This is a genomic window from Halococcus sp. AFM35 (genome assembly GCF_051195015.1).
In the GTDB taxonomy this organism is placed as follows: Archaea; Halobacteriota; Halobacteria; order Halobacteriales; family Halococcaceae; genus Halococcus.
Genome location: NZ_JBNTJU010000022.1, coordinates 1 through 46,578, shown reverse-complemented (window position 1 = coordinate 46,578; position 46,578 = coordinate 1). Strand labels below are relative to the sequence as shown.

Below are 46,578 nucleotides of genomic sequence, written 5' to 3'. Positions count from 1 at the left end.
GCAGCCTACACACCTTGTTCCAGTGCCCCTCACAGAGGTCTCGCTCCCTGTGGCTTTATCAACTCAGAACGCAACAGGGCTGAGAACCAACCGAGGCTTCTTCAGCGAATTCGTTGATGGAATCGGAAACTGTGCTGGCACGCCTATAAGCTGTGCACTAAGCAATACCAGGGCTGCTGGTGAGGGCCTTTACGAGTTCGGTGGAGGGTCCGGGGATATCGTTCCCTCTGGAGGGGATGTTGCGGCTGATGTCGCTAACTGGACGAAGGATAGAGCCAATGAAACTATCAGACCAGTTCTTGGTGTAGCAATGGAATTCATTGTTGGAACACCGACTCCGGAGAACACAGGCTGGCGAGGGATCATTGGGACGCCGACAAACAGTACAACCAACAGCAGCCTCTCTCAGGGTGTTTGGCAAACTGGGTATACCGAGGTGTATATTGATTACTCGTTTCTGTACTCGTTCGTATTTCTAATGGTGTGCACAATATCACTTATCGGGATTTATCCTTGGCAGGGACTACTTCACAGCTATGCAAAGTACAAAGTCGTAAGTGCAGTTGTCCTCGCAACACTCATACTAACGCTCTGGTGGCCAATCGGTACATTTCTGCTAAAGATTTCGGATGCTGTTGCGACAAGTATAGCTCCGAGTCCAACTGAGCTAACCAATTCGATCGGAAGTGTTCTCAAGGCAAGTAGCTCAACCATTCTATTGGCCCTTGGAAAAGCACTTTTCAGTATGGGGGAAGTGCTACTGTTGGCTCTTGTCTACGGTCTACGCTGGGGACTGCTTATCGTCGGGATGTTTGCGATGCCACTCATATTGGTTCTTGCACTTGTGGGTCCTCATCCACGACTTCGTCAGCTCGGTGCCACCCTTGCTTGGCAATTCATTGGCTTGCTCGTTATGACGTGGCCCGTCGCGTTCATGATGCGGTTAGGCTACGAACTGCAGTGGTCGTTCTCGGTTTCCGGGCTCGCTAACTTCGTTCTCTCGCTAGCGATGTTAGCCATCGGTCTCGTCATCCCACTGGTCATCAGCGTCTCGCTTCTCCGTGCGCCGCCGTCAATCACGGCTATCGCGGCTGGAGCGACAGGTGCCGCTGCAAGCATGTCTCTTCGTGATGACGATGACGACTACTATGAGAGCGATAGTGGCGACGATGAGTACAGTGATGGCGATGGATCCAACAATGACTCCGGTCCAGATAGCAGCTCCAGCCCCGGCATCGAACCACATTCTGGACCGACCCCTGCTGATCGGATTGCCGTCATAGTGAGTAACGGACGAACAGGTGGTTCTGGATCACCACATACGATTGCTGCTGGTACACCCGACGCAGGTTCCCAGCACGTCACTGCTCGGCAAGTCATCGATGTCCCGTCGAAGGACGATAGCAACGACCCTGTCTCGGCGACTAACCGACTTGAACAGCTCCAAAATACAGCTTCAGTGAACACGGCAGCGGCTCCGCTCCCTCAGCAAAGAAGTGAATCGGCACCCGTCGGTTCAGAGACGCAGTCAGTAGACAGCACACCTGCGCTCCCGGCGCCGGAACATGTGCCGAGCAGTAGCGAATCACCGGCTGGCGACCGTGAAAGAGTCGAGACTACCGAACGGAAGCACGAACAGACACGCGATGGTGGACGGACGGATGAGGTGAGCACGCTCGAGCAGCGTCGCCGACTCCATGACGGGACGTCCCAAGCAACTGAACGGTCGGCTCAAACTCCTAGCGAGGACGATGCAACAAGCCACACCAACAGCACCACGACAGGTCAGGCAGAGCCGACCATCACTCGAACTCACGATGGCCCAAGCACCCTTTCGGATGAGCGTTGGGCGGCGCTCAAACGTCGCTATGACGACCCGTCTGACGAGAGTGTCGAGTCCGACAGCGACACCGATGAGAAGCAGGGAGGAGACGGATGAGTTCTGAAAGCGGAAAACGGGTTCTCTCTGATTTCAGCCTCCAGCCCGAGATCGCCGGCTACAGCCACTTCGAACTCCTTAAACTGCTTGTTCCGACTGTCGCTGGCCTGTACTGCACGATCCTGTTCGTCCCTTCTACCTACGAAGTCGTCGGCATCGCTGTGACTGTCTGCATCGCTCTCGGTACCGTTGTCGCTGTAGGGGCGACTCCAGAACACATGACCGCTATCGAATGGGTCGGACAGCGACTCCGACACCGCACTCAACAACAGATCATGCTCCACGACAGCAACCCCGACGAAAGTGGCATCGAACAGCCGAGAAACCAGTCGTCTCTCGCCCGCTTCACACGACCGTTGCCGATCGGCGGCGATCACGCCGACCCCCAGCGCGCCCAAGACATCATACCTCTCGAACAACCCTACCTCAATACGCATGCGATAGAGAAGCGCGACGGGTCGATGATCGCTGCCATCAAAGTCACCCCCTCGAACATGTCCACGGCCGATGAGGGGCTCTGGGCCACCCAAGTTCGTCAGCTCGCCAGTGTTCTCACCTCTGCGGCGAACTACGAAATTCAGCTGTGCGACCTGATGCGTTCAGTCGACTATCAGAGCCGTGCGCGCGCCTACGAGACCCGTGCAAGCGAACTCCACGAACAGGCAATCAACCAAGCGCGCACCGCTGCTCCTGCCAGTACCATCGAGACTGATGCCGGGACCGATGCCGACATCGATATCGAGAGCGGGACGGGTGCGGGGACAACAAGTGACGACATCGGCAGCGATAGCTCGACGGACGATGAACTACGTCCACGCTGTCACGCACCGACCACTCTCGGTTCGCCGTGCCAGAACTGGGCTGACAGCTGTCCACACCACGAAACTGATGACTGGCCTCAACATGCGGGGGAGAACGGTGCAAGGAGTGGCCAAACCCTCGGATCCGATGGCGGAGTCGTCGAACGCGACGGCTCCGATCTCAGACCCAGTGAGGCCAACACTACTGGCATCCGCACACTTGCGGATATCGCCGAGGAACGGCGGGGTGTCGTCGATCTCTTCCAGGAGACTACTCTCGTCCGCGAACACTACGTCGTGGTTACCGTCAATCCATCGGAGGCAACCGCAAGCATCTCCACCGATCGTGGTGGGCTTACCTCCGTCCCGTGGCTCGGCGACTGGGTTCAACGGCGGCGCGTGAAGAAACACCGAAACACCGTCGAACACACCCGCACGATGATCGACATCCTCGAACAGCGGGTTGCCCATCTCGAGCGCAAACTCGGGAGGCTCGAGGGTATCAAAACCAATGCCCTTCCAGCTACCGAGTACAGCCGCGTCATCGCGGATTACTATCAGGCTGCAAACGTCTATGCCTACAGCGACTTCAGCGCGCTCGTCCGCTCCGCACCCGTTCCTGGCGGGAACGCCGACCCCGAGTGCGAACTTTCGTACGCGTATCTGGATCGAAACGCCGAGCGAACGAGCGCAGAAACGACCGGTAGCGATCAGACGGACTCACCCACTGCTGGGGACGGTGGTGGAGTCTCGATCCAGATGGACGGCCCCGGCTCGTTCCCACCTGCGAGCGTCGACCTCGTTACCCACCCCGACGAGCTACCGAACCACTACCGCTCACTGCTCGCCCCCGAGGAGTGCAACCGAGAGAACCCCGGCCATATCGCGCTTGACTACGGTGCCGTCCACTCCGCGACCCTCGTTATCGAGCAATGGCCCGAATCGCCCGCAGATGGGATGCTTCGCGAGGTGCTAAGCTACGGTAAGCCGGGCGTGAACGTCACCGTTGCGACGCACATCGAGGGGATCGACAAGGAGGTGGCGAAGTCGAAGATGGAAAACGCCGAGCAGTCGCTCAAGGCGAAAACGAACGACGCCGAACGTCGCGAGTCGTTCCGGACCGGCCGTCTTCGTCGAAAGTACGAAGCCGCAAAGGCCATCAGTGAATCACTGAACGCCACCAATCACGGACTCTTCGATGCCGCCACCTACGTCTCCGTTCGTGCACCCACCGAGGAGAGCCTCGAAGAGGCAGTCACCGCGGTCAAAACCCGGCTCAAGGAGGCACCGGCGAACGCGCGGGCTGTTCGCGTCGACCACAACCAGACTGCTGGCTTCCAGTCCACCGCGCCAGTCGCCAACGACCAGTTGAACAGTGACGTGAAGATGCTCGGCAATGGTGTCGCCGCGGTGTTTCCGTGGGCCAGCCACAACCTCTCCGAGCCGAGCGGCGTCACCATCGGGACCCACGAGGACCGTCACGAACCAACCGTCGTCGACCTCTTCAATCGCAGTACCGGCTACAACGTCGGGATCTTCGGAACCATCGGGAGCGGGAAGACCACCACCCTCAAGCAGCTTGTCCTGCGGATGAAACTCCGGTATCCGGAACTGAACGTCGCGCTCATCGATCCGCTACAGGAGTTCGCCGGCCTGTGTGAGATATTCGACGGCGAACGGATCATTATCGGCGGCGAAACGGCGATCAATCCGCTCCATATCGAGCCGACGCCACAGGAGAAGCTCGATGTCGTCGGTCGGACGACGCCGTTCAAAGACGCTGTTCAGCGGGCGCTCACGTTCGTCGAGACCTACTACGAACTCGAAGGGCTCATCCTCGGTCAGAAACGCGGTGTCTGGCAGCGCGCCATCAAGGAAGCGTACGCACGGTCAGGAATCACCTCACGGCCAGAAACACACGACAACGAGAGCCCAACGCTCACCGACGTGCTGGCCATCATGGAGGAGATGCTCGAAGACGCCGGTTCGCACGTTCGTATCGACAACGAGAAACTCACCGAGGATCGGGAAGATCGCGTCGTCTCCATCCTCAACAACGACGTCGAACCGTTCCGCGAGAACGGCAAGTACGAGCATCTGACACGGCCTACTGAACTCGATTTCGAGCAGAACGACCTGCTCTATCTCGACCTCCAGCGGCAGGAGGCCAGTTCCGGCGAGAAGGGACTGATGATGCAGCTTCTCGTCAACCAGATCTACGAACACGCCAAAGCCAGTGAGCATCCGACGCTGATGCCGATCGATGAGAGCCACTACATGCTCAGACAGGCTGCTGACCTCGAGTTCCTCAAGCAGGCGGTTCGTCACAGTCGCCACTACGACCTCTCGATCATGTTCAGTACGCAGACCGTCAGTGAGTTCTTCGCCAAGAGCGATGAGGGTGAGATCGAACTCACCGAGAACGCAGAGGTCATTATCAACAACATGTCCGTGCAGGTGTTCCATTATCTGAAGGAGATGAACGCTGAGTGGGCCGCCGAACTCGGGCTCTCGGATGCCGAGATGCAGTATATCCGCGAGGCTGAACCCGGCGACAAAGAGATCGGCTATGCCCAAGCACTGCTCCGCGTCGACAAGGAGGGATGCTTCCCGATCAAGGTTGAGATGTCGAACGACCTCAATCCCCGTGAGTTTGCGCTCATCCAGTACGACCCCAGCACGCACGGTGAAGACCTCGAAGCGTATCTGCGTACCCAGGATGCCCGCTGTGACTGGCGGTGGTGTTGATAGTGCACCTACTCGCTGTTGTTCTCTCGAGTCCGCAATCGGCGAATGAGCCGACGACCCACGGAACGATTCGGGGTACGGTTCTGATTGAGTGCTTGCGCATCATCCCCAGAGCGCCTGCCTTCAGTCATGGCAACCGGGGGAATTTGTTGTGACGATCCCGTTGCGAGTCGATGCAGGAGGAAATAGTGAGCCATGACATTCAGCGACAGCCAATTGGAGACCATCCCCGCGCAACTCGTCGATTGCGAGCAGTGGGTCTGCTGGCGCGAAACAGTCCGTGACGGAAAGCCCACCAAGCTGCCGGTTGACGCCTCAACGGGTCAGATAGCGTCGACGACTGATCCAGCCACATGGGCGGATATCGAGACTGTACTTGAGTACGTCGAACAGCCGACGACGAGTGCCGACGGCATTGGCTTCGTCTTCACTGATGATGACCCGTTTGTCGGAATCGATCTCGACGACTGCCGCACTCTCGAAACGGGTGCCGATGACGAGTGGGCAATCGAAATCATCGATCGGCTGGACTCCTACACCGAAGTGAGTCCCTCCGGAACCGGCTATCACGTCATCGTTCGAGGTGCGCTTCAGACGGACAGGAATCGGAAGGGCGATCTCGAGATATACGAGACGGCGCGGTTCTTCACCGTCACCGGTGACCATGTCGATAGAACGCCAAAGCAGGTTACCGACCGGAGCGACGTACTCCAGGTGATTCAGCAGGAGTACCTTGAGACGACTGTGGACGACGAGAGCGAGCATCGGGCACGAACGCGTTCATCCTCCGAAGCCGAGGTCGATCTCGCTGATACGGAACTCATCGAGAAGGCGACAGCGGCGAAAAACGGTGACCGATTCGAGCGTCTCTGGGAGGGAAGCACGGCCGGGTACGACAGCCACTCGGAGGCAGACATGGCGCTGTGCTTCTACCTCGCTTTCTGGACGGGTGGCGACCAGTCACGAGTTGACCGACTTTTCAGACGATCGGGGCTGATACGCGAGAAATGGGACCAGATTCACTATGCTGACGGAAGTACCTACGGCGAGAAGACCGTCGAGCGAGCGGTGGCCAAGACAACCGACGTGTACACTCCGCGTGGAACTGACGAGACGACGGCCGTAGACACTGGTCAACTAACTTCCGTTGACGAATACCGGCGGAGGACAGTTCAACAACCATATCTCGCGGAGCGAAATCGGCTGCTCGAGGAGCGCATTACCGAACTCGAAGCTGCCATCGAACAACGGGACAACTACATCGAGAGGCTCGAAGCCCGGACCGACCACCGTCGGGAAAGCTCTACTCGTGACGAACAAGCTGAAGACGAGGAGAGGAGTGACGAGAGCGGCGACGAAGTACAGGGACGCACAGACACCTCCTCACCTGTATGGAGCTACTTCAAGCGTATTCTCGGCCGCCAACGGTAGTCAGCTCCTCCGGTCTAGCTGGAGCTTGCCAGTGAACTCCCACTCTGGCCGATACTCTTGGCAGAACCAGCTTACGCGATTCCGCCCCGCCCTTCAGCCCTTCGGGCTTCAGGACGGGGTTACTTCGCTGTTTAAAGATGTGTTCTCCGCATCCGTGTTTTTCCTGCTCTATTGAAAATGCGGTACGGGAGTACGATCATAGCGTCTTGGCGAGTTTCTTGATGTTGTTGAGCGCGAACAGGAGAACGATCTCACGGAATTGACGATACCAGAACCGCGAACGCAGGGCGGAGTCCTGCGTTCGCTTGACCGTCGAATAGGACGTCTCAGACATCCAGCGCTGGGTATAGCCCTTCGCTCGGATGAGCGCGTTATTCCCAACAGCCATCGGTCTCGATCCTTGGTGTTGGACGAGATATTCGACGTCCAGTGCGGCGATTTCGTATTCGGTGTGCCAGTCCTGGAACCCGTTGTCAGCAGCGACTGACCGCAGGTCGTCCGCGTTCCGGCGGACGACCCGCGGTCCGGCCTTCGTGTCGTGTTCGCGCTCGATACAGCAATGGACGTCCAGCACCGCAAGCGACTCTGTATCGGTCAGCGTCGTCGCTTTGACTGTCTTGACGGTGCGGCCGCATCGCTGGAGGTAGTACTGCGAAGCTTGCTTGCGTTCGAAGAAAGTGCTGTCCAACGCGACGTGTCCAGATTGCGGGTGTTGCTGCGCTGAAACGCGCAGCAACGCCCGCCAGACGTACATCGCGTACCGATCAAGTGAGTGGTAGAACGTGGTGGGATCCGGCAGCGCGTCCGGATGGAGCCCAAGAAGATCGCACACCTCCGGCATGAGACTCAGGCGGTCGATGAGTTCGGTGAAGGTGTAGCCCTCTTCCTTGCGGATACAGTGTGCGACGATGTGAGTCGCGCGGGCAAGCCCGCCCGACTCGGGCTTGCCCGCGTGCTTTCCCAACGCTTGTTTGGCTACACGGAGTGCTTTCTCGATGAGGTCGAGGAGGACGACTGCCATTATCGACTTCTCGGCCTCATCTCCTCAAGCCGTTACGGAGTAATCCCGCCGCCGTCCACCATTTTCAATAGAGCAGTTTTTCCTCCCTCTGAGAGGGCGAGGGGTCTCGACCGATGTCAATCAATCAACCCTACGAGCGCACGTTCGATGAAACGATTCCAACCGCATCTACCACTAAACAGGCTGGTTGTCCTGATTGTGGCGGTCATATGGTCACTGCCGATTCCGAAGTTAGGTGCATTGACTGTGGCATCAGTATCGACGACTAGCTGGTGGACCACAGCTCCATGTAGAGAGGGTTGCGAACTATAGAGCTTCACCGATCACGTCCCTGAGACATATCGTTTCGGCAGCCATAACGAATTTTTGGGCCTCAAGACGGTGCGAGGCGAATAGCGATCTCATCACATCAGAAAATAGAAACAACGATGTCACACAGTTCCACTCCGACCGACGAATCCAGTACCGATTCCAGCGCGCAAGCGAACCAAACCCAATCAAATCTCACCGACCATCGAGAGTCGGTGACGGACGCCGATACCAGGACACGAGCGAACGAAAATCAGTCCAGTGAGTTCGCCGTCCCTGATGGGGTTGATCTCTCAACCCTACTGATGTCGACCGCCGAACTCGATGAGGCACGGACCCTTCCGTATCACACCGCGGAAGAGCTCATCGAGAACCCCTCTATGGATGATCCGCAGTTCACGGGTACACTTGCCTACGAGACATTGGCCGTGCTCGCGAAACACCTCGTCGGTATCGCCAGTGAGAGCCGCGTCGCTATCACTACTGATGGCTGGTATATCTCCGTGGTTAATCCCAGCAACGTTGCTATGGTCAGTGCGTGGCTGCCTGCCACCGATTGGGCAGCGTACGAGTGCGACCGGGAGGGTGTAATCGGTCTCTCGTGGGACGGGGGTGGGAGTTCGGTCAGCCGCGCGCTCAAACACTTCAGCCGCGGAGCAGCAGTCGAAATCGCTCTCGATGATCGAACCATCGCCTTCGACGACGGCATTCCCATCGAGTTCGCTACCTTTGACCCCGATAGCGCCCGACAGACACCCGAGATGCCCGACCTCGTTCTACCCAACTCTTGTGTTCTCCCTGGTGTCGACCTCGACGAACTCACGAAGCGCATGGACGACATCGCCGCTCACTTCTCGATCGTCGGCCTTCCCGCGATTAATGGAGTCGAGCTGGTGGCCGAGGGCGAATCCGCCGCCGTGCGAAAGGAATATCAGGAATTCGCGGATCTCACCGTGTTCGATGGCTCCCGCAAACACAACGTCTTCGACACCCATGTTGTAGACTCCGACCGTTCGGTGTTCAGTCTTGACTACATTCGTGAGTTCCTCTCGAAGCCCCGCAAAAGCGACCTGCGAACAGGCTACAAGCTTCGCTTCGGGAGCGAATTTCCGATGAAAATCGAACGCCAACTCGGCGAGGACGGGTTCCTTCGTTATCTGCAAGCTCCACGCATCGAATCCAGTTGACATCCTCCCCGTCCTGCTCACCCCTTCGGGGTTCGCGGAGGAGGGGGATTCCCACGCCCGCACCGCACCGTGCTGGGTTGGGAGTTTCAGATTCGCGGGTTGGACCGTCCTTATCGGGGATTGAACCCATCGCGGAGCGGACAACCGCTGGGAGTGCCAAGCCCCGGTTACTCCTATCGTTCGGGACGCCATACACGGACGTGCCGCCTTTCGGCGGCGCGTCCGAGCGGTCGTCATTCACCCCGACTCGACTCGGAGGTACTTTTTTCGCACCGCTCACCACCTCCGGCGAAGGTCGTTCGCTGAGTGCGGTGGGTTGTCGAAGATTGTCCGATTGTCCCGACATGGGCGCGGACGTGCCGCGTTCGATACCACAAGATACGTCCGCAGAGGACGTAAGACTTGTGATATCGGCGGATTTGGAACTAAGATCATGCCGCGTATCCCCACCCTACTCGCGCCTTCAATCCGCCGTTAGGGGCTAGCGTAACCTTCTGACGTTCAGCATCAGCCAGCATACTTTACCCGGCGAGCACTGCCAATCTGAGCGAGAACGAGCGTCAAGAACTTCGGCTAGGCCCTATCGGCGGATTGTCCGGCGCTCGTTGAGGAAGGGGCATCCGCGCTGTATTTTGGGTGATAGCCTTTCGCCCCGAAGAGCGAGATCATTGGGTGAGGCGTTATGGATCATAACGAGTTCGCGTTGGCGTTGGCTGCGGATCGACACTCTTTGCAGACACACAATCCACGCTCAGAGGGGCTGTCCGTTTCCATCCTGCAGATGGAGCATTCCGGCATACGGAACGTTCTGATACGGATTCGACGGCGTTTGTTTGCGCCTGCAGGCGGTGAGGCGCGTCAGGACTGTCGGGGTACCGACGCGTCCAGAGGTGAGAAATCCATGCATATGGTAATCCACGCGTTAGTAGATGCATCGAGCTAAAACGACGCGCTCAACCGCGCGACAATCGTCTTCGACCGCCTCGTCGGTCTGAGAGTCGATGATGCACCCGCTTTCGATTACTACGTCACCTTTGATGAGGAAGGAACGATCGCCGCAGGAAAAGCTCGCTGGGGCGAACTGCCCACAGCCGTACCCGTCGGTTCCGACGATGGCCAGCAACTTCTCGAACGCGGCTGGAGAGCCACCAAGCAGGAGTTCCATCACAATTACGAGCGTGTGTGCGAGGCCTTCGATGAACTGTCCGAAGAGGAATTCATGCACGACGAGATGGTGCGCCACGCATGCGCCAATCTCGGCGCTTATGACGGGCCGCCAGTATACATCTATGACGAGTCCGCCGCTGGCATTCGGACCCGTAGCCGTCTCGACGACCTGTTGAACGAGTCCGACGAACTCTGGATTGTTCCTGCCGATGTGCACTATTGATTCGCTCTTCTTACGTTCGTGTTTCCCGCAAACGCACTCCCGCGACCCGTTTTTCTCCCGCCTGAAGGGTGCAGGCGCTGTGAGGTGAGTCGGTAAGCGACGAGTTGCAACCAACGAGGTGAACTACGAGATGAAATCTCCCGACAGCCGGACGTTCTTCGCCGGCATCGACGGTCGTACAGACACACAGATTCCCGATTGGTATGCCGAGCGGACAGCCGATAGCCAGTCGATGTCGTTCGCCGACGCCGTTCGCACCCTTCCCCGAGCGGTCGACACCTCGGTGGCGTATCGGAACCACTATACGGATGAATGGGTCGAAACCGACCGCTTCAATGCAGTCGTCGAGCCGACCAGACTCCGCGCTCAGGCGTTCGGAGAGGCCGCCGCCGACCCATTGTTCCACGTTCCGAGCGACTCGTATACGATCCTCAATCCGGTCGATGTCTACGCTCCTCTAGAGGATGTCCTTCGAGAGAACGACCTCGATGGACGCTCCCTCGGCGAGGTGATGTTCGGTGAGATTCGCCAGTACCGTGGCGGCGGCGAGGTCCATATGGACGTGATGTTCGACGGCCTGGAAGTGCGCCTTCCCGGTCGAAGCGCCCCTATCACGATGGGCCTCACCTCCGGATATGACTTCTTCGGTGGTCACGCCGTCTACGTGGAAGGGTTCGCTCAGGACGGCTACTGCCAGAACTCCATACGGTCGCTCACCGACAAAGAGGCCATCAAGCACGTCGGCGAGCTCAAGGAGTTCCGTAGCTGGTGGGAAACCATCCTTGCACAGATCGAACTCATCGCTGACGACCTCTTCGCGTTCATCCGTGACGCCCAAGAGGCCACTATCGATTTCACGACCGTGCCGTTCGATGTCATCGAGTTCTACGAGCTTCTTGCGTTCCCCACCTATCTGGCTGACCGCGCTGGTGCCGATGCCGAGGCGAACGCGGACGATCCCTTCGAGATCGATATGTGGACGCTCCATTCGGGCGCGACCTACGCGCTGACCCATTTCTTCACGGGTAAGGAAGGCAGCGCGCTCGATGGGTATGTTCGCACTGCGAACGATGTCCTGTTCAATCCCGAGGCGACGGTCGAACGGGTTGAGCAGGCCTACGAACAGGAACTGCATGCCAGCGAGGAGAGTACGCAGGTCGCTCTCGACGACGAGCATGGTCTCGCCCGCATCGAGCGCGTGCGCCGGAGCATTCGGTCGGACGTCGAGCAGTTCGAATCCCGCGAGGCGGCCCTGCGCGAGCGCTTCCAGGCGGCGGTCGAGCAGTAGGATGGGCAGAGGGCGCAATGCCTCTGTCTCTCGCTCTCGGATAGAGACAAGGGTCGATATCCCGCGGGCGAGGCGAATCGGATGGACGATGTTTCGGCCCACCAACCCGCACGCCCACCGCCCCACCCACCGCTATCGGCCGAGGCCGATAGCCACGACCTCGCTCCCGATTCGGTCTCGCGTTTCGGCCACGCTGGTGCGTTCCCTGTCGCAGTGGGGCGTAGGGAGCGACTCGCAGTCAGGGATAGAGGTGCTGTCGGCCGAAAATACAGGACAAGCATTGCACCCGCCGAGTTGGACGAATCTCGTGACAAGTCGTCATAGCCAATATTCGCTACGGAACGGTTTTTCAGGCCCACGAAGGGCGAGGGCGCGACCATTGGGTCCTCGATGGAAGTGAAACTCATGCCTGAACACACAACCACAGGATGGTCCGCGGTCGAGTGTATCGACCACCCCACGATGGGGACACCAGTTGACGATTCCCGTACCGGTGAAACGCCCACAGAAATTGCCGCCAACCGACGAGAGTGCTGCTCCGACACAACCGTGAGGGGTAACAATCCCGACGCCGGGCTGCTCGTCGATGGTGGGCAGGTCGCCATCGGGGACGCAAGCGGTAGCGATCCGAACACGGGCGGGACCGACGAATCGGCGGCAGCCGATGACACGATAGCGCCGCGAACCCGGCGTGCCCACGACGAGGACATGGACGTCTCCCTGCGCAGAAAGGGTGGCATCTACGAGGTCCGGTCGGCGTCGGGCAGCGTTTACGAGGTCGATATCGCTGACGGCTCCTGTACGTGTCTCGACTGGCGGCGACGCGACCCCGAGGGTGGCTGCAAACACCTCCGGCGCGTCGACATGGCCATCAAGGCCGGCACCGTGCCCCGTCCCGATGGGCGTATCCCTGAGCGAGCAACCACGTCCGATGGCGACAGGGCTATTCTCCTCGCCGGTGCGAGCCGGATCGCCGACCGCATCCACGCTCTCGACGCTGCAATCGAGCGCCAACGGGCCGAACGAGACGGGTTGCGCGCCGCACTGGCTGCAATCGAGGCGTTCCATGAACCATCACAGTCCGATGACGAAGACGAACGGGAGATTGAGTGATACCTCGTGGTTGGCGGCCAGTCGCATTGCTACAAGCTATCATAGAACGGTTGGCATAGTTTTCAGGAGCCGGTTGAGAGGCCTGCTACCGCTGGCTCTGAATAGTGACAATACTGGCTGCTTCTCAAACACCGGCTTTCGGACTGTTGCTGAGTCGTGTGATGAGTTCTATGACACGCTAATAGTCATTGTGTGTGTGTCGTTTCAGGGTATCATAGAAATCTTCATATCCTCAGTAGCATCCCGAGAAACGGCATCTGAGAAGTAATCAATATCACCGCCATTCAGAAGCGGCGATAGCAGACCTCTCAGCCGATAGCCGAAACCATGCTAACCGTTCTATGACACCCTGTGACTATGGCTATCAGCAGTGTACCTTTCGTACTTGCTCGTTGGTCCACCAGAGAGGAGGGGTTTGATCGTGTCTACTCCTGCACCCACGCGAGCACGAGTTATGCTATTCGACACATTCTGATATTGTGTACCGACAGTAGGTGGATACGATAGCATTTCCATTAGTGCGATTAGCGACAAATCATATAACTGAAAGTATAAACTTGACAATCATAACCCTAATGTTTAACAGTGGCTCATGTAGTAATATCGTCTGTCATGGTACGACACAACAGGAGATCGTTCCTCCAGCTGACAGGCACAGCACTCGGTGCTGTGACGCTCGGTGCAGGCACCGCAACAGCGGCTACCTCGGACTCACGCTTTTTCATCAACCTTCGCGATGTCAGTCGCTCGGAGGTCCCTGATGATATCGAAATCATCCACGACCTCTCACAGGCCGATGTTCTCGTTGCACGGGGCGACCAAGAGCGCGTGAACGGCACAACGGTCCCCGACCGTGTTATCGATCGAGGAGACGACCGGACTGGTGCCGTCAAATCCCGGGACGGACCGTCTACCGACGGTACGGAATCGAGTCACAACCACGACGGCGTACCGAAAAACAGCGAGTTCCAGTGGGACAAGCGCGTCCAGAACATCAACAACGAACTGACGGACAAACCGGGCGGCGGCAAATCCGTCCATGACACGTCGACCGGCGCGAGCACTCGCGTCGCCGTCGTCGACTCTGGCGTCTACGATGCCCACCCCGACCTTGCGGATGTCATCAACGATGAACTCTCCGAGAACGTCTCGGAAGACCCCTACGACTGGCGCCCCAATGGCGCGGGCAGCCACGGGACACACGTCGCGGGCATCATCGCCGCGACCAACAGCAACGACGGCCCTGGGGGCGGCGTTCTTGGAACGGCTCCCGACACCGAAATCGTCTCCTACCGGATGTTCTCCGGTGAGGAAGGGAAGCAAGGCGACGGCTACGCTGGATGGGTGAAAGCTGCCGAAGCGGGCTGTGATGCCATCAACTACAGCGTCGGCTTCCCCGCACCATATGTTTATGTCGACAAGTATCCGTATCTGACGGAAGAACTCCGCATCGCCGAACAGGTCGCGGAGTACGTCCGTTCGCAGGGGACAGTCATCGTCAACTCCGCCGGAAACGATGAACTGAACATGAATCCGGAGAACACTCTCAGCATCCCTACGGAGGCTGAGGGCGTCTTCGGCGTCGCCGCGACCGGCCCAATCGGGTGTGGTTGGGGCGGCAAGCACAGCGACAACGAGGCAAAGTGGCTCACGGGCAACCGACTGGAAGACCCAACGGATTCCCCGGCGTTTTACACCAACTACGGGAACGCCGTCGATGTGAGCGCTGCGGGTGGCGACGCAGACCTCGACGCGCTCGACAGGATTCCCGAAGCGGAACGTGACCTCGTCTACTCGACTATCGTGAAGACAACCTACGAGGACGGACCGGATGACGACGAGGACGAGCCAGTCAACAGACCGAGCGAAATCGTCGACACGGAGCCGGGGTACGGTTGGAAAGCGGGCACCTCGATGGCCGCCCCGCAAGTCGCGGGTGCGGTCGCACTCGTGCGCTCGCTCCGTCCCGACGCCAGCGTCGAGGAAGTCGAATCACTCATTCAGGAGACCGCGAGCAGCGCACCCGGCGGCAAGACGTATCACGGCGCTGGTCACCTCAACCTAGAGCGCCTCGTCGAACGCGCTCGAGAGTAACCGAGACGGTCTCCCCATTAGTTATTGGAATGTTGACGAGAAAATCAAGGTGTTGGTCTTCGTGGCTTCATCCTCTGCCAACTATTTCGTGACCACACCGCCAGCAAGCAGACGTTTCAACTAACTGGCTTTACGAGGTACTGACCCCATTTCAAGCTACGGAAAGCCGGTTGTAAGGGCCAGCCAAACCCTGCATCTCAGAAGCCGAGTGTGGAGATGTGGTTGAATGCTGATCTGTCTGCCACACTCGGCAATCGACCATTAAAACTCAGTTGTAAAAAGCATTCTGGCTGTTCTTTGAGCTTGGATTAGATTACCGCACTTCTTGGTCTGAAGAGCCTATCTGTGAACGGTTCGCATTTATCGGTGACCGTTCGGTATTCTATCCATGAACTACTGCGGCGCAATCGTCGACCTCGACGGGACTGTCTATCGCGGCCAGTCGTTGGTGTCGGGCGCGCGACGCGGTGTCGAAGCGCTCCGCAACGCCAGCGTCGATATCTGCTTTTTCTCGAACAACCCGACGAAATCCCGGGAAGCGTTCGCCGACCGTCTTCGAGGGATGGGCCTGACGGTCGCCCCGGACGAAATCGAGTCGGCCGCCACCGTCACCGCCGAGTACCTCGCCGCCGAACACGCCACCGACCGGATCTTCCTCGTTGGCTCGTCGGGACTACGCGCACAGCTCGCAGAGGCAGGTCTCGCGCTGACCGACGACCCCGTGGCCTGCGACGTGCTCGTCGCCTCCTACGACCGGGGGTTCGACTACGACGATATGACCGACGGGCTGCGCGCGCTCGAAACCGGTGCGGCCTTCGTCGGCACCGATCCCGACGTGACGATTCCGACCGAGCGCGGGGCAGTACCCGGCTCGGGAGCCATCATCAACGCCATCGCGGGCGTCGCCGAGCGCGAACCGGATATCGTGGTGGGCAAACCCTCCGAGCGGGCGCTCGCGGCCGCGCTCTCGGGGTTCGACGCCGCTCCCGCCGAGTGTCTCGTCGTTGGCGACCGCCTCGACACCGACATCGCGATGGGCGCTCGCGGCGGACTGGAGACCGCGCTCGTGCTCACCGGCACCTCCAATAGAGAGCTGCTCGCCGCGAGCGATATCGACCCCGACCACGTCCTCGATTCGCTCGGCGACATCGAGCGGCTGCTCGACCGCTGACTACGATAGCTGTACCGACAATCCTCGCCAACACGTCGGCAGTTCCCGAACGTTTTTACTGACAGTCCGTGAACCATCGGAGGTCATGGCAGACGAAGACGAACTCAGAGAGCAGATGATCGACGCCTTCGAGGGAGCCGACTACCCGATTTCGAGCCCGATGGACCTCGTGCCGGCCCTGCCCAACGGCCCGTCGACGACCTTCGAGTCCGGGGACTTCTCGATGACGGCGATGGAACTCAACACCAAGCTCTCGGGCGGGGATTTCCCCTACGAGAGCCCCGAGAGCTTCGTCGACGACGTCATCGAACAGCTCAACGAACAGGACGAGATCTAGGCGTCGGTGTCGCCGCGCGAAGGTGAGAGTTAACCCGCCGGCGACCGAGGTCCGTTCATGGATGGGTTGGCGGCGCTCGTCGAGGCGTTGGTGCGGACGTTCGGGCCGTTCGTCATCCCTGCGACGATATTCCTCGTCGGACTCGTCGGCTACGGACTCCTCTTTCTCCTCAATCACTGGCTCGATACGTGGTCGTGAGCCGAATCGGCCGGACCTCCCAAAGAGCTAAGCACACGCCTGTCGCCCCTCACCCATGAGCGACGCGATGGGCGAGTTCCCGGTGCCCGACATCGAGGACCTCCCCGAGGACGTACGCGAACGCATCGAAGAAGAGACCGAGGACGCGGGCTTCACGCCGAACGTCTTTCCGGCCTTTGCCTACCGACCCTCCCACTTCCGGGCGTTTTTCGCCTACCACGACGCGCTGGTCGAGAACACGGCGCTCGAACGCGAGGAGATCGAGATGCTGATCGTCGCCGTCAGCGGCGCGAACGACTGCTACTACTGTATCGTCGCCCACGGCGCGCTGCTCAGAATCTACGCCGACGACCCGTACTTGGCCGACCAGCTTGCCGCCAACCACCGCGCGGCGGACCTCTCGGAGACCCACCGGACGATGCTCGACGTCGCGGTCAAACTCACCGAATCCCCCGGCGAGGTGGATTCCGACGACATCGAGCGCCTGCGCGAGGTCGGCTTTTCGGAGACGGCGGCGTGGGACATCGCCAGCGTCACGGCCTACTACAACCTCTCGAATCGGATGGCGAACTTCGCGGATATGCGCCCGAACGAGGAGTTCCACACGCTCGGCCGCTGACCGGTCGGGGTTGGGGACCGTACCGAGTGGTGTGACTACGCCGTCGGCGCGGGGTCGTAGTCCGGTCCGACACAGACCGACAGCGCCGCCGGCCGGACGGTGAGCGTGAGGCGGTCGCGGCTGTATATCTCGCCGTCGAGGCTGAAATCCACGGTTCCGGTTCGGCTCTCGATGGCGAGGCGTTCGGCGGTGAGGTGAGTCACGTGCTCGGTATCCCGGCCCAGTAGTTGTTGAGCGATGGCCTCGGCGACCGCCTCGCCCGGCGGCATCTGCTCGATGATGGTCACTTCGAAGAGTCCGTCTTCGACGTTGGCTTGGCCGAGTTCCTTGGCGAATCGGCGGGCGTTGCCGACGAGTACGCAGAGCGCCTCGCCCGACCACGTTCGCTCGCCCTCGTCGGTGATGGCGTCGATGTCGAGGGCGAGACCTTCGAAGTTCGTCGCCTGCTGGACGCCCGTGATGACGAACGCGAGCGGCCCGAAGCGCTCTTTCATGTCCGAGGTGGTCGCCGCGCTCGTATCGGCCGTCAGTCCGGCGATGCAGGATTTGATGAACGGCACATCGTCGGCGAACCCGATGTCGATGTCGCGCACGTCGCCGGTTTCGAGCAGGTCGAAGGCGTGTTTGATGCTTCGAATCCCGATGTCGCCCGCGAAGATGTTCGCTGTGCCGGCCGGGACGACGCCGAAGCGCACGGTCGTGAGCGCGTCGGCCTCGACGAGTCCCTGCACCACCTCCTGGACGGTGCCGTCGCCGCCACACGCCGCGAGCACGTCCACGCCGTCGACGGCGGCCACCCGCGCCAGTTCCCTCCCGTCACCTGCCGCCTCGGTCTCGACGACCGAATAGCCGTGTCGTTCGGCCAACTGTCGGACGGTCGGGGCGTGGTCGCCGCTCCCGCTCACCGGGTTCATGATGACGCGCCGCTTCGCCCCATCCGGCGGCCCCTCCTCCGTCGATACGCCTCCCGGCCGTTCGGTCATCGTTTCGTGGGCCATTGTCCCCCGAGACGAATAGACTGTCGGACGGCCACGACGGTTCGCATGCGGTACGGTGTTGTGCATATGGACCAGATTCGTTATCCGTCTCGCGGCACTACTGACAGGTATATGGATGACAGCGCAGGATACGACGTGGCGGTTATCGGCGGCGGGCCGGCGGGACTGACCGCAGCACTGTATACTACCAGACTCGGCCACGATACGGTCGTCCTCAATCGTGGCGGCGGTCGTGCCGCGATGATGCGCGATACACACAACGTCATCGGCATCACGGAAGAAACCAGCGGCAACGAGTTCCTGCAAACTGCCATCGAGCAGTTGGAGAGCTACGGCACGGACTACCGCCAGACGTTCGTGACGGGGGCCGAACGAGTGGCGGACGAACGCGAGTTCCGCCTCGAAACCAACGACGCGGAAGTATTCGCCGACCGCGTGGTGCTCGCCACCGGATTTTCGGACGTGCATCCCGACCCGCCGCTACCGCGCACGGGTCGGGGCCTGCACTACTGTCTGCACTGCGATGCGTACATGTTCGTCGATGAACCGGTCTACGTGATGGGTCACGGCGAATCGGCCGCCCACGTGGCGATGATCATGCTCAACTTCACCGACGACGTGGACCTCCTGCTGCGGGGTCACGAGCCGGAGTGGTCCGACGAAACCGACCGCCAGCTCCGTGCGCATCCGGTCGATATCGTCGAAAGCGACGTCGCAAGCAAGTTCGCCGACGACGAGGACTCCGAGTGGCTCGGCGGCTTCGAATTCGAGAACGGCGAGCGCCGCGAGTACATGGGTGGGTTCGGGATGTACGGCTCCGAGTACAACAACGACCTCGCCAGCGGGCTGGGCTGCGAGATCAACGACGACGGCACCGTGGCGGTCGACGACCACGGCAACACCTCCGTCGCGGGCGTCTATGCGGTGGGCGACCTCGTACCCGGCCACAACCAGATTCCCGTGGCGATGGGCCAAGGGGCCAAGGCGGGCATCGACATCCACTACGACCTCCGGAAATTCCCGATGTCGCTCGACGAACTCGAAGCGGAGGGTGACGTTTCGGCCGACGACGTGCCGGCGGTGTCCGACGAACTCCGCGAACGGTCGGCCTCGCGCGCCGCGGGCGACGACTGAATGCGCTCGACGGTCGCGATGTTCGTTCGAAGTTTCGTTTCGAGTGTCGCTTCCGATGGGCGTGTCCGCTCCGCGGACCGCGAGTGGTATGTATCGTCCGCCCAGTAGCCGGGGTATGCACGGAGCGTGGCGATAGATGGAACGCATCAAGCTCGAAAACACCGTCTTCGAGGGGTTGAACAACGCCTACGTCTTCGGCGCGGAGTCGGACGCGCCGACGCTGGTCGATACCGGTGTGGCGACGCCGGAGACGCGCGAGCAGTTGGAGACCGGGCTCGCCGACTGTGGAGTGGCGATTGCGGACATCGACCAAATCCTCCTCACCCACTGGCATGGCGACCACGCGGGGCTGGCGGGCGAGCTCCAGGGCGAGAGCGGCGCGACGGTCCGCGCCCACGCCGCCGACGCACCACTCATCGCCCGCGAGGACGGCGCGTGGGAGTCGATGAACGAACACCAGCGCGAACTGCTCGACCAGTGGGGGATGCCCGCGGAGCCACGTGCGGAGCTGCTCGACTTTCTCGATGGGCAGATACAGGGAACGCCGCCGACCGTCGAGCCGTTCGAGAATGGCGAGCGATTCGAGACGCCCGAGGGTACGCTCGAAGCACTGCATCTGCCGGGTCATGCGGCCGGTCTCACCGGATACGCTCTCGATGGCGCGGACGGTCGGGAACTGCTTTCCGGTGACGCATTATTGCCCCACTACACGCCGAACGTCGGCGGGGCCGACGTGCGCGTCGAGCGCCCCCTCGCAAACTATCTCGACACGCTCGAACACATCGCCGGCGCGGGATTCGCCCGTGCATGGCCCGGCCACCGCGACCCAATCGACGACCCCGCCGGGCGCGCACGCGACATCATCGCCCACCACCGCGAACGCACCGCAAACGTTCTCGACGTGCTCCGCGAGCACGGCTCGGCGACCGCGTGGGCGGTGAGTGCGCAGCTGTTCGGTGACCTCTCGGCGATTCACATCCTCCACGGGCCGGGCGAGGCTTACGCCCATCTGGAACACCTCAGCGCCCACGGCGTCGTCAAGCGGACCGAGGAGGGGTATCGACTACTCGACAGCGACCCCGACTTCGACGAGCTGTTTCCGGCGGTTGCTGAGTGACGGTGGCGGTGCGGCCGCGGTTGCGGTGCGGTCGTGGCAGCGGCGGTGCGGCGGTTGCGGTTTCCTGGTGGATGAAGGGCGAAGCCGCGAGTGAAACGAGCGGCTGAGGGCTTCTGCGGTGCTGTGCAGTCGGTAGGTTAGTGTCCGCGCGAGCGCAGCGAGCGCGGTTCGCCGTGAACGAGGCCGAAGGCCGAGTGAGCGGGACGCTTTTAGCGTAGCTTTTTGCAAGTAGCGAGGGACCTCTAGGGCCTAGCAGAAGTTTTCGACGCTTGTTTTCGCCTAGTATAGCAGCACTTGCAGCGTAGAGCCTGTTCACTAATCCTGAACGTCAGAAGGTTACGCTAGCTCCTACCGGTCCCTCGTACCGTGCGAGCGGGCCACGCGCGGCGCGTAGCGCCGCGAGTTCGAGGCGGTTGCCGCCTCGCACGGCCCGCGAGCAGAGAGTGGTGGCCGACCGCAGGGAGATCACCCGACGCAGTAAAAAGGTACTACTCGGGCGTGACGGGATTCGAACCCGCGGTCTAGAGGTTAGGAACCTCTCGCCCTGTCCGCTAGGCCACACGCCCCGGCGAGGACTGGGGCGGCGTGCCGAAAAACCGTTGTGTTACTGGTTGCTCTCGACTTCGGCGTCGCGCTCGTCGACCTCGGGTGGGTTGTGGTCGACGGTGTCGGTCTGGCTGTCGGTAGTGGCCGATTCGCTCGATGCGCTCGCTTCGTTCGCGTCGGAGCCGCCCTCGACGTTGCTCTCCTGCATCTCGTCGAGTTCCTCCTCGATTTCCTGCCGGCCCTTGTCGAACTCGCCGCGAGCTTGGCCGAGTGCGCCAGCGAGCTGTGGAATCTTGTTCGCGCCGAACAGGAGGACGATGATCACGAGGATGATCAACACCTCCGGTCCGCCGGGAATGCCCGGAATCTGCAGCAGCGATAGTCCAGTCATCGTGGCCATAGCTTACGATGTGTCCATTATAGGCTTTTTGCTCACCGAGACGCCCGCTGTGGACCGACAGGCGTGCGCTCGGCGACCGGGCCGCGGGCGAATACGACCGTCTTCATCGATTGACATCACCCACTCGTAAATGACCCCTCCCTACTTCGCTCGCGGTATACGCCGCTCGCTTCGTTGAGGGAGGGGCTTTGATGTGGACTCCCCGGCACTCAATCGGCAGCGATATGCCGTCGAGAGGTGCCGTTCAGCGCCCCACCATTTATACGCACATCTACGGGTGCGTCTCCGTTCGGCGACTTGGGCGACGAACGGAGTTTGTGTTGTCGTTTCCGGGCGTACCGAAGCCCGATGTTCTTCGCCGCGTTGTAATCGGCGTTGACCTCGTAGCCGCACTTCTGGCAGCAGAACTGTTCCCCGTCGCGGTTGTCCTCGTGCGTAAACCCACAGTCGAGACGCGAACACCGCTGGCTGGTGTGGTTCGGCGGGACCTGCTTCGCTTCGACGCCGTATTCGGGTGCTTTGTATGTGACGTACTCGTAGAGGCGTCGGAACGCCCAGATGTGGTGCCACTGGGCGAACGGGAGGCGTTCGCGGATACCGTCGAGTTCCTCGAAGACGATTACGTCGCACTCGGTTTCTGTGGCTTCGGTCACGATCTCGTTCGCTACCGTATGGACGTACTGTTTGCGCCATGCTCGTTCCCGTTTGCCGAGTCGAAGGAGCGCGTTGTGGCCGTGCTGAGTTTCGCGCTGTTGCATGGCGGCGCGGCGTTTCTCGAACTCTCTCGTCCAATGGTCGTAGTCGTCGCCCTGCCAGAACCGACCTGTGGACGCGACGGCAAGCGAATTTACGCCGAGGTCGATACCGAGGACTGTTTGGTGCTCGGTATCTGTCGTACCGTCGGCGTCTTCTTCGTCGTCGCCGTCGTACTTCCGCGTCGAAAGGTGCAGGTAGAACTCGTCGGTTACGTCGTCGTACTGCACCGTCGCCATGCGAAACTCGAACTCGTCGTTGACGACGTACCGTTCGTAGGGTGTCGGACTGTCCACCGGAAAGACGAACTCACACCCGGCCCGTCCGTTGACCGTCGAAAGCGACACTTCGCTTCGGGAGAACGTCGCGGAGCGTTTGTCGTACACGACGCTCCACGAGTCGAACTGTGGTTGATTCGTGCGGCGGCCCTTCTTCCAACGGTCCACGCCGGATTTGACGGCTTCGACGGCACGGCGAATCGCCTTCTGCACGAGGTTCGCCGTCAGATCCGTGTCGGCTTTGAGGTCGGGGTAGAGTGCGTGTTCGGCCTTCGCCTTCGACGTAACGCAGTCGTCGTAGTGGCGGTCGCTCCAACAGAACTCGGCGGCGACGTTCGCACAATGCAGAAACTGTTCGGCGGTTTCGTGGAGGTCGTCGCGTTGCTCGTCGGAAACGGCGAGTTTCACGACGGCGGTTCGACAGACCTCCATTGATACACATTACACGACGATGGTATTTATACTCGCTGTTCGTGGAGACGGTCGGCTTTCGACGGGCTGTCTCCCGGTTTGTCGGTATCCGAAGACCGGGCACTTGGTGTACGTGCCGAGCTAAACGAACGCGCTCCTCCCCGCCCTACCGCTCGCTTCGCTCGCGGTTGAGGACGGGGCCTCCGCGCTACCACACAGGTGAACGTCCGAGGGGCCGGCATCGAACCGGACTACGACGAGGTCGAAGCGGCCGCACGAAACGCGGCCTGAACCGGTCAAATCCAATCGGTTTTCCGCACGGCGGCCCATTTCGTCCCATGAGCGACACCGATAGCGCACACAGGGGGCGAGTGTACGACCCCGACATCGAGCATGCATTCCCGGACGAGCGGCTCAACGAAGTGCTCGCAACGGTCGAAAACGACCCCGAGATTCAGGCCTATCTCGACGCCCAGAACGTGAACCCGGTCGCGCGCAAGCGCTACAACGACCACGGCTCGAAACACATCTCCATCGTTCGCAACCGCGCACTCTGTCTGTACGACTTCCTCAAAGCCGGCGGTGTCGGCTTCAATGGCGCGGCCGACCAGGGTCTCGACGAGGCCGACGAACCGGTCATCATCGCGCTGGCCGCGACGCTGCACGACATCGGCCACGTCGTCCACCGCGAGGACCATCCCTACTACTCGATTCCGCTTGCCGCGGACGTTCTCGACCGCCTGCTCCCCGATTTCGGCTGGTACGACGTCGAAGAGCGTGTCCGACTCAAAGGCGAAGTCCTCCACGCGATTCTCTGCCACCACACCCCCGAGAACCCGCTCACGCTCGAAGCCGGCGTCGTCAGGGTCGCCGACGCCCTCGACATGGAACACGGCCGCTCGCGCCGCCCCTACGAGCAGGGCGGCCGCGGTATCAACACCGTCTCCAGCCAGGCCATCCGCGAGGTGAGCCTCCGTGCCGGCGAGGACATCCCTGTGGTGGCCGAAATCGAGATGACCGACGCCGCCGGCGTCTATCAGGTCGACAGCCTCCTCAAGGCGAAACTCACCGGTTCGGGTCTCGAAGACGACGTGCGCATCGTCGCCGTCACGACCCACGAACCCGACGAGCAGCTCGTCGAGCGCGTCGAGCTCTAATTACCCCACTTTTTTACAGGAGGTCCTCCCTCGCACCCTGCGGGCGCTCGGTCGAACCCCCTGCAAAAACCTGGACTAAAAACTCCCGCTCACACCTCCGGCGCTCGCGGCGAACCCCGCTCACTCCGTTCGCGCGGATGCTACCACTTCCTGCGCAGCGCCACCACCGCACCCACACAGCACCGCCGAAGCCCTCGGCGCGCGCTCACTCCGTTCGCTACTCGCTCCCTTCGGTCGCTCGCGCCCCTCGCCCTTCATCCACCAGGCACCGCAAACCGCCACCGCGACCGCGGACCGCCCACCGCACCGCCGCGGCCGCGCCGCGACCGCAGCGGCGGGCCGCAAATCCCCACAAACACCGCTCACCAATACATTTCCGTGTGTTTTGTTCGCGTGACAAGACTGTCCGAAGAGGGGTCGAACGGATGGCTTTTTGAAGCTTCACGGCCGTCGTTCTAGCAGTGTCGGAGTCCGCTGGAGGCTCGCTAAGTCTCTTCAGAAACCGTGAGTTCGTCGCCCTCGCCAGCACCGCCTTCGCCCGCTCGCAGGCCTTTTCAACCATCCTCATCGCGCTCGCGCTGTACGCCGACATATTTGGTACTTCGAGCACTGTCGAGGGCCTGTTCGGCACGGTGTTCGCGCTCGTCCAGTTGCTCATCGTCCTGCCGCTGGGCCGCGCCGTCGACACCCACAACGCGAAACGATTTCTCGTCGCCGGACTCGCAATCAACGTCCTCGCGTTCGTCGGGTTCGCGCTCGTCGGCAGCGCCACCGACGTGATTCTCGTCCGCATCGTGCAGGGCGCTGGCGCGAGCGTCCTCTGGATTACGGGGTCGGCGGTCGTCGGCGAACTCAGCCCCGGTAGCGAACGAGGGCGCTGGCTCGGCACCTACAATCAGGTGACGGCGTTTTCGAGCCTCGCGGGTGACCTACTCGGCGGCTTCCTCCTCTTCGCCTACGGCTTCACCCTCACCTACGCGGTGCTCTCGCTGGTGACGATTCTGGCGACGCTCGCCGTGCTCGCCTTCCTCCGTGACAACCCCGGCGGGCGGACCGACCCCGAGGAGGCCACGGGTATCGAGACGCTACGCACGCTGCTCGACCGGGCCGCTATCCGCGCGCTCGTCGTCTTCCGGCTGGGCTTCGGCTTCGGGAAGATGGCAGTAATAATTTTCCTGCCCATCTACGCCCACACCGAGTTCGGCATGAACCCGCTCATGGTCGGCGGCATCCTCGCCGGCGGCAAACTCACGAAATCCCTTCTTCAGGGCGTGGTCGGCAGCTACACCGACCGGGTGGGCCACAAACACCAGTTCGTCATCGCGGGCGCGCTCACCTACGCGCTCGGGACGGCGATGGTACCCTTCGCCGGCAGCGCTGCGGGCGTGTTCCCGCCGGTCTCGCTGTCGGCGTTCGGGGCGTCGGTGACGCTCGCGCCGGCCTTCTTCGTGCTCTTCGCGGCCTACGCGGTCATCGGCGTCGCCGACAGCCTCCGTCTGCCGGCGAGCATGGCATTGTTCGTCGAGGAGGGCGAGCGCTTCGACGCCGTCGCGGCCAGTCTCTCGCTGCGCTCGGTGGCGTGGAAGGTCGGCGAAGTCGTCGGTCCGTTCACCGTGGGCGCTATCTGGGACGCCACCTCGGTGTTCACGGCCTTTTTCACCGCCGCCGGGTTCATCGTGCTCTCGACAGGAGTCTTCGTCGTCCTCTACCGGACCGAACCCGCACCGAGCGCGACGCCGACGCCGGGCGACTGATCCGAAAAACTCGAACGACCCGTCAGAGGAACCCGTCGTTTGCGAGGCGTTCGACGGCCTCACGTATGCGTTCTTGGCTGTTCGCGTACGAAAAGCGCGCGTAGCCGGGCGTGCCGAACGCGCTGCCGGGCGTCGTCGCCACGTGCGGCCCTTCGAGCGCGTCCTCGCACCATCCCTGATCGTCCTCGTCGACGGGGACCATCATGTAGAAGGCTCCCTCGGGCTTCGAGACCTCGATGCCGTGGTCGGCCAGCAGGTCGGCCAGCAGGTCGCGCCGTTCCTCGAAGGCCTCGGTCATCTGGACGACCGCGCGGTCGGTGTTTTCGAGGGCCTCGATGCCCGCGTGCTGGACGAAGTTCGTCGCCGAGGAGACCGAATGCGACTGGAGCTTGCCGGCCTGCGAGACGAGTTCCTCGGGCGCGGCGAGATAGCCGAGTCGCCAGCCCGTCATCGAGTAGGCCTTCGAGAAGCCGTTGATGGTGACTGTTCGACCACCCATTCCGTCCAAGGTCCCCAAACTCCGCGGCTCGACGCCGTAGGTGATTTCCTTGTAGATCTCGTCGGAAATCACGGTCATATCGTGTTCGACCGCGAGGTCGCGGACGCTCTCCAAGGCCGCGTCGGAGTACACAGCCCCAGAGGGGTTCGACGGCGAGTTCACCACCAGTAGCTCCGTGTCGTCCGACACGCTCTCGGCGAGGTCGTCGAGGGCGGGTTCGAGCTGGAAGTCGTGGGCCGCGAGGTCCACACGGGAAAGCGAGCCGCCGGCGAGTTTCGCCATCGCCTCGTAGGAGACCCACGCGGGGTCGAGCAGGCAGACCTCGTCGCCCTCGTCGATGAGCGTCTGGAACGTCTCGAAGAGCGCCTGCTTGCCGCCCGGCGTGACGATGATCTCCTCCGGCGAGTAGTCGAGTCCGTCCCCGTCGAGTTTCGCGGCGATTGCCTCCCGGAGTTCGGCGATACCATTGGAAGCGGTGTAGCCCGTATGGCCGGCGTCCATCGCGTCCTTGCCGGCTTCGACGATGTTCTCGGGCGTCGGGAAGTCGGGTTCGCCGACGCTCAAGTCGACGACGTCCGCGCCCTCGGCTTCGAGTTCGCCCGCGAGCGTGCTGATGGCGAGCGTCGCGCTCGGTTCGACGCGCTCGACGCGCTCGGCGAAGTTCATGGCGACCACCTGTGGTCGCCGTGAGTAGCGTGGAACTCCGAGGGAGTTCCACGGACCATTCGAGCGGGCGCTGCCCGCTCGAAGACAGGGAGCAACTTCGTTGCGACCGTGTTCATGCCAGCGCCTCCAGTTGGTCGAGCGCGCTCTCGACGGCGCGCGCACCGTACTCGACGCGCTCGCGCGCCTCCGCGCCGCTCATGCCGGGGCCGAGAACGCCGAAGGCCACCGGTTTGTCGCGGTCGAGACTCACGTCGGTCAATCCCTGTGCGGCGGCGTCGACGATGATTTGGTCGTGGTCGGTGTCTCCAGAGACGACTGCGCCGAGGGCCGCGACGGCGTCGATTCCCTCCTGTCGGGCGAGGCGGTCGGCCGCCAGCGGCGTGTCGTACGCGCCGGGTACTGGAATCATTTCGGCGACCTCGGCCCCGCGCTCGGCGGCGGCATCGCGTGCGTGCTGCTCCATCTCGGCCGCCAGTTCCCCGTAGAACTGTGCGACCACCAATCCCAAACTGGGCATACCTGCGGATACAGAGCGCGCGCCAAAGGCCTACCGCTCCGCGAGCGCAAACGAAACGCTCCTAACCGCCCCGCCATCCTCATCGATATGGTATCGACCGACGGCATCGCCGGGCGCGGCCGCCGCGTCACGCTCGCCGTCGTCGCCATCGCCCTCTTCGCGCTCGTCGCCCGCATCGCCTTCCTCGGCGACCGCATCGCCCACTGGGACGAGGCCCGGGTCGCCTACTGGATTCTCAACTACGCCGATACCGGCACCTTCGAGTATCGGCCCATCATCCACGGTCCGTTCCTCCAGCAGGTGAACCGGTTCGTCTTCGAACTGTTCGGCGCGAACGATTTCACGATGCGGCTGGTGGTCGCACTCCTTGGGGCGGCGCTGCCGCTTGCGGCGCTACTCTTCCGGAAGCGGCTCTCTTGGGTCGAAACGGTCGCGTTCGCCCTGTTTTTGGCCGTCAACCCCGTCCTGCTCTACTACTCGCGGTTCATGCGCAGCGACCTGCCGTTGGCGGCGTTCATGCTGTTCGCGCTCGGGTTTTTCGTCCGCGCGCTCGATACACACGGACCTCGATACGTCCACGCGGGCGTCCTCGCGCTCGCGCTCGCGTTCACCACCAAGGAGAACGTGCTCATCTACCTCGTGACGTGGCTCGGCGCGCTCGTCCTGCTTGCCGACCACCGACTGCTCATCGAGCGCGGTCTCCAGTTCGACCCGCGAGCAGCGCCCGACCGCATCGGGCATCTCGGTACGGCTCTGCGCGCGTGGATGCCACACTTCTTGCTCGTCATCGTCGAGTTCCTCGTCATCGTGGTGTACTTCTACGCGCCACGGACGGACGATGCGACCACGGGATTCGACGCACTGCTCGCCAACCCCGCGGCGGTTGTCGGCGAGGCGACGCTCGGCTCGTGGAACGCCTTCTTCGCCCAGTGGGTGAGCGGTGACAGTCAGAACCACGCCTACCTGCCCTATCTCGGCGATTTCGTCGAAACGCTCGTCGTCGGGTCGGGCGCGCTCGTCGTGCTCGCGTTCATCGGCTTTCTCGCCGACCGCTACTCGGAGAAACATCCGCGTGACCTCGTCGCCTTCGCCTTCTACTGGGGGTTCGTGAGCGTCTTCGGCTATCCCATCATCACCGATATCATGGCCCCGTGGGCGACCGTTCACGCCATCGTGCCGCTCATGATACCGGCGGCGGTCGGCGCGGGCGTGCTCTACGAACGGGGAAAAACGGCGCTCGCCCGCGACGACCGACCAGCCGTCGCTGCGGCGTTCGTCATCGCCCTGCTCGTCGTCGGGCAAGTGGGCTATATCGGGGTGCAGAACGTCTATCTCGACGACCAATCCGAGGAGAACGCGCTCGTCCAGTACGCCCAACCCGCCGACGACCTCCGGCCGACGATTCGTGACATGGCTGCCCTGAGCGCGACGAATCGGGGAACGGACGTGTTACTCTATGGCGATTACCTCGTCGCGGATACCAACGGGAGTCGGGAACCGGCATGCTCGGCGTGGTTCAATGTCCTCCCGTTACCGTGGTACATGGATGCATACGACATGAACGTCTCGTGTGCGGGCGAGCCGTCGGCGTTCGAGCGACGCGTGAACGAGAGCAATCCGCCGGTGGTCATCGGGTTGAGCACCGACAGCGAGTTCCTCGCGGCCAATCTTGATGGCTACGACGAGCGGGCGTACGTGTTGCGAACGCAGGACACCGCGAAAACCAACACGACGTTCTTCGTCGACGAGAGCCGACTACCGGTGAACCGAGGTCGGTAAAACAACGCTTAAGCGCGCGAGTCGAAAACCGCCGCCATGCAACTCACCGCTGACGGGCCGGTCGTGGGGGTGGTCGGCGGCGGCCAGCTCGGGCGGATGCTCGGCGAGGCCGCCGCGCCGCTCGGGGTCGAACTCGTCGCAAGCGACCCGACGCCGGACCCGCCGGCCGCACCGGTCGTGAGCGAGACCCTTCAAGGGGCGTTCGACGACGCCGATACTATCGATGCCCTCGCCGAGTGCGCTGACGTGCTGACCTACGAGATCGAACTCGCCGACCCGGACGCGCTCGAACGCGCGAGCGAGGCCCACGATACTCCTGTGCATCCCGCACCCGACACGCTCCGGATGATTCAGGACAAACTCGTCCAGAAGCGCCATCTTCGGGACGCGGGCGTTCCGGTGCCCGAGTTCCGTCCGGCTGGAAGCGTCGCTGAACTCCGGGAGGCGCTCGAAGACCTCGGCTATCCGGCGATGCTGAAGGCCCGTAAGGGAGGTTACGACGGCCGCGGGAACGTTCCCATCGAGTCGCCGGATGACGTCGAGACCGCCTTCGAGCAGGTCGAGGGACAAGCGATGGTCGAGGAATTCGTCCCCTTCGAGCGCGAACTCTCGGTCATCGGTGTTCGTGGCGACGGCGAGCAGCGGGTGTTCACGCCCGGCGAGAACGTTCATGAAGAGGAAATCCTGCGCGAGACGGTCGTGCCGGCGCGCGTTCCAGAGGACGTCCGCGAGCGCGCGAAGTCGGTCGCCCGCGAGGTGCTCGACCTGCTCGACGGCCGCGGCGTCTTCGGCATCGAACTGTTCGAGGTCAGCGAGGCGCGAAGCGCCTCGGACAGTTCGAGCGGGCGAAGCCCGCGAGAAGAGGGCGAGATTTCGGTCAACGAAATCGCGCCACGACCCCACAATTCGGGTCATTGGACCATCGAGGGCGCGCGAACCTCCCAGTTCGAACAGCACATCCGAGCGGTGCTCGGCTGGCCGCTCGGCGCGACCGACCGGCGCGGCCGGACGGTGACGAAAAACCTCCTCGGGGACGTGTCGGAGCCACGACCCGCCGCCCTCGATGGGGCCGAGGCGGTGCTCTCCGAACCGAGCGCGAACCTGCACTGGTATGGAAAACGCGAGGCGCGCCCGCTCCGGAAGATGGGCCACGTCACGCTCACCGACGACCGCGCCGAGACCGACGAACTGTTCGCCCGCGCCCGCGAACTGCGCGACGACTGGACCTTTGACAGATGACCACCGAAATCGACGACCTCATCGACGAGCTGCGAGCCGAGGCCGAAACCGATAAATCACCCGCAGAAACGCCCGATGTAGGCATCATTATGGGGTCGGATTCGGACCTCGATGTCATGGCCGGCGCCTACGAGGCGCTCACGGAACTCGGGTTCGAGGAGGATACGGGTGACGAACCGCCCGACGGCCGCTTCACCTTCGAGTCGTATGTGGTTTCGGCCCACAGAACGCCCGACCTCATGTACGCCTACGCCGAGACCGCCCGCGAGCGCGGATTGGCGGTCATCATCGCCGGCGCGGGTGGCAAGTCGGCCGACCTGCCGAACATGACCGCCTCGATTGCCTTTCCCATACCTGTGATCGGCGTTCCGGTCCAGGAGAAGTCGGTCGATTCGGTCATCGGGATGCCGACGGGTGCGCCCATCGTCGCCGTCGATGCGGGCAAGTCGTTCAACGCCGGCCTGTCGGCGGTGCAGGTTCTCGCCACCGAACACGAGGAACTGGCCGAGCGGTTGGTCGAGTATCACGAGGAACTCGAAGCCGACGTCGCGGGGGTCTCGCGGGACCTCCACGAGCAGGGTATCGAGGCGTTTCGGGAGTGACTTGCGTGGCGAGTCGGTCGCTCGCGGGCGGAAAGAATCAATCCTTATGTGAGTGCGCTCCAAAACGATACCACGAGCAACCAACCACATGAATCAATGGATAGCTGTCGGGGCGCTGACGTTCGTCGCCATCGCCGTCCCGCTCTCGTTGCTGGTCGTGTCGTACCTGTTGCGACCCAGCGTGCCCGAACAGGGCAAATCGGCCGTCTACGAGTCGGGTGAGGTCCCGACGGGCAACACGCGCATCCGGTTCAACATCCAGTACTACATGGTCGCGCTGTTGTTCCTCGTCTTCGACATCGAAACAGTATTGATATTCCCGTGGACGGTCATCTACCGCGATGCCGTCCAGAGCGCGGGGCTGGTGGCCGCACTCGTGCCGATGTTGATATTCATCGGCGTGCTCGTCGTCGGTCTCGCGTGGGCGTGGCGCAACGGCGCGGTGCAGTGGATTCACAGCCAGAATTCGAGCGGAACCACACGACAATGAGCAGCGACAACCAATCCCAGACCGCGAACGCGGACGCACAGACCACCCAGGAGGCCCGCATGGGCGGCGGCACCGACAGCCGCTTCAACTCCAAACTCAGGAACGCCTTCGGCTCTTCGCCGTTTATCCTCACGAAATTCGACTCCTTCATGAACTGGGTGCGTGGCTCCTCGATGTTCATGCTCCAGTTCGGCATCGCCTGCTGTTCCATCGAGATGATGCACACCTACGCCGTGAAACACGACCTCGACCGCTTCGGGTCGGGGGTCCCCAGAGCCTCGCCACGGCAGGCCGACGTCATCATCGTTCCCGGCACCATCGTCTCGAAGTTCGCCCCGCGGATGAAGCGGGTCTACGACCAGATGCCCGAACCCAAGTTCGTGGTCTCGATGGGGTCGTGTACCATTTCGGGGGGTCCGTTCCAGAAGGGCTACAACGTCGTCAAAGGGGCCGAAGAGGTCATCCCGTGTGACATCCACGTGCCGGGCTGTCCGCCGCGGCCGGAGGCGCTCATCTACGGCGTCGCCAAACTTCAGGAGCGCATCGCCGAGGGCGAGAGCGCGCCCGTCACCGTGAAGCCGTACGAACTCGAACAGTTCGGCGACTTGGAGCGCGACGAGCTGGTGGACAAACTCGCCGACGACATCGACGAGGACACGCTCGTCATGCGGTACAACTGGAACGATTCGCCATGAGCTTGGAACGACCAACCGACAGAACCCATACTGTGGGCGTCACCGAAGACGGTCTCGACTACGACGCGCTCGCCGACCTGCTCGGCGACAGCGTGGTGAGCCGCGAGACACACCTGAACGCCGAGGCGTTCGTCATTCGTCCCGACGAGGTTCAAGAGGTACTCTTCGCGCTGCGCGACGAGGCGGGCTTCGACCACTGCTCGAACGTCACCGCCCAGGAGTACGAGGACCGCTTCGAGAGCATCTACCACCTGAAGAAGTACGCCGACCCCACACAGGAACTCTCCATCGTGGTGCCGGCGGCGAAGGGTAACCCCGTGAGCGAGAGCGCCGAACCGGTCTTTCGGACTGCGGACTGGCACGAGCGCGAGGCCTACGACTTGGTGGGGATTCAGTACGACGACCACCCCGACCTCCGGCGGATTCTCCTGCCCGAGACGTGGCAGGGCCATCCGATGGGCCTGGACTACAATCAGGAGAAGCCCCAGATCGTCACGCTCGATTCCCACGCCAACCCGCTCGAAGACGACGAGCGCGACGACGGCGCGGACACGATGTACCTGAACATCGGCCCGCACCACCCCGCCACGCACGGCGTGCTCCACATCGAGACGGTGCTCGACGGTGAGCAGGTCGCCCACGTCGAGCCGGACATCGGCTATCTGCATCGCTGCGAGGAGCAGATGGCCCAGCAGGGTAAGTACCGCCACGAGATCATGCCCTATCCCGACCGCTGGGACTACGTCTCGGCGGGTATCCTGAACGAATGGGCCTACGCCCGCACCGCCGAGGACCTCGCGGGCCTCGACGTGCCGGAGTACGCCCAAGTGATTCGGACGATGAGCGCCGAACTCTGCCGCATCGCCGCCCACATGCTCGCGGTCGGCACGTTCGCGCTCGACGTGTACGGGGAGTTCACCGCGACCTTCATGTACGCCTTCAGGGATCGGGAGGTCGTCGAGAACATCCTGGAGGACCTCACCGGTCAGCGGCTGATGTTCAACTACCTTCGATTGGGCGGGGTGGCGTGGGACCTGCCCGAGCCGCGCGAGGACTTCTTCGAGAAAACGCGGGACTTCCTCGACGGCCTGCCACACAAACTCGACGAGTACCACGACCTGCTGACGTCGAACGAGATCTTCCAGTTGCGATGCGTCGACACTGGCGTCTTGGATACCGAGACGGCGAAGTCGTATGGTGCGACGGGTCCGGTCGCCCGGGCGTCGGGCGTCGATTACGACCTCCGGCGGGACGACCCCTATGGCTACTACCCCGACCTCGATTGGGACGTCGTGACCGCCGAGGAAGGCGACAACTATGCGCGCGTGCTCTGTCGGTTGCAGGAGGTCGAGGAGTCCGCCCGCATCATCGAGCAGTGTGTGGACCTCTTGGAGGATTGGCCCGAGGACGACCGCGAAATTCAGTCGAACGTCCCCCGGACGCTGCGACCGGACGACGACGCCGAAATCTACCGGGCCGTCGAGGGTGCGAAGGGCGAACTCGGCATCTATATCCGCAGCGATGGAACGGACAAACCCGCGCGGTTCAAGATTCGCAGCCCGGCGTTTTCGAACCTCCAGACGCTGCCCGAACTGTCCGTCGGCGAGTACGTGCCGGACCTCATTGCCTCCTTGGCGAGCCTCGACATCGTCCTCGGCGAGGTCGATAGATGAGCGCGCGCGACCTACTCTTCCAACAGGGCGGCAACGCGACGAACGGAACTGGCGGGGCGAACGCGACGAACGCCTCCGCGGGCGGTGTGGGCGGACAGACCTTTCCCGAGGCGTTGAGCCAGCTATTGGGGTTCGGGCCGAACCCCGACCCCGGCTTACAGTTCCTGTTCGCCATCGTCGGTGCGACGATCATCGCCGTGCTCTTCCTGACGGTGGCCGCCGTCGCCGGCATCTGGGGCAAGCGGAAGATCACCGCCGCGTTCACCGACCGCATCGCGGTCAATCGGGTCGGTCCCTTCGGATTGCTGATCATCGTCGCTGACGCGGTACGGCTGCTCTCGAAGGAGGTCATCATCCCCGACAGCGTCGACCGCCCGGCCTTCGACATCGCGCCGATGGTGCTGCCGTTCTCGGCGTTACTCGGTTTTGCGGTCATCCCGTTGGGGAGCGGCCTCCAGCTGGCCGACCCCGAGACGGGCTTCGTGTTCGTCTTCGCGGCCTCATCGCTCGCCTCCCTTGGACTGCTGATGTCGGGCTATGCATCGAACAACAAGTACTCGTTCCTCGGGGGCCTGCGCGCGCTCGCACAGAACCTCGCCTACGAGATTCCGCTCGTCATCACGGCGGCGTCGGTCGTTCTCTTCACCGGAAGCCTCCAGTTGAGCGAGGTCGTTGCCGCCCAGACGCAACCGCTGTTCACGATTGCGGGCGTGTCGATACCCTCGTGGTTCGCGTTCGTCAACCCCTTCGCCTTCGTGCTGTTTCTGGTGGCGAACCTTGCCGAGGTCGGGCGTAACCCGTTCGACACGCCCGAAGCGCCGGGCGAACTCGTGGCGGGGTACATGACCGAGTATTCGGGTGCGTACTTCGTGTTGCTCTATCTCGGTGAGTTCCTCCACATCTTCTTGGGTGGTGCAATCGTCGCGACCCTCTTCCTCGGCGGTCCCGCGGGACCGATTCTCCCGGGCATCGTCTGGATGCTCATCAAGATCATGGCCGTCTATCTGTTCACCCAGTGGATGCGCTCGGCCATCCCGCGGGTACGCATCGACCAGATGATCGAAATCGGCTGGAAGGGCCTGCTCGTGATGAGCTTCGCCAACCTCGTGCTCACGGCCGTCCTCGTGGGCGTAATCGCCTAAAAACACCACAAGCAATCATGATCGGACTCCTCAAATCGATGGCGACGACGATGAGACACGCACTCGACGGGTCGACCTTTACCGTCGAGTACCCCGATACCGCACCCGAGGTCAGTCCCCGCTTCCGCGGGGTGCACAAATTCAGTCAGGAGCGCTGCATCTGGTGTCGCCAGTGTGAGAACGTCTGCCCGAACGACACCATCCAAATCGTGATGGACGAACAACGGAACGGCGAGCAGTACAACCTCCACATCGGTCAGTGCATCTACTGCCGGCTCTGTGAGGAGGTTTGCCCTGTGGACGCCATCCTTCTCACCCAGAACTTCGAGTTCACGGGTGATACGAAGGACGACCTCGCGCTCAACAAAGAACAGCTGAAGAACGTCCCGTGGTACAAGGACATCGACCCGCTCGAATCCCGCGAACCCGACCGCGGCGCGTGGATCGGTGAGGGCGAGGGCGAACTCGACTACCAGTAGCCGTTCGGGCCGAGCGAATATTTATATGCTATCGAGACGTTGCTCCAGCAACCACGGTGTGTGAAAAGAGATGCCAGCAACCGAAACAACGGACGGAGAGGCCGAAGCTGACGCAGAGACGACCGCGTTCGTCACGGAATCGTCACGACGGACGGCGGTCCTCGAACGGCTCGTTACCGGGCCGGCGAGTGCTGCCGACATCGCCACCAGAGATGCGCCGCGCGTCGAGGGCGTGCGCGGCGTGAGTGGGAATTTGAGCGTCAACCGAACCGAATCGACGACCGAAGAACTGCGTGAGCGGGGATTGGTCGAACTGCTCGTCGACGGCGACACGCGCGTTTACAGCCTCACCGCAAAGGGCGAGCGGATACTGTTCGCGCTCGAATACGAGACGAGCTGACGACGCCTACGTCGCCCGTCGATTTTCGACGCTTAGGGGACCACGATACGCTCGGCGTACTTCGATTACCTAATTTCTGCTCTATTGAAAATGACCGACGGCGTAGCGATTTGATGATTTAGCCAGTTGTTACTCAATACAATCCCCGCTTTCATTGTCTGGAATATATCCAACCGAATTGATCGCGTTGTCGCTGCCAGATCAGACAGGATACTCGCGGTTCTTTCCGACTCAACTGCGTGACGTCTCAACTCATAATCCACGAATCCCGCCACCGTACCGCATTTTCAACAAAGCACTAATTTCAGGCGCTAAGGCCCCTCCCTCAAGGAGCGAGTGCGGTGCGGGGCGAGCGAGTAGAGAGGGGATACAGCGTCCCCAGAACGCTTCGCGTTCTGGTGTGCGAACGAGACGCTCCGCGTCTCGTCAACGCCGTCATCAGTTGACCTTCCGAGGTTCCGGCGTGTCGGCTGGCCGGACCACGAGCGATACGTTTATGTTTCTACAAAGTTTATACTCCACCGATGGACCGGCACGAGGTCGAAGGCCACGAAGTCGTCGACGGCGAAGTGAAGCCCACCGGAAACGGCGCTCACGTTCTCGTCCCGCGACGGTGGATCGGCGCGACTGTCAAAGTCGTTCGCACCTCCGAACCGAATCCAGACGAGTAGACCATGCTCAACTACAGGTTCCGGCTCAACCCCACGCCCGCTCAAGCAAAGCAGTTAGCGTGGACGCTGGACACCTGCCGACAGGTCTACAACCACTTTCTCCACCGATTGAATCGCGTCGAGAACACGTCGTCGTACAACGAGCAGCAGCGACTACCGAAGCTCAAGGAGTGGTGGACCGACCTGAAATCAGTCCACTCCAAGGTGCTTCAGAAGGTCGTGCAGCGGTTGTACGACAATCTCTCGACGCTTCGCGGTCTGAAGGAGAACGGCCACCGCGTCGGTCAACTCCGGTGGAAGGGAGCGGGATACTACCATTCGTTCACCTACAACCAGTCCGGTTTCAAGCTCGACAAAAAGAGCGACCGCGACGAACTGTGGCTGTCGAAAATCGGCAGTATCCCTGTGGTCGCACACCGCGACCTCCCCACCGATGCGACCGTGAAATCCGTCACGGTGAAACGCGAACCCACCGGACGCTGGTATGCCGTCCTTTCGGTCGAAACGCCCGACGACCCGCCGGAGAAACCGGCGAATCCCGAGAACGTCGTCGGCATCGACGTGGGGATACTGAAATTCGCCCACGACACCGACGGCACGGCGGTCGGGTCGCTCGACCAGTCGCACGAACGCGACCGGCTGGAACACGAACAGCGTGTTCTCGACCGGAAAGAGCACGGGTCGAACAACTGGAAGAAGCAACGCCGGAAGGTTGCTCGGCGTCATGCCAACCTCAAGCGAAAACGGCGCGACTTTCTCCACAAGTTGTCGAACTACTACGCCCGCGAATACGACCTCGTGGCGGTCGAAGACCTCGACGCGAAAAGTCTGATGCAACTCGACGGCAACAGCCGCAATCGAGCGTCAGCCGCATGGGGAACCTTCCGCCGGATGCTCGCGTACAAGTGCGAACGCGAAGGCACGCACTTCGCGGAGGTTCGACCACACGGAACGACCAAAGAGTGCGCTCGGTGCGGTGTCGAGACGGACAAGCCGCTGTGGGTGCGCGAACACTCGTGTCCGGCGTGTGGCTTCACCGCCGACCGCGACGAAAACGCCGCGTGGAACGTCCTCCAACGCGGTATCGACAAAGTAGGTATGGGCAATGCCGAATCAACGCCTGCGGAGACTGTGGTCCCTACGGCGACTGCTTTTCAGCCAGTCGCTGCAAACCACGTCGCGGAAACAGGAATCCCCACCCTCAAGCGCGAGCCGTCAGGCGAGCGGTAGGGTGGGGAGGAAGTCACTCGGCGTCGCCCTCGAAGTCGCCACCATACCGCATGAAGAAATAGGCAAGGCCGAGCGTCGAGAGCAGGAACGTCGACGCCGCGACGCCGAGACTCTTGGCGAAGCCCGGGATTGGCGGTTCGGAGGACCCACTGCTGGCACCGCCCTGCTGGACGATGATGGTGCCGGTCATGCCGGCCGATTCGTGCGGGTCACAGACGTACGGATGTTCACCGGTCTGTTGGAAGGGTGGGGTCGTGAAACTGAACCCCTTGTCCTCGATGGGCTGGTGGCCCCACTTACCGCTATCGGGATTCACGTTGTGGCCGCTCGAACCCCATGTAAACTTTACCGACGTGCCGGGTGCTATCGTCAGCTCTGCGGGTTCGAAGGTCAGCGCGCCACCCGGCCCGACCGTGACCGTTTTCGCCGACCCGCCGCCCGAGCCACCCTCTTGGGCGGCGGCCGTGCCGCTCGCACCCGCGACGGCCGCCGTTCCCGCTGCCGTTCTGAGGAAGCCGCGTCGACTCACGCTCTCGTCGGCGTCGGTATCGTCCATGTGCCGACGTAGTGAACCAACGCTACTGAACATTACGATGCCTCGTGCGCTATTCGAGCGCGCTCGCGGCCCGAATCACGGCCCGCTCGCCGAAGGCCGGCCCGATGAACTGTGCGCCCACGGGGAGTCCGTCGGCGGTCCCGGCCGGCACCGAGATCGCCGGCAGGTCGGCGAGGTTCACCGGGACGGTGTTGGCGTCCATGAGGTAATGCTGGAGCGGGTCGTCGAGGCTCTCGCCGAGTTTCGGTGGCAGGACGGGCATCGTCGGCGAAGCAAGCACGTCCGCTTCGTCGAGCGCTCGGTCGAAGTCCTGCTTTATCCACGCGCGGGCGTCCTGGGCTTTCTTATAGTATTTGTCGTGATAGCCGGCCGAGAGCGCGTAGGTCCCCAAAAGAATCCGACGCTTCACTTCGGGTCCGAAGCCCGCTTCGCGCGCGCGGGCGAACGCATCGTTCCAGTCGCCGTCGAACCCGCCCGAGAGACCATAGCGAACGCCGTCGAACCGCGCGAGGTTCGAGGAGGCCTCGGACATGGCGATGACGTAGTACGCCTGTACGGCGTGGTCGAGCGATGCGAGCTCGACCTCCCGGACCTCGGCTCCCCGGCTTTCGAGGTCCGCGATGCGTGCTTCGAAGACGGACGCGACGCGCTCGTCGGCCCCGTCGACGAGGCTCGTGAGAACGCCAATCGTGGTTTCCTCGATATCGCCGTCGGCGGCGCTCGCGTAGTTCGTGTCCGCACCCGTCTCGCGGGCATCGCCCGCTCGACCGTCCGAGGTCGTTCGAGAGGCGCTCTGCGCCTCTCGTGATGACGAGACGGTTTCGCCGTCTCGAACCACGCTTCGTGCCTCGCGTGTCGTTGCGTCGCGCTCGTCCGGGCCGGCGATGACGTCGAGCAGTTCGGCTGCCTCCTCGACGGTCGGCGCGAGCGGGCCGATCTGTTCCAAGGAGTTCGCATACGCGACCAGCCCGTACCGCGAGACCAGTCCATAGGTGGGTTTGATGCCGACGACGCCACAGAAGGCGGCCGGACAGCGCACCGACCCGCCAGTATCGGAGCCGAGCGCGAGGTCGGCCTCGCCGGCGGCGACGGCGGCCGCGCTCCCGCCCGAGGAACCGCCCGGAACCCGCTCCTCGTCGACGGGATTGGTTGTCGGGCCGAAGTGGGAGGTCTCGGTTGTCGTGCCCATGCCGAACTCGTCCATGTTCGTCTTCCCGACGATGGTCGCGCCCGATTCCGTGAGTCGCTCGACCACGGTGGCGTCGTAGGGCGGGACGTACCCTTCGAGCATCGCCGAGCCACAGGTCGTGGGAACTCCTTCGGTGGAGATGTTGTCCTTGAGTGCGACCCGCTGACCGTCGAGTGGCCCGTCGGACTCGCTTTCGATTACCTCACGAGTGATGAAGGCGTCGCTCATCCGACCGGTGGTCCCTCGAAGTAGCCCTCATCGGTTTCGGGGGCGTTCTTGAGCGCTTCGTCCTGTGAGAGGCTTTCGCGCGCCTCGTCGGTGCGCAGGACGTTCACGAGGTCCGGGTCGGATTCGACGTCCGGCACCTCGTCGAGCGTCTCGAAGTAGCCGAGCACGTCGGCGAACTGCGCGGCGAACTCGTCCACCTCGCTCTCGTCGAGGTCGACCCGGGCGAGGGCGGCGACGTGGGCCACCGCCTGCGGGTCGACGCTCCTGTCAGTCATACCGGGAGACGGGGCGAGGTCGGCACTAAGCGTTTCGAAACGATGACGCAACACCGACAATCACCGGCCGTTTTCCTCCCGTATGGAGACGACCCGACACTTCACCGCGACGGTGTATCTCGTCAACGACGGCGCGACGGCGCTGCATCGCCATCCGAAACTCGGGATTCGCCTCCCGCCCGGCGGACACGTAGACCGCGACGAACTGCCCCACGAGGCGGGCCTGCGCGAGGTTCGCGAGGAGACGGGACTGGAGGCCGAACTCCTCGCCAGCGCGCCGGCCATCGACGCGCCGGACGGGCGAGCGCTGCCCCAGCCCCGCTATCAGATGCTCTACGATATCGACGTCCATCCTGACGGACGGGTTGCCCACCAGCACATCGACTTCGTCTATTTCGCGCGCGTCGGCAGTCGGACGATTGCTCCCGAGGGTGACGACGAACCGAGTTCCGAGGCGTGGACGTGGTACACGCCGGCGGAACTCCGTGCGAGCGATATCGACACGGATACAACCGAAATCGGCTGTGAGGCAATCGCAACGGTCGAATAGCTTTACAGCAGGCTCGTGAGTCGGCCTTTGATGCGGCGTTTGACGCCGCCGCCGGCCTGCCGGAGGCTGATGCGCCACGGCGTGCGCTTGCCGATGACTTCGGTGCGTCCCGCCCGAATCCCGTCGAGGACGCCCGCGAGCGTGCGCTCGGTCGCGCCGACGGTCGTCACGGCTTGGCCGACCATCTCGGCGATGTGGGCGTCGCTGCCGGCGGTCATCGGAAGGTCGTGCGAGCGGGCGAAGCGGCCGGCGCGGCGGTTCGAGCGCCCGGTCAGGAGTCGGGAGTTGTAGACCTCGATGGCGTCGGCGCTCGCCAGTTCCTCGCTCGTGATGTGGGGGGCAACGCCGCTGCGCGAGCGCTGGAAGGGGTGGGGAACCACCGCGATTCCGTCCTGGTCGTGGATGTGGTCGACGGTGTCGGTAAAGGGGAGTCCTGCGGGGACGCGCTCGTGGATGCCCAGCGCGAGGACGTGGCCGGCGGCGCTGGTCACTTCCGAGCCGGGGATGCCGACCAGCCCGTAGTCGGCGGCGCGCTCGGCCGCGTCGAGACTCGCCTCGATCTCGTCGTGGTCGGTCACCGCGAGCGCATCCAGCCCGACGGCGTCGGCCTGTGAGAGCAGCAGTTCGACGGGGTCGCGGCCGTCGAAGGACAGCTCCGAATGACAGTGAAGCTCGGCCGACAGCACGGGTGCGCGTTCGGGCGCTGGAGCAAAAAGGACCCGGTATCGCCGTCGTCGTGACGCCCATCACAAGCGATTTAGTCGATGTCTCGAAGTGGGAGGTATGCCCCTCTCTCCGTCCGACCGCGAACTCGTCGTCGCAGAACTCGGCCGCGAGCCGACGCGCGCGGAGGCCGCGCTGTTCGAAAACCTTTGGAGCGAACACTGTGCCTACCGCTCCTCGCGACCGCTGCTGTCGGCGTTCGACAGCGAGGGCGAACAGGTCGTCGTGGGGCCGGGTGACGACGCCGCCGTGGTCGCGCTGCCGGGTGAGGAGACCTACATCACGTTCGGCATCGAGAGCCACAACCATCCCTCCTACGTCGACCCCTACGACGGCGCGGCCACCGGCGTCGGCGGCATCGTCCGCGACACGCTCTCGATGGGTGCGTACCCGATAGCGCTGCTCGACTCGCTCTATTTCGGCGCGTTCGACCGCGAACACTCCCGTTACCTCTTCGACGGCGTCGTGGAGGGTATCGCCGGCTATGGCAACGCAATCGGCGTTCCCACGGTCGGCGGCAGTCTCTCGTTTCACCCGGGCTACGAGGGCAACCCGCTCGTCAACGTCGCCTGCGTCGGTCTCCTCCCCGAAGAGCGCCTCCTCACCGCCGAGGCCCAGCGCACGGGCAACAGGCTCGTGCTCGTCGGCAACGCGACGGGACGGGATGGACTCGGTGGCGCGAGCTTTGCGAGCGAGGACTTGGGCGAGGACGCCGCGACCGAGGACCGCCCCGCGGTGCAGGTCGGCGACCCCTACGCCGAGAAGCGACTCATCGAGGCGAACGAAACCCTCCTGGACGAGAACCTCGTCGAGTCGGCCCGCGATTTGGGCGCGGCGGGACTCGGCGGGGCTTCTTCCGAACTCGTCGCCAAGGGCGACTTCGGCGCGCACATCGACCTCGAAACTGTCCACCAGCGCGAACCCGGCATGAACGCCCTCGAAATCCTGCTCGCCGAATCACAGGAACGGATGTGTTATGAAGTCACACCCGAGAACACCGACCGAGTCGCGGCGATTGCCGAACGCTTCGACCTCGGCTGTTCGGTCATCGGCGAAATCACCGACGGGAACTACTCATGTGTGTTCGACGGCGAGACCGTCGTCGACGTCCCGGCCGAGTTCCTCGCCGACGGCGCGCCGACGAACGACCTCCCCGCCGAACGACCCGCGGAACCGGTCCGCGAACTGCCCAGCCCGGACCTCGAAGCGATGTTCGAACGGCTGCTCGAACACCCGAACACCGCGAGCCGTGAGTGGGTCTATCGCCAGTACGACCACGAGGTGGGCCTCCGCACCGCTCGCGGGCCGGGCGACGATGCCGCCGTGCTGGCGATTCACGAATCGGGAACGGGGATTGCACTGTCGGCGGGTGCGGAGCCGAACTGGACCGCAGTCGACCCCCACGAGGGTGCGCGCGCGGTCGCACTCGAAAACGCCACGAATCTCGCCGCGAAGGGCGCGACGCCGCTGGCCGCGGTCGACTGCCTCAACGGCGGCAACCCCGAAAAATCGGACGTCTATGGCGGATTCTCGGCCATCGTCGACGGGCTTGCGGAGATGTGTAACTCGCTTTCGGTGCCGGTGGTCGGCGGCAACGTCTCGCTCTACAACGACTCGGCGGCGGGCGCAATCCCGCCGACGCCGACGCTGGCGATGGTCGGCGCGCGCGACGGCGACGATGCCCCGCCGACCGCGCTCGCGGGCGCGGGCACCCTCCTTCTGGTCGGCGACCGCGCGCTCGCTGGGCACGAGGTCGGATTGGGTGGCTCCCAGTATCTCGACTGTGTCGGCGGAACGGACCGTTTCCCGACGCTTCCCGGGAGCCCACAGACGTTGGTCGAGACGCTCGCCGAGGTGGCGAACCACGAGGAAACGCTCGCGGTTCACGACGCGAGCCACGGCGGTCTCGCGGTGACGCTCGCCGAGATGGTTTCGGATGATGCTGGCGCAGTCGTGGATATAAACGGCCCGGCGAGCACCGCCGAACTCTGCTTTCACGAGCAGCCGGGCCGAGCGGTCGTCGAGACGACGAACCCCGCGGCGGTTCGTGCGGCTTTCTCCGAGATAGCACCGGTCCACGAAATCGGCACGGCGACCGATTCGGGGCGACTCGAACTCTCTGTCGGCGACACCGAGCTATCGTACTCGGCCGAAACCATTGCCGAACGCCGAGCCGTACTCGACCGCGCGATGGACTGACTCATTCGTTCGCTATCGCCCGCTCGATGGCCGTATCGAGCGGCGTGTGCTCGACGGTAGCGAACTCGTCGATACCCGTTTCCCGGACGACGACCGTGTTGTCGAGGCCCTCAACGAGCGGCGCGACGACGGTCTCGGGGACGTCGGTGAGCCGGGCGAGCCAGCGCGCAGACAGGTGTTCGCTCAGCCACGGCACGCCGACGACGACCAACAAGCGGCCGTGTACGCGCGCCACGCGCTGGAGGAAGTCGGCGTAGGTGAGCACCGCCGGGCCGCCGATGTCGAACGACCTTCCCCGCGTTTCGGGTGTATCGAGTACCGCGCCGAGATACCCCACCACGTCCTCGATGGCGATTGGCTGGCAGTTCGTTCGCACGCCGGTGGGAAGCGGCAGGACGAACACCCGCGGGAGATGGGTGACGAACTGTCGCACCATCTCGAAACTCGCCCCGCCTGCGCCGACGATGACCGCCGCCCGGAGGGTGGTCAAATCGTACTCGCCCGCACCGAGCAGCCGCTCGACCTCGTGGCGCGAGCGGAGATGTGGCGAGAGCGCGTCGGATTCACGGCCGAGACCGCCGAGATATATCACCCGCGAGCACTCGGCAGCGCTCGCCGCACGCGTGAAGTTCCGGGCCGCACGCCGGTCGCGGGCGACGAAATCGGCCGCATCCATCGAGTGTACGAGATAGTAGGCCGCCTCGCAGCCGTCGAAGGCGTCCTCGAACGTGCCCGCTTCGAGCAGGTCGCCCTCGACGACGCGGGCTGGCGGACCGTCGTAGCGTTCGGCGTTCCGTGTGAGGACGGTGAGGTCGTGACCGGCCGCGGCGAGGGTCGGAAGGAGGTGTCCGCCGACGAACCCCGTCGCGCCGGTCACCAGAACGCGCATGTCTCTTCGAGCGTTCGTGTCCGCATAACACCTCTCACTCGTGGCGGCCGCATCGCTTCGAGCGAAGGAAAGCGGGGACGAGGATGGGGAGGGGGTGTGATGATGCCAGGCAACGGAATCGCCCCCGCCGGCGCGGAGCCTCGCCGGCTCCGATTCGAGGTGACTGCGGTGTTGTAATAAGCTTTGTGTGGGTCGTAGCGGTTGCGTCCTTCACTTCTCGTGGAGGATGAACTCGATGCGCTCGGTGTCGGCACCCTTGGATGTGCGCTCGACGATTTCGAGGTCGCCGAGCTCGCCGAGACTGTCGACGTGCGTGCCGCCGCAGGGACAGACGTCGATGTCGCCGATGGCGACCGCGCGCAGCGGGTCGACGTCCGCGGGAATCAAATCGAGGTTCGTCCGCCCGTCGGGCGTTTCGGCTTCGAGCGCCGCCCGCGAGCGGTTTTCCTTTGCCACGGGAATATCGCGGTCGATGAGGGCGTTCGAACGCTCCTCGATGTCCCGGAGGTCGCTTTCGTCGAAATCGGCCGGCGCGAAGTCGATGCGCGCGTGGTCGTCGTATATCTGGTTGCCGGCGGTGCTCGCGCCGTACTCGTCGAGGACGACCTTCGAGACCACGTGTTGGGCGGTGTGATAGCGCATGTGGGCGTGGCGGCGTTCCCAGTCGAGTTCGCCGTGAACGGTCATGTCCTCCGCGGGAAGGTCGCCCTCGACTGTGTGTCGAATCTCGCCGTGGTCCTTCCTGACGTCGACGACACGCGCTTCGCCGGTGTCCCACGAGAGGCCGCCGTGGTCCGGCGGCTGTCCGCCGCCTTCCTTGTAGAAGAGCGTCCGGTCGAGCACCACGGTCATGGCCGATTCGTCGACCTCGACGACGCGGGCGTCGAACTCGCGGCGGTACTCCTCGTCGGGGAGGTAGAGCTGTTCGGTCACAGGTCGGGTTTCGGTGTGGATGGATATGGCTGTTCCTCCATCGCGACATCGCCACGCTCGGGGCTGACGCGCGTCTGACGGGGTATTATGATGGTGGGTTCGAATCGAAGCAGTATGTCACGTCGCCACCGCCGGCCCGGCTCGTCGGAGGGCTTTGCCGGTGTGAATCGTGTGGGCGAGACGGAAGCGGTCGACCGCGCCAGCGTCGTCGGCAGCGCGCCGATCATCGCCGGCACGGGGTTCGTGTTGAGCCGCGCGGTCGCCATCGTCCTCGCCGGCGCGTCCGGTCTCACCTTCCTGTGGGGGCTGGTCATCGGTCTCGCCTTCGCCACCGCCGGCGTCGTCGTGCTCGCCTCGACCGAAACGGGATTCGAACAGGGTCGTCCCGCCCGCCGAATCGAGCGGATTCCACTCACCACGGCCGGGGGCGTCCTGTTGCTCTCGCTGCTCACCGGCGTCGTTCTCGGCACCGTCCTCTGACCCGTCCCACCTCCGAACCGATCTGGAACCGGCCGTCTTCCCGTTGATTTTTTCGTTTCGAGCACGGCGGAACTGAGTCAAACGCGTAGCTTTTTGTTTCATCGAGGAAGCAACACATACAGCGCTGTGAACGAACAAAATATACATGGTTGAACCACATCGGGTCGGCAGTTGATGGACGAGGCGTTCTTTGAACGGGAAGGAGAGGGGTTGGCGGTGGTGGACCCGATAGAGCGCCATCGGTACGTGTTGTCGACGGGGGCGGTCGTGCCGGAGCCGGC

41 protein-coding genes, 1 tRNA gene and 1 pseudogene are annotated in these 46,578 nt (G+C 62.8%); 30 read left to right on the top strand and 13 right to left on the bottom strand.

What is annotated here, in order from left to right; genetic code table 11:
* The 3 genes from ACQUQO_RS14355 to ACQUQO_RS14345 form a co-directional block, all read left to right on the top strand.
* Nucleotides 1-1,939, top strand: a 1,939-nt coding sequence (locus ACQUQO_RS14355; RefSeq protein ID WP_435078789.1) for a hypothetical protein, incomplete at its 5' end; no start/stop codon positions are given.
* Nucleotides 1,936-5,487 carry a VirB4 family type IV secretion system protein gene (locus tag ACQUQO_RS14350; RefSeq protein ID WP_435078787.1) on the top strand — a complete coding sequence of 1,184 codons (3,552 nt, stop codon included), beginning with the start codon at nt 1,936-1,938 and terminating at the stop codon, nt 5,485-5,487. The genes ACQUQO_RS14355 and ACQUQO_RS14350, both read left to right, overlap by 4 nt.
* A gap of 195 nt (nt 5,488-5,682) precedes the next feature.
* Nucleotides 5,683-6,918 (top strand): phage NrS-1 polymerase family protein, encoded by a 1,236-nt coding sequence (locus ACQUQO_RS14345; RefSeq protein ID WP_435078785.1) that lies wholly within the window; start codon nt 5,683-5,685, stop codon nt 6,916-6,918.
* 196 nt (nt 6,919-7,114) lie between these two features.
* On the opposite strand, the gene ACQUQO_RS14340 is transcribed toward ACQUQO_RS14345, so the two are convergent.
* The gene (locus tag ACQUQO_RS14340) at nt 7,115-7,939 is read right to left on the bottom strand and encodes a transposase (RefSeq protein ID WP_435078783.1); all 825 of its coding nucleotides are present in this window, start codon (nt 7,937-7,939) and stop codon (nt 7,115-7,117) included.
* A gap of 428 nt (nt 7,940-8,367) precedes the next feature.
* Here ACQUQO_RS14340 and ACQUQO_RS14335 point away from each other — a divergent pair, with 428 nt between their 5' ends.
* The 9 genes and pseudogenes from ACQUQO_RS14335 (at nt 8,368) to ACQUQO_RS14295 (ending at nt 17,645) form a co-directional block, all read left to right on the top strand.
* The gene (locus ACQUQO_RS14335; RefSeq protein WP_435078781.1) at nt 8,368-9,435 is read left to right on the top strand and encodes a hypothetical protein; all 1,068 of its coding nucleotides are present in this window, start codon (nt 8,368-8,370) and stop codon (nt 9,433-9,435) included.
* A gap of 967 nt (nt 9,436-10,402) precedes the next feature.
* Nucleotides 10,403-10,825, top strand: coding sequence for a hypothetical protein (locus ACQUQO_RS14330; RefSeq protein ID WP_435078791.1), 423 nt, complete (start codon nt 10,403-10,405; stop codon nt 10,823-10,825).
* A 130-nt stretch (nt 10,826-10,955) separates the two neighbouring features.
* Nucleotides 10,956-12,113, top strand: a complete 1,158-nt coding sequence (locus ACQUQO_RS14325; RefSeq protein WP_435078779.1) for a hypothetical protein — start codon at nt 10,956-10,958, stop codon at nt 12,111-12,113.
* Nucleotides 12,114-12,788: 675 nt separating this feature from the next.
* Nucleotides 12,789-13,025: pseudogene (locus ACQUQO_RS14320) on the top strand (hypothetical protein); the annotation flags it as partial.
* Between the two features lie 813 nt (nt 13,026-13,838).
* Nucleotides 13,839-15,320, top strand: a complete 1,482-nt coding sequence (locus ACQUQO_RS14315) for a S8 family peptidase (protein ID WP_435078777.1) — start codon at nt 13,839-13,841, stop codon at nt 15,318-15,320.
* A 388-nt stretch (nt 15,321-15,708) separates the two neighbouring features.
* Complete coding sequence (locus ACQUQO_RS14310; protein ID WP_435078775.1) at nt 15,709-16,491, top strand: HAD-IIA family hydrolase; 783 nt, start codon at nt 15,709-15,711, stop codon at nt 16,489-16,491.
* 85 nt (nt 16,492-16,576) lie between these two features.
* On the top strand, nt 16,577-16,828 hold the full coding sequence (locus ACQUQO_RS14305; protein ID WP_435078774.1) for an MTH865 family protein: 252 nt from the start codon (nt 16,577-16,579) through the stop codon (nt 16,826-16,828).
* 57 nt (nt 16,829-16,885) lie between these two features.
* Nucleotides 16,886-17,026 carry a hypothetical protein gene (locus tag ACQUQO_RS14300; RefSeq protein WP_435078772.1) on the top strand — a complete coding sequence of 47 codons (141 nt, stop codon included), beginning with the start codon at nt 16,886-16,888 and terminating at the stop codon, nt 17,024-17,026.
* A 55-nt stretch (nt 17,027-17,081) separates the two neighbouring features.
* The gene (locus ACQUQO_RS14295) at nt 17,082-17,645 is read left to right on the top strand and encodes a peroxidase-related enzyme (RefSeq protein ID WP_435078770.1); all 564 of its coding nucleotides are present in this window, start codon (nt 17,082-17,084) and stop codon (nt 17,643-17,645) included.
* A gap of 35 nt (nt 17,646-17,680) precedes the next feature.
* On the opposite strand, the gene ACQUQO_RS14290 is transcribed toward ACQUQO_RS14295, so the two are convergent.
* A complete protein-coding gene (locus ACQUQO_RS14290) occupies nt 17,681-18,643 on the bottom strand; it encodes a diacylglycerol/lipid kinase family protein (protein ID WP_435078768.1) in 963 nt (320 codons plus the stop codon).
* A gap of 111 nt (nt 18,644-18,754) precedes the next feature.
* On the opposite strand from ACQUQO_RS14290, the gene ACQUQO_RS14285 reads away from it, so the two are divergent.
* Nucleotides 18,755-19,777, top strand: coding sequence for an NAD(P)/FAD-dependent oxidoreductase (locus ACQUQO_RS14285; protein ID WP_435078767.1), 1,023 nt, complete (start codon nt 18,755-18,757; stop codon nt 19,775-19,777).
* Nucleotides 19,778-19,913: 136 nt separating this feature from the next.
* Nucleotides 19,914-20,894: an MBL fold metallo-hydrolase gene (locus ACQUQO_RS14280; RefSeq protein ID WP_435078765.1), complete on the top strand. Its 981-nt coding sequence runs from the start codon at nt 19,914-19,916 to the stop codon at nt 20,892-20,894.
* 493 nt (nt 20,895-21,387) lie between these two features.
* Here ACQUQO_RS14280 and ACQUQO_RS14275 read toward each other — a convergent pair.
* The 3 genes from ACQUQO_RS14275 to ACQUQO_RS14265 form a co-directional block, all read right to left on the bottom strand.
* Nucleotides 21,388-21,460 (bottom strand) — tRNA-Arg (locus tag ACQUQO_RS14275).
* 38 nt (nt 21,461-21,498) lie between these two features.
* Complete coding sequence (gene tatA, locus ACQUQO_RS14270; RefSeq protein ID WP_435078763.1) at nt 21,499-21,831, bottom strand: twin-arginine translocase TatA/TatE family subunit; 333 nt, start codon at nt 21,829-21,831, stop codon at nt 21,499-21,501.
* Between the two features lie 218 nt (nt 21,832-22,049).
* Nucleotides 22,050-23,303: an RNA-guided endonuclease InsQ/TnpB family protein gene (locus ACQUQO_RS14265; RefSeq protein ID WP_435078761.1), complete on the bottom strand. Its 1,254-nt coding sequence runs from the start codon at nt 23,301-23,303 to the stop codon at nt 22,050-22,052.
* Between the two features lie 317 nt (nt 23,304-23,620).
* On the opposite strand from ACQUQO_RS14265, the gene ACQUQO_RS14260 reads away from it, so the two are divergent.
* Together ACQUQO_RS14260 and ACQUQO_RS14255 are read left to right on the top strand one after the other, a co-directional pair.
* Nucleotides 23,621-24,439: an HD domain-containing protein gene (locus tag ACQUQO_RS14260; RefSeq protein WP_435078759.1), complete on the top strand. Its 819-nt coding sequence runs from the start codon at nt 23,621-23,623 to the stop codon at nt 24,437-24,439.
* 461 nt (nt 24,440-24,900) lie between these two features.
* A complete protein-coding gene (locus ACQUQO_RS14255; RefSeq protein WP_435078757.1) occupies nt 24,901-26,193 on the top strand; it encodes an MFS transporter in 1,293 nt (430 codons plus the stop codon).
* A 22-nt stretch (nt 26,194-26,215) separates the two neighbouring features.
* On the opposite strand, the gene ACQUQO_RS14250 is transcribed toward ACQUQO_RS14255, so the two are convergent.
* The gene (locus tag ACQUQO_RS14250) at nt 26,216-27,358 is read right to left on the bottom strand and encodes a pyridoxal phosphate-dependent aminotransferase (RefSeq protein WP_435078756.1); all 1,143 of its coding nucleotides are present in this window, start codon (nt 27,356-27,358) and stop codon (nt 26,216-26,218) included.
* Between the two features lie 112 nt (nt 27,359-27,470).
* Nucleotides 27,471-27,875, bottom strand: coding sequence for a 6,7-dimethyl-8-ribityllumazine synthase (gene ribH, locus ACQUQO_RS14245; RefSeq protein ID WP_435078754.1), 405 nt, complete (start codon nt 27,873-27,875; stop codon nt 27,471-27,473).
* Between the two features lie 87 nt (nt 27,876-27,962).
* On the opposite strand from ribH, the gene ACQUQO_RS14240 reads away from it, so the two are divergent.
* The 11 genes from ACQUQO_RS14240 (at nt 27,963) to ACQUQO_RS14190 (ending at nt 38,275) form a co-directional block, all read left to right on the top strand.
* Nucleotides 27,963-29,654: a flippase activity-associated protein Agl23 gene (locus ACQUQO_RS14240; RefSeq protein ID WP_435078752.1), complete on the top strand. Its 1,692-nt coding sequence runs from the start codon at nt 27,963-27,965 to the stop codon at nt 29,652-29,654.
* A 36-nt stretch (nt 29,655-29,690) separates the two neighbouring features.
* A complete protein-coding gene (locus ACQUQO_RS14235) occupies nt 29,691-30,893 on the top strand; it encodes a 5-(carboxyamino)imidazole ribonucleotide synthase (protein WP_435078750.1) in 1,203 nt (400 codons plus the stop codon).
* Nucleotides 30,890-31,495, top strand: coding sequence for a 5-(carboxyamino)imidazole ribonucleotide mutase (purE, locus tag ACQUQO_RS14230; RefSeq protein ID WP_435078748.1), 606 nt, complete (start codon nt 30,890-30,892; stop codon nt 31,493-31,495). The genes ACQUQO_RS14235 and purE overlap by 4 nt, the downstream gene beginning before the upstream one ends.
* Before the next feature lie 88 nt (nt 31,496-31,583).
* Nucleotides 31,584-31,985, top strand: a complete 402-nt coding sequence (locus ACQUQO_RS14225; RefSeq protein WP_435078746.1) for an NADH-quinone oxidoreductase subunit A — start codon at nt 31,584-31,586, stop codon at nt 31,983-31,985.
* On the top strand, nt 31,982-32,680 hold the full coding sequence (locus tag ACQUQO_RS14220) for an NADH-quinone oxidoreductase subunit B (protein WP_435078745.1): 699 nt from the start codon (nt 31,982-31,984) through the stop codon (nt 32,678-32,680). Before ACQUQO_RS14225 ends, ACQUQO_RS14220 begins: the two co-directional genes overlap by 4 nt.
* Nucleotides 32,677-34,353, top strand: coding sequence for an NADH-quinone oxidoreductase subunit D (locus tag ACQUQO_RS14215; protein WP_435078743.1), 1,677 nt, complete (start codon nt 32,677-32,679; stop codon nt 34,351-34,353). Before ACQUQO_RS14220 ends, ACQUQO_RS14215 begins: the two co-directional genes overlap by 4 nt.
* Nucleotides 34,350-35,495 carry a complex I subunit 1/NuoH family protein gene (locus tag ACQUQO_RS14210; protein WP_435078741.1) on the top strand — a complete coding sequence of 382 codons (1,146 nt, stop codon included), beginning with the start codon at nt 34,350-34,352 and terminating at the stop codon, nt 35,493-35,495. The genes ACQUQO_RS14215 and ACQUQO_RS14210 overlap by 4 nt, the downstream gene beginning before the upstream one ends.
* 17 nt (nt 35,496-35,512) lie before the next feature.
* The gene (locus ACQUQO_RS14205) at nt 35,513-35,974 is read left to right on the top strand and encodes a NuoI/complex I 23 kDa subunit family protein (protein WP_435078739.1); all 462 of its coding nucleotides are present in this window, start codon (nt 35,513-35,515) and stop codon (nt 35,972-35,974) included.
* A 70-nt stretch (nt 35,975-36,044) separates the two neighbouring features.
* A complete protein-coding gene (locus tag ACQUQO_RS14200; RefSeq protein ID WP_435078738.1) occupies nt 36,045-36,374 on the top strand; it encodes a hypothetical protein in 330 nt (109 codons plus the stop codon).
* A gap of 524 nt (nt 36,375-36,898) precedes the next feature.
* On the top strand, nt 36,899-37,045 hold the full coding sequence (locus tag ACQUQO_RS14195; RefSeq protein WP_435078736.1) for a DUF2080 family transposase-associated protein: 147 nt from the start codon (nt 36,899-36,901) through the stop codon (nt 37,043-37,045).
* Nucleotides 37,046-37,048: 3 nt separating this feature from the next.
* On the top strand, nt 37,049-38,275 hold the full coding sequence (locus ACQUQO_RS14190) for an RNA-guided endonuclease InsQ/TnpB family protein (protein ID WP_435078735.1): 1,227 nt from the start codon (nt 37,049-37,051) through the stop codon (nt 38,273-38,275).
* A gap of 13 nt (nt 38,276-38,288) precedes the next feature.
* On the opposite strand, the gene ACQUQO_RS14185 is transcribed toward ACQUQO_RS14190, so the two are convergent.
* From ACQUQO_RS14185 to gatC, 3 genes are read right to left on the bottom strand one after another with little or no spacing between them, the layout of a single operon-like run.
* Nucleotides 38,289-38,831, bottom strand: a complete 543-nt coding sequence (locus tag ACQUQO_RS14185; protein ID WP_435078733.1) for a plastocyanin/azurin family copper-binding protein — start codon at nt 38,829-38,831, stop codon at nt 38,289-38,291.
* Between the two features lie 49 nt (nt 38,832-38,880).
* Nucleotides 38,881-40,248: an amidase family protein gene (locus ACQUQO_RS14180; protein ID WP_435078731.1), complete on the bottom strand. Its 1,368-nt coding sequence runs from the start codon at nt 40,246-40,248 to the stop codon at nt 38,881-38,883.
* Nucleotides 40,245-40,523, bottom strand: coding sequence for an Asp-tRNA(Asn)/Glu-tRNA(Gln) amidotransferase subunit GatC (gene gatC / locus ACQUQO_RS14175; protein WP_435078730.1), 279 nt, complete (start codon nt 40,521-40,523; stop codon nt 40,245-40,247). The genes ACQUQO_RS14180 and gatC overlap by 4 nt, the downstream gene beginning before the upstream one ends.
* 82 nt (nt 40,524-40,605) lie before the next feature.
* Between gatC and ACQUQO_RS14170 the strand changes: the two genes are divergently transcribed.
* On the top strand, nt 40,606-41,073 hold the full coding sequence (locus tag ACQUQO_RS14170; protein ID WP_435078729.1) for an NUDIX hydrolase: 468 nt from the start codon (nt 40,606-40,608) through the stop codon (nt 41,071-41,073).
* A 2-nt stretch (nt 41,074-41,075) separates the two neighbouring features.
* On the opposite strand, the gene ACQUQO_RS14165 is transcribed toward ACQUQO_RS14170, so the two are convergent.
* Nucleotides 41,076-41,759 (bottom strand): PHP domain-containing protein, encoded by a 684-nt coding sequence (locus ACQUQO_RS14165; RefSeq protein WP_435078727.1) that lies wholly within the window; start codon nt 41,757-41,759, stop codon nt 41,076-41,078.
* Nucleotides 41,760-41,856: 97 nt separating this feature from the next.
* Between ACQUQO_RS14165 and purL the strand changes: the two genes are divergently transcribed.
* The gene (gene purL / locus ACQUQO_RS14160) at nt 41,857-43,995 is read left to right on the top strand and encodes a phosphoribosylformylglycinamidine synthase subunit PurL (protein WP_435078725.1); all 2,139 of its coding nucleotides are present in this window, start codon (nt 41,857-41,859) and stop codon (nt 43,993-43,995) included.
* Nucleotide 43,996: 1 nt separating this feature from the next.
* On the opposite strand, the gene ACQUQO_RS14155 is transcribed toward purL, so the two are convergent.
* Nucleotides 43,997-44,884: an NAD(P)H-binding protein gene (locus ACQUQO_RS14155; RefSeq protein WP_435078723.1), complete on the bottom strand. Its 888-nt coding sequence runs from the start codon at nt 44,882-44,884 to the stop codon at nt 43,997-43,999.
* A gap of 210 nt (nt 44,885-45,094) precedes the next feature.
* Nucleotides 45,095-45,817, bottom strand: a complete 723-nt coding sequence (locus ACQUQO_RS14150; RefSeq protein WP_435078721.1) for an alanyl-tRNA editing protein — start codon at nt 45,815-45,817, stop codon at nt 45,095-45,097.
* Between the two features lie 114 nt (nt 45,818-45,931).
* Here ACQUQO_RS14150 and ACQUQO_RS14145 point away from each other — a divergent pair, with 114 nt between their 5' ends.
* Nucleotides 45,932-46,297 (top strand): hypothetical protein, encoded by a 366-nt coding sequence (locus ACQUQO_RS14145; protein WP_435078719.1) that lies wholly within the window; start codon nt 45,932-45,934, stop codon nt 46,295-46,297.
* Nucleotides 46,298-46,578 lie beyond the last annotated feature (281 nt).

Coding starts and splice junctions, on each gene's coding strand:
- ACQUQO_RS14315 (WP_435078777.1), top strand. CDS start 13,839: ATGGTACGACACAACAGGAGATCGTTCCTCCAGCTGACAGGCACAGCA.
- tatA (WP_435078763.1), bottom strand. CDS start 21,831: ATGACTGGACTATCGCTGCTGCAGATTCCGGGCATTCCCGGCGGACCG.
- ACQUQO_RS14280 (WP_435078765.1), top strand. CDS start 19,914: ATGGAACGCATCAAGCTCGAAAACACCGTCTTCGAGGGGTTGAACAAC.
- ACQUQO_RS14170 (WP_435078729.1), top strand. CDS start 40,606: ATGGAGACGACCCGACACTTCACCGCGACGGTGTATCTCGTCAACGAC.
- ACQUQO_RS14250 (WP_435078756.1), bottom strand. CDS start 27,358: ATGAACTTCGCCGAGCGCGTCGAGCGCGTCGAACCGAGCGCGACGCTC.
- ACQUQO_RS14335 (WP_435078781.1), top strand. CDS start 8,368: ATGTCACACAGTTCCACTCCGACCGACGAATCCAGTACCGATTCCAGC.
- ACQUQO_RS14300 (WP_435078772.1), top strand. CDS start 16,886: ATGGATGGGTTGGCGGCGCTCGTCGAGGCGTTGGTGCGGACGTTCGGG.
- ACQUQO_RS14205 (WP_435078739.1), top strand. CDS start 35,513: ATGATCGGACTCCTCAAATCGATGGCGACGACGATGAGACACGCACTC.
- ACQUQO_RS14340 (WP_435078783.1), bottom strand. CDS start 7,939: ATGGCAGTCGTCCTCCTCGACCTCATCGAGAAAGCACTCCGTGTAGCC.
- ACQUQO_RS14220 (WP_435078745.1), top strand. CDS start 31,982: ATGAGCAGCGACAACCAATCCCAGACCGCGAACGCGGACGCACAGACC.
- ACQUQO_RS14325 (WP_435078779.1), top strand. CDS start 10,956: ATGAAATCTCCCGACAGCCGGACGTTCTTCGCCGGCATCGACGGTCGT.
- ACQUQO_RS14190 (WP_435078735.1), top strand. CDS start 37,049: ATGCTCAACTACAGGTTCCGGCTCAACCCCACGCCCGCTCAAGCAAAG.
- ACQUQO_RS14260 (WP_435078759.1), top strand. CDS start 23,621: ATGAGCGACACCGATAGCGCACACAGGGGGCGAGTGTACGACCCCGAC.
- ACQUQO_RS14180 (WP_435078731.1), bottom strand. CDS start 40,248: ATGAGCGACGCCTTCATCACTCGTGAGGTAATCGAAAGCGAGTCCGAC.
- ACQUQO_RS14350 (WP_435078787.1), top strand. CDS start 1,936: ATGAGTTCTGAAAGCGGAAAACGGGTTCTCTCTGATTTCAGCCTCCAG.
- ACQUQO_RS14290 (WP_435078768.1), bottom strand. CDS start 18,643: ATGGCCCACGAAACGATGACCGAACGGCCGGGAGGCGTATCGACGGAG.
- ACQUQO_RS14310 (WP_435078775.1), top strand. CDS start 15,709: ATGAACTACTGCGGCGCAATCGTCGACCTCGACGGGACTGTCTATCGC.
- purE (WP_435078748.1), top strand. CDS start 30,890: ATGACCACCGAAATCGACGACCTCATCGACGAGCTGCGAGCCGAGGCC.
- ACQUQO_RS14265 (WP_435078761.1), bottom strand. CDS start 23,303: ATGGAGGTCTGTCGAACCGCCGTCGTGAAACTCGCCGTTTCCGACGAG.
- purL (WP_435078725.1), top strand. CDS start 41,857: ATGCCCCTCTCTCCGTCCGACCGCGAACTCGTCGTCGCAGAACTCGGC.
- ACQUQO_RS14285 (WP_435078767.1), top strand. CDS start 18,755: ATGGATGACAGCGCAGGATACGACGTGGCGGTTATCGGCGGCGGGCCG.
- ACQUQO_RS14345 (WP_435078785.1), top strand. CDS start 5,683: ATGACATTCAGCGACAGCCAATTGGAGACCATCCCCGCGCAACTCGTC.
- ACQUQO_RS14210 (WP_435078741.1), top strand. CDS start 34,350: ATGAGCGCGCGCGACCTACTCTTCCAACAGGGCGGCAACGCGACGAAC.
- ACQUQO_RS14235 (WP_435078750.1), top strand. CDS start 29,691: ATGCAACTCACCGCTGACGGGCCGGTCGTGGGGGTGGTCGGCGGCGGC.
- gatC (WP_435078730.1), bottom strand. CDS start 40,523: ATGACTGACAGGAGCGTCGACCCGCAGGCGGTGGCCCACGTCGCCGCC.
- ACQUQO_RS14145 (WP_435078719.1), top strand. CDS start 45,932: ATGTCACGTCGCCACCGCCGGCCCGGCTCGTCGGAGGGCTTTGCCGGT.
- ACQUQO_RS14215 (WP_435078743.1), top strand. CDS start 32,677: ATGAGCTTGGAACGACCAACCGACAGAACCCATACTGTGGGCGTCACC.
- ACQUQO_RS14305 (WP_435078774.1), top strand. CDS start 16,577: ATGGCAGACGAAGACGAACTCAGAGAGCAGATGATCGACGCCTTCGAG.
- ACQUQO_RS14195 (WP_435078736.1), top strand. CDS start 36,899: ATGGACCGGCACGAGGTCGAAGGCCACGAAGTCGTCGACGGCGAAGTG.
- ACQUQO_RS14185 (WP_435078733.1), bottom strand. CDS start 38,831: ATGGACGATACCGACGCCGACGAGAGCGTGAGTCGACGCGGCTTCCTC.
- ACQUQO_RS14200 (WP_435078738.1), top strand. CDS start 36,045: ATGCCAGCAACCGAAACAACGGACGGAGAGGCCGAAGCTGACGCAGAG.
- ACQUQO_RS14240 (WP_435078752.1), top strand. CDS start 27,963: ATGGTATCGACCGACGGCATCGCCGGGCGCGGCCGCCGCGTCACGCTC.
- ribH (WP_435078754.1), bottom strand. CDS start 27,875: ATGCCCAGTTTGGGATTGGTGGTCGCACAGTTCTACGGGGAACTGGCG.
- ACQUQO_RS14155 (WP_435078723.1), bottom strand. CDS start 44,884: ATGCGCGTTCTGGTGACCGGCGCGACGGGGTTCGTCGGCGGACACCTC.
- ACQUQO_RS14225 (WP_435078746.1), top strand. CDS start 31,584: ATGAATCAATGGATAGCTGTCGGGGCGCTGACGTTCGTCGCCATCGCC.
- ACQUQO_RS14295 (WP_435078770.1), top strand. CDS start 17,082: ATGAGCGACGCGATGGGCGAGTTCCCGGTGCCCGACATCGAGGACCTC.